The sequence below is a fragment of the Arthrobacter sp. 05T423 genome (assembly GCF_056396245.1).
The window spans coordinates 54,856-110,745 of sequence record NZ_JBFTLC010000008.1; the positions used below are offsets into that span (position 1 = coordinate 54,856).

Genomic DNA, 55,890 nt, shown 5'->3' on the forward strand with positions numbered 1-55,890 from the left:
GCCTCAAGCGCCACCGGGGCCTCGCCGAGCGCGCCGCCGAGCTTGGTTCCGGTGCCGGTCCGGAACACCAGCGTTCCGTGGTCCACGGTGTAATTGAGCGGGAAGATGTCCGGATGGTCGTCCACCCACACGGCGAGGCGGCCCACCGAAACCTGTCTCAGCAGGTCCCAGCACTGCCGGGATTCCAGATGTTCCACCGGCTCCTGGGCGGGGCCGGGCGACGCGTCAGCTGCCATGCACCAGAGCCTACGCCGGCGCTGGCTGACCTGCCAGAGCGGGGCTGGCTACTCGAACGACGCCCTGCGCCGGTCCTCGAGCCGGGTTGACCAGATGTGCGGAGCAGCCACCTTGAAGCGGCGGCCGGTCAGCACCTGCGGTGACAGGCGGACGTAATGGGATTTTTCGTCCGGCGCCCAGGCCTCCAGGCCCAGTGCGTCGGCCGCGGCATGCTCGGTAGTGCTGTCCACCAGGACCGTGGTGCCGCGCGCCACGACGCTCCACGCCTCCTGGCTATCCGCATCGTAGCCGTCGATCTCAAACGCCGCGGGCGTGTCCTTGCTGGATTGCCAGAGCTTTGTGCCTGCGGCGGTGCGGAAGACGATGCTGCGGTGCAGAGTCCGGGCGAGACCGAGTCTCCGGCAAACCCTATGTAGGCGACGCCTATTTGCCCCGGACGATCAATCACAACCTGTCCGTAATCAGCGCTTTCTATGACTTCCACCGCAGAGCGCTGACAGGACCTTTACGTAATCCGAGGACCTGTTTACTGCGCTCGGTACGGACTGGGACAGGGCCCTGATGTTGGGAAGTAGTGGGCCGTGCCGACGATCCTATACCGAGCGTAGAGCGCTATCTGCAGGACTTCTGGGCGCGGGGGATGAGCCCCGCCAGCGTTGAGTCCTATGCCAGAGACCTACTCCGGTGGTTCCGCTTTCTCTGGACCGCAGGCCGCGATTGGAACCGCGTGACAAGGGACGACGTTCGGGACTTCATGACGGTGATCAATGGGGCCTGGGCCGTCGGAGACAATTTTGCCTGTAACGCCTGAAGGGCCGTCCACCTCCATGATCTCGCCAGCACCCCTCCTGTCCGGAACCGGCAGTCAGGCTGGACCTGCCGGGAAATATATACCCGCACACCGGTCCGGACGCTGCCCTGTGGGTTTAGGGTGGACGGACGGCACCCGCCGCGAGATCCTTCAAGGAGGGCGCATGAATTCCAGTCAGTCCAGCTCCGAACACTTCGGACAGCATCTGAACAGCGTCGGCGGCTCAGAGGCTGACGTCAGCGGTTCTGCGTACGTCGTTACGACGGAAGACACGGTAGAAAGCGTCGTCTCGGGCCTGCGGATGAAACAGCAGGAGCACGGCAATCCGGCCAGCGAGTCCTCTATCCTGCATGCCTCTGCCCAGGTCCTCATCAGCAGGCGCGATGAGCAGGATCCGAGCCATCACCCCGCGACGTCCCAGCCGGGGGAGTATCAGCTGGACATCCATTTCCGCGAGGGCCGCCGCACACGGGAACCCATCCCCGAGGAGGATCTGGAAGCCGCCCAGACATGGGCCCAGAGGCGGATCGAGGCCGAAAGGGCGGATTTCGGCGCCATCTACTTCCCGTCCGGCGGCGGCCTTGCCCCTGGAACGGGTGCACTGGAGTGCAGTTATGACTCCGCGCGGGGCTGGCACCGGTAGGCTGCCTGCCCCTGGTGCGGCAGCTGGTTATGGCGACGGCGCTCGAGCTATCGGATGCGATCGCGAACGGGCTGCTTCCGGAAACGGTAATACTGGAAAAGTCCTTGAGCCGGCGTGGCCCAGCCAAAAACTGACGTGCCTGGCGGCACTGTCTTTCCGACGATCTGTCAGCCGGCTCAAGGTCCGTCAGAGGGTGTCGAGCCAGGCGGACATGACTTTATAGGAGCCTGATTCGACCAGTCCCATTACCCTTTTGTCTGCCCACCTGGCCCGCGCCCGATCAATCAGCATTCGACGCGGCTGAGGGGCAATTTCAATCTTGGCAAACGAATCAATCAAAGTCATCGCGGGTATCGACACCCACGCTGACACACACCATGTGGCCGTGATCAACGAACACGGCAAACCCCTCGCGGACAGGGAATTCCTGGCCGTGGGATCCGGATACCGGAAAATCGTGGACTTCATCACCAGCTACGGCACCGTCACCGCCGTCGGTGTCGAAGGAACAGGGTCCTACGGCGCCGAACACCAGAACCCTCCGAGGCGAAGGCCTGACCGTGCTGGAAGTGAACCGCCCGAACCGGGCCGCACGCCGGCTTAAGGGAAAGTCCGATCCGCTGGACGCCTACGAAGCCGCAAGATCGGTACTCGACGGCCGGACGACATCGATCCCGAAAGCCAAGGACGGGCCCGTTGAATGCCTGCGGATCCTGCGCGCCGGGCGTGCCTCCGCGCTGAAAGCCCGCACCGCGGCCATCAACCAGATCAAGGGCCTCCTCGTTTCAGCCCCGGACAAACTCCCGGCGAAATACCGGGCAATGGCCACATCCACTCTGATCACTGCCTTGCAGCGCACGAGACCTTCGGGACACACAGCCGACCCGGAGTACGTGACCCTCCTGACGCTGAAAGCCCTCGCCACGCGCTGCCAGTCCCTAGCCGCAGAGATCGCCGCCGCAGACGCAGCGCTCAAGGACATCATCGACGCCTGCGCCCCGATGCTTTGCGACCTGCCCGGCGTCGGCACGGACGTGGCCAGCCAGCTGCTGGTCACCGTCGGGGACAACCCGGACCGGTTGGGAAACGAAGCCCAGTTCGCTTCACTCGTCGGGGTCGCCCCGGTGCCGGCATCATCAGGCAAGACAACCCGCCACCGGCTCAGCGAAGGTGGGGACCGCAACGCCAATCACGCCCTCTATCAAGTGGTCCTGGTCCGGATGGCATCGTGCCAAAGGACCAAGGACTACGTGGCAAAACGCACCGCGGAGGGCAAGAGCAAACGGGAGATCATGCGCTGCCTCAAACGCTACGCAGCGCGGGAGATCTACCGTCAGATCACCAACCCCCAGGCAGCACCCGACAACTCCGACCTCCGCCAAATCCGCACCACGCTCGGTTGCACCATCACAACCGCAGCCCACGAACTCGGCCAATGGCCCTCCAAAATCTCCCTCCTGGAACGCGGACTCCTCCGCAACGACGCCCTCGCAACGGCCTACCGGCAATGGCTGAACGAGAGAACCGCTGATCTGCGAAAGGTTGCTTCCGCGTCTTGACACGCCCTTATCTGATCCCTTGCCGACTGCATACGTTGCAAACAGCTTCTACCATTCTCAGTCACGGAGGAACGACGATGTAATCGTTCCGGTGGGGGCAAAGTTGGTCCCTCGGTGAGGCGCAGGAGTTAGGAGATCGCAAGTGATACTACGAAAATGCTATCTTGCCCATGCAGTCGCAGGCGGTACGGCGTTGGCGCTGTGCCTTAGTATGACCGCATGTTCCCAGGAGGCAGGTGGTGGACCCGCACCGGCATCACCTTCTCCAGTCGCTGCTCACCTTATTGTCACGAGCTGGCGCAATGGAGATGACGCCATGCTCGCCCAGTACTCCGGAGTCCTCATCGCCCAAGCAGACGGCTGCGTCGGTCTGGGAGGTTCGAATGGGTCGAGGTCGCACCCGATACTTCTACGCTGGCCCGCTGGGACACGCCTATCCGAAGACCGCAAAGCTGTCGTGGGGTTGTCCGGCAAGCGCTTGGCTTTCGACACGGAGGTCGGGCTGGGGGGCGGCTTTGGGCTCGTATCCGTTCCCCCTGAGTGTGACTCGTCATCGTGGGGCGGCGGCGTATACGACGTCCAGCAGCCACTATAAGTTCAGAATCGCGGCCGGCCCAATAAACCGAACGTTAAGGGGGACGAGGAAATCTAAGCGCCACTCCGGCCACCGACAGTAGCCGCTCCATTCGTCCAGCAACAGTCGCAAGCCTTCGGTGTATGGGTGAACCTTCGAATGAACCACCCCCTGCAGGTCCCGATTTCGGGGCAGAGGCAAGGATGAGCTTCCGCAGCGAGCTCGACGCCACCCGGTATTCGGCAGTCGACGAGCATTGGGCTGGAGGAGTCCAACCGCAATACGGGGTGGCGCCACGGATCAGAATCGGACAGAACAAATGGTTCAACCTTCTCTGGCTGGTCCCGATCGGGCTGCTGCTGCTGATCCTCGGCGTGGCGATCGCCCAAGGCATCCGTGACCTGCCTTCGATTCAGGCTTTCATGGAGCGTTATCCCGGCGAGTCACAGCCGCCGCCGGATGCTCCGGTTGGATTTCCCGCGTGGGTCGGCTGGCAGCACTTCCTGAACATGTTCTTCATGATCTTCATCATCCGGTCTGGAGTGACGATTATCGCGGACCATCCACGGCTCTACTGGACTCGCCACGCGACGCCGGGCAAGGACTGGTTCCGGGTGCAGACGCCAGTGCCGGCTACACCGCTCTACACCGCGAAGCAGGACTCCATCACGCTGCCCAACGGCGTCGGCCTGCCGGGTCGGCGGCATTCGATCGGTCTGGCGCGCTGGTGGCATCTGGGCATCGACAGGCTCTGGCTGGCGAACGGTGTCATCTTCTACGTCCTTCTGTTCACCACCGGCCAATGGATGAGGTTGGTTCCGCTGCGGTGGGAGAGGCTTCGTCGATTACAAGCTCGCTGTAAGTGACCTCGTCGAGAACCCGGTCGAATTGTCCCTCCAACAACTCCGAGCACTTCCTAACCATGAGCAGATCACGCAGCATTTCTGCAACCAAGGCTGATCCGCCGTAGCCAAATGGGGCGGCGTCTCCATGCAGACGATCCTGGATACCGTCCGCCCGAAGCCCGAAGCCAAATGGGTGATCTTCTACTCGTTTGCCAGCGGGTCCGAGGGCGGACTGTACTACGACGCCCACGCTATCGAGCAGATGAGCTACCACCTCACGATGCTCGCGTACGACATGAACGGCGCACCTCTCTCGTTCGGCCATGGTGCACCGCTGCGCCTCCGCAACGAAGTCGAACTCGGATTTAAAATGGTCAAGTGGATCCAAGCCATCGAGTTCGTCGAAAGCTTCGCCGGCATCGGAGGCGGGCTGGGCGGGTACAACAACGACCACGAGTTCTTCGGCTACCGTCAGTCCATCTGACCCGGTCTGATCCGCTCCTCCTGCGCCTTGGTGAGCGATTTGTCCCTCGTGCCTGCCACCAAGGGCGTTGCCCGCCACCTACAACCGCCACCGCGACGCCTCCCGCACCACGGTGGAAGACACACTGATCGACCTTATCCTTCGATCCTGCTCCGATGTTCCGCTGACCCGAATTCCTAGCGAACCGCCCAGCCCCAAGCCGTACCCTTATCCCAAGGCGACTTCCCAAGGTCGCCGAATCGGAACGGACAAGGCATGTCAGATCTCAACGTCCAGGAGCGGCACTCCATGCACCTGTCGATCACGGACGCCGCCTCCCTTCCGCCGGAGGAAGTCCAAAAACAACTCGGCTCCAGCCCGGCAGGGCTGACAAACGAAGAAGCCGCGGCTCGCCTTGCTGAGCTTGGCCCGAACGCCGTGCGGACGCACCGGGCCAACGGTTGGGCGGTGCTGGGCCGGCAGTTCGCAAGCCCCATCCTTATCCTGCTGATCATCACGGCAGGGCTGTCCCTGTTCCTGGGCGATGCCACGAATTCGATCGTCATCGGTGTGATCCTCCTGGTCAGCGTGGGCTTGGGCTTCACCAACGAGTTCCGCGCTGAACGGGCCTCCGAAGCCCTGCACTCCCGGGTCACCCACCGCGCCGTCGTGCTTCGCGACGGAACCACGCAGGATGTGGACGTCGCCGCCCTGGTGCCGGGCGACGTCGTGCATTTGAGCATCGGCGCCATCATCCCGGCGGACATCCGCCTCCTCAGCACCAAGAACCTGCTCTGCGACGAAAGCATCCTGACGGGGGAATCGCTGCCGGCCGGCAAGGATCCAGCCCCGGTGGCACCCGGATCGGCGTTGGGCGACCTGGCATCGTGCGTATTAATGGGAACCGTCATCCAGTCCGGCGGCTGCACCGGCATGGTGGTGGCCACGGGCGGCCGCGCCGAGTTCGGCCGGATCGCGCTGGGCTTGGGAGAACGGCAACCACAAACCGAATTCCAGCTCGGGCTGAAGCAGTTCTCGTTCCTGCTACTGCAGGTCGCCATCGGGCTTACGACGCTAATCTTCATAGCGAACCTGCTGCTGCACCGTCCGCTGATCGAATCGTTGCTGTTCTCCCTGGCGATCGCCGTCGGCATCACGCCGCAGCTGCTGCCCGCCGTCGTCAGCACCAGCCTGGCCACCGGCACCCGCCAGCTCGCCAGACGGAAAGTCCTGGTCAAGCGACTGGTCTGCATCGAGGACCTGGGCGACATGGACATCCTGGTCACCGACAAAACCGGCACCCTCACCGAGGGGCGGATCAGCTTCACCGGCGCGCTGCCCGCCTCACCTGAAGTGTCCGACGTCGGACTCCTCACCTTGGGTCTGCTGGCCACGGAAACCGACTATACCGAGGCCAAACTGTCCACTGCAGGGCAAAATCCGCTGGACGCGGCCCTCTGGGACAGCCCCAAGGCAGCGGCCTTCGATCCCGCCCGCTTTGAGCGCCTGGACCTGATCGACTTCGACCACCAGCGCCGGCGGACCAGCGTGCTCGTGCGGGAAGCCGGCGGCCCGGCACGTCTGGTCACCAAGGGTGCCCCCGAGGACGTCCTCGCTCTCTGCGGGCCGACGTCGCCGGCCGTGCAGGCCATGTTGGACGAGCAGTTCGACGCCGGATCGCGCGTCGTCGCGGTGGCCACCGGCCCAGCCTCCGGGCTGGGCAACATCACGCCCGACGACGAAAAGAACCTCGTCCTGGCCGGATTCCTCGTCTTCCTCGACCGGCCCAAGGCAAACGCGAAAGGATCCTTGGAACAGCTGGCAGTGCTGGGTATTTCCGTCAAAATCGCCACCGGGGATAACGCCAGGGTCGCCGAAAAAGTGTGCTCCGGGCTCGGAGTGATCTCCGGTGGAACCCTCACCGGCGCGGACGTGGATGCCCTGTCCGATACCGAACTGGCCGCCACCGCCAGGGAAGCGACCATCTTTGCCCGCGTCTCGCCCGAGCAGAAGGCCCGGATCATCACCCTGCTCCGCCTAAGCGGCGGGGCGGTGGGTTTCATGGGCGACGGCGTCAACGACGCCCTGGCTCTGCACAAGGCGGACATCGGAATCTCGGTGGACAGCGCCACCGACGTCGCCAAGGACGCGGCCGATGTGGTGCTGATGGACAAAGATCTGGGCGTCTTGGCTGAGGGTGTAATGGAAGGCCGGCGGATCTTCGCCAACACCGTCAAATACGTGCTGATGGGAACGTCCAGCAACTTCGGCAACATGTTCAGTGCCGCCACGGCGTCGGTGGCGCTGAGCTTCTTGCCCATGCTGCCGGGCCAGATCCTGCTCAACAACCTGCTCTACGACAGTGGCCAACTGGCCATCCCGGGCGACCGTGTAGACAAAGAACAATTGCTGGCGCCCTCGCACTGGAACATCGCATTCATCCGGCGCTTCATGTTCCTCTTCGGGCCGATCAGCTCCATCTTCGACTTTGCAACCTTCGCCCTCATGCTGTTCGTCTTCAGCGCCGCTCCGGGGGAGTTCCGGGCCGGCTGGTTCATCGAATCCATCGCCACTCAGACCCTCATCATCTTCGCCATCAGGACCAGGCGCGTCCCGTTCCTGCGAAGCCTTCCGTCGGCCGGCCTGTTGAGTGCATCCTTGGGCGTGGTGGCCGCGGGAATCTGTCTGCCGTTGTCGCCGCTGGCGGGCCTGCTGGGCTTCGATCCGTTGCCGGTGCCGTTCTTCCTGGCACTACTGGGGATGGTGCTTATCTACATGGTCCTGGTGGAAGTCGCCAAGCATTGGTTCTTCTCCCGTGCGGCACAGCAACCACCAGGGCCGGCGGCCCCCGTCCGCCGTCGCCCGGATAGCCACCACATCTCCCGGCGCGCCTCCCGCTTCAGTGCACCGGTTGCGGCGATTGGGCCGGTACCGGGGGTGGTGCCTGTACCGGGGGCGGTGCCCGTATCCGGACGGTTGGTGCGCCGGGGCCGCAAACGGAAACCGAGGACCGTGCACGATGCCTAAAGCACTTGGCGGTAGTCCGGGCGCCCAATTCAGCGTCCTACTCTCGCCAACCCCCGGTTACATTTGGCCTCACCTTGTGACGGTCGTTTATGGTAGCGCGTTCAGTGTTGGATCCATCAGTGGATGGGTGCGGCGGGAGGTTGGCCTGGATGGAGTCCTACATCAACTGGTTCGGCTACCCGTCCGAATCGGGGAACGCCGCGTCTGCAACGAAATCGGAGCCGAAGATCAGCAGGGCAGCCGCCGCGGACCGCTTTCGACTGAAGCTGCTCCGGGTGGGGCGGCAAGCCCGCCATTCATCACGTAAAGCAAGGACGCAAGGACGCCCTTGGGTCAGATAACGGCGAGGGCGCCCTTCGCGCTTTCCACCAGAACATGGGTGGAGGCGGGAAGATGCCTGACCTCGCCGTCAATCTGGCAAGGAACAGCATCCCGCGTAGTGAAGGCGTAGCTGCTGACGCTTGGTTGATTCCCGAGTCCCAGCGTCACGGCCCGAAGAGTCATCAGAGCCATCTTCCAGCGCCCGGCGTGGGGGAGCGTCACAACCTCAAACCGGCCGTCGTCGGGGCCCACCGACTCGCTAACCGTCCCATACTTGGCCATCCGCGAAATATTGGCCAGGATCAGACTGTCGAAGCAGGCCGTGGCCCCGTCGGCCCGGACGAGCTCGAACGGGCGCAAGTCAGAGAGCGTGCGGGCGACGGACAGAAGTTCGAGGAATTTGCCCTTTCCCCCGCTCTCGATTCCGATCGCCATCAGTGGCGTAAGTCCGAAACCTATATAGGAGTGGGCGTAGTGAACCTGTGCCGGCTGCTCCCGCCCAAACGTGATGCGCAAAAGGTCGATATGCCGGACCGGGCCATCCCGGACAGCCTCCGGCAACGGTGTTGCGGGCATGCTCCGGTGATGGTCATTGGCGTTACCTGCCGCGACGACGGTGCACACCGCCTTGCTGCCTGGAACGTCCATCACCCCGTTGACAACCTCGTTGTACCCGCCATCGCCGCTGACTGAAACAATGAGCGGGCGCCCTGCGGCTGCCACGGACCGTGCAAGGTCCCGTGCGTGCCCGGCAAAGTCGGTGGGCCGCAACTCAACCTCCAGATCCGGTACTCCGGCGGCCAGATCCCGTTGCAGCTCGTCGATCCTGGAGGCCATGCCAGGCTTACCCGGATTGAAGACCAGCACAGTCCGGTCAAAAAGGGCTGCAGGTGCCCGGTCAGGGCCACTGGCTGTCATCGGCCTTTCAGCCTATCGATCCACCAGGTCGTCCGCTACGCGGTGAAGGTCCTGGACCCAGCCGGTCGAACGGCTGGTCGCTCCCGAACCGGCTTCAAAGTTCGCAAGAGCTTCCGCTATGTGCTCCGGTGCTTCCGAGATATTGGCCTTGACCGCGACGTAGCCTTCCTCCGAGCGGGGGTCAGAAGAGGCCGAGGACAGGAGCTCCGCTCCGGACATGATGACCAGTGAGGCCTCGTACTCATTCACACTTGCACCTCGCGGCTTCCTCGCATTGGACGTGGGGTAACTGTTCGTCAGTACAACCATACAACCGCGGTACGTGCCCGGAGCTTGCTCCCCGTAGGACCAAGAATTGCCGTCATTCGGGGGCCAAAATGGGTTGACATATCCACGGTTGAGCATGGCCGCTAGTCAGAGAACATGGACCCATGCTACGAGAAAAGACGTCACCAGGGGCTGGGCTTGTAGTCCTTGAGGAACACCCCGTACTGGTCTTCACCCTTTTCGCCCATGACAATCGGGTCGTACACCCGGGCTGCGCCGTCCACCAGGTCTAAAGGCGCGTGGAAGCCTTCCTCCATCAGCCGGACCTTGGTGAAGTGCGGGCGTTCGTCGGTGATCCAGCCGGTGTCCACGGCGGTCATGAGGATGCCGTCCGCCTCCAGCATTTCCTGGGCACTGGTCCGCGTCATCATGTTCAGGGCCGCCTTGGCCATGTTGGTGTGCGGGTGTCCGGGGCCCTTGTAGGCCCGCGAGAACTGGCCCTCCATGGCGGAGACGTTAACGATGTACTTGCGGTGAGCGGTGGACCGCTTCATGGCATCGCGCAGCCGGCTGACCAGCAGGAAGGGCGCGGTGACGTTGCACAGCTGAACCTCAAGCATCTCCAGCGGGTCCACCTCGTCCACCACCTGCGTCCAGCTGTTGATGGTGGCCAGGTCCGGGACCAGGCCGCCGGCGTCGATGGCTGTCCCGGCGGCGATCCGCTCCAGCGACGCCGAACCGGTGGACAGGGCAAGGGACGTGACGGCGTCGCCGGCCAGCACCGGGTGCTCGGTGACGCTGCCGGCAATAGCAAGCGGGTGCTTGTCATGCGCATGGCCGAAGGTGACCAGTTCCGGACCCCCGTTGGCCACTTCCAGGGCCGCGGGCAGCGGCTCATCCTCGGCGTCCACCAGCGGCTTGTAGGCATTGCCGGAGCGGCGCACCGTCTGGGCGGCGTTGTTGATGATGATGTCCAGCGGGCCGGCGGCGTTGAGTTCGTCGGTGAGTGCCATGACCTGTGACGGGTCGCGGAGGTCGATGCCCACAATCTTCAGCCGGTGCAGCCAGTCACCGCTGTCCTCCATGGCGGCGAAGCGGCGTGCGGCATCCTTGGGGAAGCGCGTGGTGATGGTGGTGTGCGCCCCGTCGCGCAGCAGCCGCAGGGCGATGTACATGCCGATCTTGGCGCGGCCGCCGGTCAGCAGCGCGCGACGGCCCGTGAGGTCGGTGCGGGCATCGCGTTTTGAGTGGCTGAACGCCGCGCATTCGGGGCACAGCTGGTGGTAGAACGCGTCCACCTGGGTGTAGTGCTGCTTGCAGATGTAGCAGGGCCGCGACCTGATCAGGTGGCCGGCGACATCGCCGGTGGCTGACGTGGCAAGTTTGTTGCCGCGCGTCTCGTCGTCGATCCGGTCCGGCGCAGCCGTGGCCGTCTGCGCGAGGACGGCACGGTCGGCTTCGGCGATGAGGTCGCGCTTGGTCACGCGCCGGTGCCGCTTCACGGCCTTGAACATCTTGCCCGTGGCGCGGCGTACCGAGACGTAGTCGGGGTGCTCCTCGTCGTAGACGTGGATGCTGTTCAAAACCTTGAGGCAGGCCTGAATCTCTTCAGGCGTCAGATCGGCGGAGCTCATTGATCTGATTTTACAGCCTGCGGAGGGTCAGACCTGCCTCAAGGAACTTGCTTGAACAGGGGATCAGGAACGGACGGCCTGCTGCGTCGGGGAGTCCACGCCCACGGCGGCTGCCTGGACCTTGCCCACATGCTCTACTGAGCTGCGGATCTCGGGCCAGTTCTCGGTTGCGGCCTTCACAGCGTCCGGCACCAGGTGCAGGTTTGCAGCGGACAGGGCACGCTCGGCGTCGTCCGGCTCCGGCACGGACTGGTGCTTGGAGAGCACCGTGATGCCCGAGTCCGTTACCTTGAAGCCGCGGGCCCGGTCGAGCTCCGGGTCCAGGCCGATCGCCGCCCCCGCGGGGACCTTGACGTTCTTATCGATGATGGCCCGGCGCACCACGGCGCCTTTCCCGATCTGCACCTTGTCCATGAGCACCGAGTCGATGACGCGGCTGGCCGAGCCGACGTAGACGTCGTTGGACAGCACAGAGCCCTCCACGATGCCGCCGGAAATGACCACGCCGCTGGCCACGATTGAATCCAGGGCTGTGCCCACGGTGTTGTTATCGCCGCGGACGAACTTGGCCGGCGGGGAAATGCTCTGGCGGGTGTAGATGGGCCACTCGGAGTTGTACAGGTTGAACACCGGCAGCGGAGAGATCAGGTCCATGTGCGCGTCATAGAAGGAATCGATGGTTCCCACGTCGCGCCAGTACGTGCGGTCCCGTTCGGTGGAGCCGGGAATGTCATTGAGGGTGAAGTCGTAGACGCCGGCCTGCCCCTGGTTGACGAAGTAGGGGATGATGTCCCCGCCCATGTCGTGCTTGGTGTCGAGCCGTTCCGCGTCCACGTGGAGGGCATCCACCAGGGCGTCGGCATCAAAGACGTAGTTGCCCATGGAGGCCAGGAACTGGGTGGGGTCCGCCGCCAGGCCGGGGGTGGAGGCCGGCTTCTCCACGAATGCGGCGATTTTCTGGGGGTCTTCGGGGTCCACCTCGATGACGCCGAACTGGTTGGCCATGTTGAGCGGCTGGCGCACGGCGGCCACTGTGGCCTTGGCGCCGCTCTTTACATGCTGTTCGACCATCTGGAAGAAGTCCATCCGGTACACGTGGTCCGCGCCCACCACGACGACGATGTCCGGGTTGGCATCGTGGATCAGGTTCAGGGACTGGTAAATGGCATTGGCACTGCCCAGGAACCAGCTCTTGCCCACTCGCTGCTGGGCCGGAACGGAGGCAACATAGTTGCCAAGCTGCGTGGACATCCGCCACGTCTCCGAGATGTGGCGGTCAAGGCTGTGGGACTTGTACTGCGTCAGGACCACGATCTGGAGGTACCGGGAGTTGACCAGGTTCGACAGCGCGAAATCAATAAGCCGATAACTGCCGGCAAAGGGCACGGCAGGTTTGGCCCTGTCTGCCGTCAGCGGCATGAGTCGGTTTCCCTCGCCTCCGGCGAGGACAATGGCCAGGACTTTCTTCGTTGACGGCATGGTCGCTCCTGTACGCCTTCGTATCTCTCCCCAAAAAATCCGGTTTGTCCGGACTTTCTTCACACTAGAACAGTTCAACCGTAACGACTACCTTGGGTAACGTGCGAATAGACATTGTGACTAAAGAATTCCCGCCGGAAATCTATGGCGGCGCGGGCGTCCACGTTGCCGAGCTGAGCCGGGTCCTGGCCAAGCATGTCGACCTTCAGGTGCGTGCGTTTGGCGCGCCCCGGGACGCCGACTATCATGGCGCGGCCGTGACCTCCTACTCGGTGCCCGAGGATCTGGGGGCAGCGAACGCTGCCGTGCAGACCCTGGGCGTGGATCTGCGCATCGTTCCGGATGTAGCCGGCGCTGATCTGGTGCATTCACACACGTGGTACGCCAACATGGCGGGCCACCTGGCATCGCTGCTGCACGGGATCCCGCACGTGCTCAGCGCCCACAGCCTGGAACCGCTGCGGCCCTGGAAGGCAGAGCAGCTGGGTGGCGGCTATGCCCTGTCCTCCTGGGTCGAGAAGACCGCGTATGAAGCGGCGGCCGCGATCATCGCCGTGTCCGAGGGCATGCGCCAGGACATCCTGCGCAGCTACCCGGACGTTGACCCGGCCAAGGTCAAGGTGGTGCACAACGGTATCGACGTCAGCCTCTGGAACCGCGATGAGAACGACGACGTCATCCGCACCCTGGGCATCGACCCCGCCCGCCCCAGCGTGGTGTTCGTCGGGCGCAACACCCGGCAGAAGGGTGTCCCGTACCTGCTGCGGGCCGCCGCAAAGCTCCCGGCGGACGTGCAGCTGGTCCTCTGCCTCGGCGCCGCGGATACGCCCGAACTCGCGGCGGAAACCGCCCGGCTGATCGAGGAACTGCAGAGCCAGCGCAGCGGCGTTGTGCTCATCGAGCGCATGCTGCCCCGCAATGAACTGATCCAGGTCCTGAGCCACGCCACCGCATTTGCCTGCCCCTCCATCTACGAACCGCTCGGCATCGTGAACCTGGAGGCAATGGCCTGCGGCGCCGCCGTGGTGGCCAGTGCAACCGGCGGCATCCCCGAGGTGGTCAACCACGGAGAGACCGGCCTGCTCGTGGAGCTCGAGCAGGTTACGGACGGAACCGGCACGCCGCTGGATCCGGAGAAGTTCGTCAGCGAGTTCGCCGCGGCCCTGACCGAAGTCGTATCGGACCCGGAGCGGGCCCGCGCCATGGGCCAGGCCGGCCGCCGGCGTGCGGAGGAGCACTTCTCCTGGGAATCGATCACCCAGACTACGCTCGACGTCTACCGTTCGGTCCTCAGCTAGCGCGACGTAATAAACCGCCCGATTAGTCCAACGCCCGACGGCGGTGCCCCCTTTTGGAGGCCCCGCCGTCGGGCGTTGGGCTGTTCAGCCGCTGGTTGAGCTTGCGAGGTTAGCCGCTGGTTGGGGAGCCGCGACTACCGGCGGGGCTGAAGCGACTTCTCCGGCACCGGAGCTGACCCGCTGGCGCGCTGCACCCTGTAGTAGTCGCGTGCCTGGTCTTGGCGGACCTTTTCAGCGCCGGTGGCGATGGCGGCGCGCAGGTGGGCCGGGCCGTAGCCGAACGCGTCCACGAGATCCAGCGCGTGAGGGCGCAGCTTGACCAGGAGCCGGTTGATGTAGCCGCCCACCGTCCGGGCCCGCTGCATAGAAAGCCTGCCGTTCATCAGGTACCACGAGAGGTTGTTCTCGATGAGCGAGAGCCCGAACAGGTCCCGGAGCCACGTCAGCACCACCCTGGTTCCCGGATCGCCAACCTGGTCCAGCGCCTCCGAGAAGGCCTCCCACTGCAGGAGTTCGGCATGCGCCCGGGCGGCGTCGATCAGTTCGTCCTGGTGTTGGTTGAACAGCGCCGACGCTTCGCGCTGCGGCAGCCGGTTGGCGCCCCTGAGGGCGGCGGCGGTTTCGGCAACCATCGACTGGACGCGGTCCGTGAGCAGGGCGCGCTGGCTTTCCTCGTCGCGCAGGGCAAGGGCGGCCTTCTGCACGGAGCCGTTGTCCGCCACGAACTGCGCCACCTGGCGCAGGCCGGTGCGGTGGACGGCGGTTCCCGCGGCCTGGTTGACCACGTACCGTGCCAGCACGCCGAACGTGGCGCTGCGGAATTCCTTGGCGTAATCGGCCAGCAGCCGCTTGGCCACGAGCTGCAGCAGGACGGTGTTGTCGCCCTCGAAGGTGACATAGACGTCGAGGTCGGCTCGGAGCGAGGCGAAGCGGTTCTCGATCAGGAACCCGGCTCCGCCGCAGGCTTCACGGCATTCCTGCAGCGTGTCCAGGGCATGCCAGGTGCTCAGTGGCTTCAGCGCGGCGGCCAGGGTTTCCAGGTCCTGGCGGTCCTCGTCGGTGTCGCGGGCGCCGGAAAAGACGTCGTCCAGCTTGGCCAGGAGCTGCTCATGCGCGAAACCCGCGGCGTATGTGGTGGCCAGCCGGGTGAATAGCCGCCGCTGGTGCCGCTGGTAGTCCAGCAGCACCTCTTCCTCGACGGGGGAGGAGGCGTTGAACTGCCGCCGCTCGGATGCGTAGGTGATGGCCGTCTTCAGGGCGAGCTTGGACGCGGCGACAGCCGCGCCGTCCAGGCTCACCCGGCCCTGAACCAGCGTGCCGAGCATGGTGAAGAAACGCCGTCCGGGGCTGGCGATGGGCGAGGTGTAAGCTCCTTCGGCGTCGACGTCGCCGTAGCGGTTGAGCAGGTTGGTGCGGGGAATGCGGACATGGTCGAAGTGCAGGCGGCCGTTGTCGATGCCGTTGAGCCCGCCCTTAACGCCGTCGTCCTCGCCGCCGACCCCCGGCAGGAATGCCTTGGTGACAGGGTCGCGCAGATCGACGTAGAACGCATGCACTCCGTGGTTGACCCCGCGCGTCAGCAGCTGGGCGAACACCACGGCGCCGAGGCCGTCAATGGCGGCATTGCCGATGTAGTCCTTCCAGGCGGCACGGAACGGGGTGTGTATCACGAACTCCTGGGCGTCGGAATCATAGGTGGCCGTGGTGGCGATGCTGGCGACGTCCGAACCGTGTCCGGTTTCGGTCATGGCAAAGCAGCCCGGGATATCCAGGTTCATGATGCCCGGCAGCCACTTCTCGTGGTGCTCGGCCGTGCCCAGATGCATCACCGCGGAGCCGAACAGGCCCCACTGCACACCGGCCTTGATCTGCAGGGACGGGTCTGCGGTGACCAGTTCCTCGAAGCCGGCGATGTTGCCGCCGTGGTCGTCGGCCCCGCCGAAGCTGGCCGGGAAGGCGCGGTGGACGGCGCCGCTGTCCACCAGGCGCTTCAACTGCCCGAAGGTGCGCCGGCGGTGCTCCGTGTGCGTCAGCCCCTCTGTTTTGTGGAGCTCTTCGCGTGCCGCGAGGTCCCGCGCCTCCCGGCGGACGTCGGCCCATCTGCCCAGGAGGAGCTCACCCAGGGCGGCGACGTCGACGGCGGGCAACGCGCCGCGCGGTCCGGTGGCTGCCGCACGGGTGGCTGAGCCCGCCGGGCGGTCCGCTACTTCAGTCATGTCGATTCCTTCGTTGGTTCTGACAAGTTCCGGTGCTGTTGAACGTCCGTGAGTTCCGGCGCGATGCCGTCGCATAGCCAGTCTGTGATTTGGCGTGCCATGGTTTCCTGATCCGGCTTGGCGGGGGAGGCCGGGCTGGCCAGCCACTGCTCGCCGGCGTTGCGGACCAGGCCGATCGCGGCGTTGGGCCAGTAGCCGATGACGGCTTCCTTGCCTTCGCCGAGGTATGCGCGCATGGGCGTGGCGATCATGTCCGCAATGGAGTCAAAGAAGTGGCCCAGCGCGCCGGCCGTCGTGATGGAGGTGGGACCACCGTCGGACTCGGCAGCGGCGTACCGGGTCACAAAGGTGTAGACGTTGGGGCTGGTTTCAGCCATCTGGAGGTAGGCCGAGACCATGGCGAACAGACCCTCCCGGGGCGTCTGCGCGCTTTGCGCCGCTTCCCTGATGCGCAGCTGCATCTGGCCCAGCACCACTTCGCCCACCGCCTGCTGCACGCCGGCTTTGTCCCCGAAGTACCGGTAGAACACCGACTTGGACGTGCCTGCCGCCGCGGCAATGTCCTCCATGGACGCGTCGCTGCCGAGTGTATGCACTGCGCGCCGGGCGGCCTTGATGAGTTCGCGACGGCGTTCCTCCCGGTGCCCCTGCCAGCGCGAGGCGCGGCCGTCCACGGATCCTGTGTCGGAGCCAGCGGGCGGGGAAGGAGGGATCAAGTTCACGATACCCAGCGTATCAGGTACGCTGGGTATCGATAACCAGCCGGATCGAAGGAGATAGCACATGCCCGTGCATGGACAGCCCCAAACCGTGCGGAAAGCCGTGGTGGTCGGCGGCAACAGGATTCCGTTCGCCCGCACCGGCGGCGCGTACACCAAGTCGTCCAACCAGGACATGCTCACGGCGGCCCTGGACGGGCTGATCGCACGCTTCGGCCTGCAGGAGGAGCGCATCGGCGAAGTGGCCGCGGGCGCCGTCCTGAAGCACTCCCGGGACTTCAACCTGACGCGGGAAGCAGTGCTGGGCTCGGCACTGTCACCGGAAACGCCCGCCTACGACCTGCAGCAGGCCTGCGCCACAGGCCTGGAAACAGTGCTGGGCCTGGCCAACAAGATCAGGCTCGGACAGCTCGAGTCCGCCATCGCAGGCGGCGTGGACTCCGCCTCGGATGCGCCCATTGCCGTTAGCGAAGGGCTCCGCGGGGTGCTGCTGGACCTCAACCGCGCCAAGACGCTCCCGCAGCGGCTCCAGGTCCTCGCCCGCCTGCGCCCCAAGGACCTCGCCCCGGACGCCCCGAACACCGGCGAGCCCAGGACCGGCCTGTCCATGGGCGAGCACCAGGCCCTGACCACGGCCCAGTGGAACATCTCCCGCGAGGCCCAGGACGAGCTCGCCCTCAGCAGCCACCGGAATCTCGCCGCCGCCTACGATGCCGGGTTCTTCGATGATCTGCTCACGCCGTACCGTGGCCTCACCCGGGACTCCAACCTCCGTCCCGACACGAGTCTCGAGAAGCTGGCGTCGCTGAAGCCTGTGTTCGGCCGGAACCTCGGCTCGGAGGCCACCATGACGGCGGGCAACTCCACGCCGCTGACGGACGGTGCCTCCACGGTGCTGCTCGCCTCCGAGGACTGGGCCGACCGGCACGACCTCCCCAAGCTCGCCACCGTGCTGGACGGCGAGGCCGCCGCCGTGGATTTCGTCCACGGCAGGGACGGGCTGCTCATGGCGCCGGTCTTCGCCGTCCCGCGCCTTCTGGCGCGCAACGGTCTCACCCTGGACGACGTCGACTACTTCGAGATCCACGAAGCGTTCGCCGGGACGGTGCTAAGCACGCTCGCCGCCTGGGAGGACGAAAAGTTCGGCCGCGAGCGCCTCGGGCTGGATGGGCCCTTCGGCAAGGTCGACCGCTCCAGGCTGAACGTCAACGGATCATCCCTGGCAGCCGGGCACCCGTTCGCCGCCACGGGCGGGCGCATCGTGGCCACGCTCGCGAAAATGCTGCACGCGAAGGGGAATGTTGGCGGGCGTCCCGCTCTGGGACTCGTATCCGTTTGCGCGGCCGGCGGCCAGGGCGTCGTGGCGCTGCTCGAAGCATACTCTGCTGAAAACACGCCGGGGGACACCGATGACTGACACCTACGCAAGGCTGGTTAGCCGCGGCTTCGGACGGGACCTGGCCCGGAAACTCGGCCTGCCGCAGCCGGCCGAGCTGCGGCGCTACCAGCCGGACCAGCCGCTCATCGACGGGCCGGTCCTGGTTGGCGGCTCGGGGCCGGGTGCGGACGGGGTCGCTGCGGCGCTGCTGTCGTGGGAACTCGATGTCCGCCGCCACGCTGTTCCCAAGGAAAAGCTCGGCGGAATCGTGCTGGTTCTCGACGCGATTGAGGCCCCGACCGACCTGGAGCGGCCGGTCCTGGCGGCTGCGCCGTCTCTTCGAGACCTTGCCCCTGGCGGACGGGTGGTGACTGTCTCGCGCGTGCCCGGCGGCGCGCCGGCCACGGCAGCCGCCAGGCAAGGCGTGGACGGGCTACTGCGCTCCCTGGCCAAGGAACTGCGAGCAGGCGCCACCGGCAACGGCATCCTGCTGGCTGCGGACGTCAGCCCCACCGCCCCGTCGGCTTTGGGGGCCCTGCGGTTCTTCCTCTCCGGCCGGTCCGCCTTCGTGGACGGCCAGTTCGTCCGCGTCAGTTCGGCCGAAGGTGTGCTGCCCGGCGACGCCGACACACCGCTCGCCGGGAAGGTCGCGGTCGTCACGGGCGCGGCCCGGGGGATCGGTGCGGCCATCGCCCGCACGCTGCACCGTGACGGCGCCACCGTTGTGGCGGTGGACGTTCCCGCAGCCGGGGACCACCTGGCGGAGGTCGCCAACGGTATCCGCGGGACCGCGCTGCAGCTGGACATCACGCGCGAGGACGCCGGGCAACGAATCATCGACCATGCCGTGCAGCGGCACGGCCGGCTCGACATCGTGGTCCACAATGCCGGCATCACCCGGGACAAGCTGCTGGTCAACATGGACCAGTCCCGCTGGGGTTCGGTTATCGACGTGAACATCGCCGCCCAGCTCCGCATCAATGAGGCGCTCCTTGCCTCCGAGCATTTCCGTTCCGCTCCACGGATAGTTTCGGTGGCCTCCACAAGCGGGATCGCCGGCAACCGCGGGCAGACCAACTATGCGGCGTCCAAGGGCGGGGTCATGGGCATGGTCCGGGCCACCGCACCCCTGCTGGCACCGTACGGCGGTTCGATCAATGCCGTGGCGCCCGGATTCATCGAAACCGAGATGACGGCGCGGATTCCCTCTGCCACCCGGGAAATTGCACGGCGGCTGAACTCTTTGCAGCAGGGCGGGCAGCCGGGGGACGTTGCCGAGGCCATTTCGTTTCTCGCGGGCGATTCCGCCGGCGGCATTTCCGGAGAGGTGCTGAGGGTGTGCGGACAGAACCTGGTGGGGGCATGACCGCCGGCCAGCCCCTGATCCTGGGGGAGATGCCGTCCCTCTCCAAGCTGTACGTGAACGCCGCGGCCACGGCGGCCCGCCGCCGGATCCTCGGCTCGCCTGCTGCCTCCGTGCTGCCCGCCGCGAGTCACGAAGTCAGGGAAGTCCGGCCCGACGTCGAAAACCTGACGGCGTACCAGCACCTGCTGGGTGAGACCGCCAGTGACGTGCTGCCCGCCGGGTTCATCCATGCTCTGGCGTTTCCCGTGGCTATGAGCGTCATGAACCGTGACGATTTCCCGCTGCCCCTGCTGGGGATGATCCATCTGCGGAACGTGATTGAGTACCGCCGGCCGGTCAGGTTCACCGAGGCCCTAGACATTGTGGCCAGGGCCGAAACGCTCCGGGCGCACCGCGCGGGAACGCAGCTGGACATCGTGGCAGAGGTCCGCGCATCCGGTGAGGGCGACGTCTGCTGGAGCGGCGTGTCCACCTACCTTGCCAGGGGCGTGTTCCTGCCCGGCATCGACAAAGCCTCGGCAGCAGCCGCGCAGCAGGCTTTTTCTGCCCCGGATCCCACCGCGCTCTGGCAGCTGGGCGTGGACACCGGCCGCGCCTACGCTGCCGTGTCGGGGGACTTCAACCCGATCCACCTCAGTGTTCTCTCCGCCAAGGCGCTGGGCCTGCGCAGGTCCATCGCCCACGGCATGTACCTGGCGTCGAGGGCGCTGGCGGATGTGGGCGCGGTCAAAGGCGACGCCTTCCGCTGGGACGTGGGCTTTGAAGCCCCGGTTTTCCTGCCTTCACGGCTGGCACTGGCCATTTCGACGGCGGAGTCCGGAGAAGGCGGCTGGCGGCGGTCCGACTATATGGCCTGGAGCCCGCGGTCCGGCCGGAAACACTTCAGCGGATCGGTGGCGGCGCTGTAGTCCTATCGATGTAGCCGCGGCACTTGAGCGTCACCGATGTAGCCGCTGCGGCCGGGCTAGCTGCCGTTCGGGTCGGCCACGCGGAGGATGCGGTGCAGGCTCAGCAGGATTGATCCTGCGGCGCTCGGCGTTCCTGCCCCGGCATCTTCAGAGGCGGTGCGGTCCTCAAGGGAGGCGACCGCCGCGCGGGCCGACTCGAAGAGTTCGGCCTGCCGGTCGTCGTCGTCCTCCTCCGCCGAACGGAGCACCGCGCCCACGGCGCCGAGCGCCTCCGCGAGCGGCTCACTGTACGGGAGCGGAATGATGAACGGCATGTCTTCGTTCCAGATGACGTCAGCGAGCACCTCGGTCATGTCCTGGATGTGGAAGGTGATCTGTTCCAGTTCGCGGACTGTGCGGTAGTCCTTGTCCACATCGCGCGGATGGAAGCGGCGCCGCGGGTTGGCGGCCCTGCTCGCGTCAGCCTTCTGCACGGCAGCCCGGACCGAGCGGGCCGACTGGGCCAGCTCCTCCGAGCGGCTCGACCAGTCCTCGTGTTCCGGCGGCCATTTCTCGTGCATGGCCGCCCCCATGTCCTCCAGCTGGCGGGCCAGCGACAGCCTTAACTCCGCGAGGCTTAGGGCGGCAGCGTTGAAGTGCAGCGGCGGAAACACCAGCAGGTTGACGGCAATGCCGACGGCGACGCCCACGCCCATCTGCAGCAGGTAGCCGAAGGAAAAATCATCAGGGTTCTGTCCGCCCACCAGCAGTACCAGCAGGGCCGCCGTCGGAATCCAGTCGCGGCCCGCGCCCAGGCGCGGCAGTCCGGCCAGAAGGACGCCGAGTGCCATGACAGCTGCAACGGAAAGCGGTGTGGCCCCTAAACTGATCAGAACAAACGCCAGGGCAATGCCGGCCGCCAGGCCCACGAGGGTCTGCAGCCCCTGCCGCATCGACCCGGACACGTTCTCATACATGGCCACGAGTGCACCGAGCGGAGCGTAGTACGCGTAGTGGGCGGCAGCCGCCGGCATGAGGGGCGCTATCCAGAACGCGATGCCCGCTGCCAGTCCCGCCTTCGCAGCAAGCTGAAGGCGCGGCGCGGCGAGGGCGCGCGCAACGCTGGTGCCCACTGAATGCCAGATCTTCCGCGGCAGGGTATTCCGTGCCATTTTTTCTTCAGCCATGGCCGTGCAGGCTAGGCGGCCCCGTGCCCGGCAGCCACTTCCTCGCCGGCCTTCACCGGTCCCGGCGGAGTGCCCTCGCCGAAGGGGCTGCCTCCCAGGGACTCCCGCCCGTGTGCGGTAAGCCAACCGGACAGATCAGGGCCCGCGGGGACAATCTGGGTGGGGTTGATGTCCTCGTGGACTATGTAATAGTGCTCCTTGATCTGCACGAAGTCGGTGGTGTCCCCGAAGCCGGGCGTCTGGAACAGGTCCCGCGCGTAGGCCCACAGGCCCGGCATTTCGCTGAGCTTGTTCCGGTTGCACTTGAAGTGGCCGTGGTACACGGCATCGAAGCGCGCAAGGGTGGTGAAGAGCCTGACGTCCGCCTCGGTGATGGAGTCACCCACCAGGTATCTCTGGCCGGCAAGCCGTTCCTCAAGCCAGTCCATGGCGTTCCACAGCCGGCTGTAGGCAGCATCGTAGGCTTCCTGGGATCCGGCGAAGCCGCACCGGTAGACGCCGTTGTTGACCTCGGCGAAGACACGCCTGTTGACGCTGTCGATTTCACCGCGCAGGTGCTCCGGGTACAACTGCGGCGCACCCGGGCGGTGGAACTCGGTCCATTCCGTGGAGAAGTCCAGCGTGATCTGGGCGTAGTTGTTTGTCACCACCGCGCCGCTGGCGATGTCCACCACCGCCGGAACGGTAATTCCGCGGGGATAGTCCGCGAAGCGGCGGAAGTAGGCGTCCTGCAGCCGCTCGATGCCCAGCACCGGGTCCTTGCCGTCCGCATCCAGGTCAAAGCGCCAGGACCGGGCATCGTGGGTGGGGCCGGGCTGGCCGAGGCTGATGGCCTCCTCGAGTCCCAGGAGCCTGCGGACAATGACGGTGCGGTTGGCCCACGGGCAGGCGCGCGCGGCTATCAGCCGGTAGCGGCCCGGCTCCGCCGGCCAGCCGGGTTCACCGTTCGGGCCGGGAGTGCCATCCCGGGTGATGCGGTCCTCGATGTAATTGGTGTCCCGGTTGAAGTCGCCGCCGGTGACGTACGCGCCCTTGGTGCTGTGCGGTTCCGCGCTCTGCAGTTCTGTGCTGCGGGGCTCCGCGCTGTGGAATTCCGTGCTCTGGGATTCCGCGGCGTGGCGTCCCCTGCCGTGTGCTTCGACTGTGCTGGTCTTCTCACTCATGGCTCCACACTATGTTGCCGCCCCAAAGACCCGCGACATCGGCTGCCAGGCAACCAGCCAGCAGGCTGCCACCACCAGGGAGAACAGGGCGATCCAGACGCCGGAGGGCACAGCAGTGGCGCGGTAGAGGATGTAGGCATCGGAGGACCGCAACTGGTCACGGCGGCGGAGGTGGACATTGGTCAGCTTGAGCAGGTCCCGGACGGCAGCGACGAGGAGCGCCACGCCGAGGATGATGGCCACGTGGCCGGTGAAGGCGGCGGGCACGTTAATGATCATGGCCGCCACCGCTACCACCGCCCCCAGGAGGATGAGCACGCCGGCGGCGTTGCGGATGAAGATCAGTGAGGCCAGCAGGATCAGCAGCCCGGCGGACAGTGCGGCCGGGCCCCAGCCGGTGAAGCCCGCCCACACCAGGGCGGCGCCGGTCACGCCGGGAACGGGATAGCCCCAGAAGCCTGACCACACGGCGGCGGCGCGTCCCCGGGTGTAGGACGTGGTGGTGCCGCCGTGGTTCAGCTGCAGCCGGATGCCGCCCAGCCGCTGGCCGCTGGTCAGGGCGGCAAAGGCATGGCCCAGTTCGTGGGTCACAGTGGCGAGCAAACCAAAGTAGCGCCATGTAACGCGGGGGACGGAAAGCACCGCGGCGATGAGCACGACGGCCAGGAGCTCGGTGACCGAGACTGAGGGAACAGCGGTCTGGGTGAATCCGGCAACCACCCGGTCCCACCATTGTTCGGGCAGGGACGGGCCGGGGACTTGCACATAAACCATAGGAACCAAGGCTACAGCGGCATTGCCTTTCGGGCCCCGCTCACAGTCCGGGCAGAGCCGGCGGATCCTCCGTCAGTGACGAAGCGTCGTCAGGGACCACCAGATGCAGCATGCTCTCCACGGGGGCTTCGCCCATCGCGACAAGGAGCTCATTGATCGACATCTGCCCGGCAAGCTCACCGGGATGTTCCTCTTCCATACATAGAACATATGTGCGAAGGCCGCCGGCAGCGGAGAAGGACACGCGGCAACACCCGATCCCGGGCGGTTCGTGGTCCCAGGCGGTTCGTGGTCCTGGGCGCTGCGGGGTCCTAGGCATTGCCACGCGGCCGGGTCCACGATTGAGGTACACACACTCCCGAGAGAAGGAAGCCATGGCCACGCTGAAGGAACGCCTGCACGGGGACGTCGTTGCACATCTGAAAGAGCACAACAAAGTGGCCCTGGGAACCGTGCGCAGCGTCCTGGGTGAGATCGAGACCCGGGAGAAATCCGGCAAAGCGCCCGTGGAGCTGGACGACGCGCAGGTGACGGCACTGCTGCAGAAGGAGGCCACCAAACGGCGCGACACAGCCCGCATCTACACGGAAGCGGGGGAATCGGAGCGGGCAGCCGCGGAAGTCGCCGAGGCCGAGGTTATTGAGGCCTATCTGCCGAAAGCCCTCTCCGCCGCCGAGGTGGAGGGCATCGTGGACGAAGTCATTGAGGGTTTGCGGGCGGACGGCGCGGAGCTGTCCGTGCGGCACATGGGCGCCGTGATGAAACCGGTGACGGCCCGCGTGGCAGGCCGTTTCGACGGAAAGGCCGTGAGCGACATCGTCCGGCAGCGCCTCAGCTGAGCACGCTCTGGCGTACATGCGTCGGGCCAGGGAAATCCCCGGCTAGTCAGCATTCCCGGCAATCGACACTGCCCTGCAATGGGAGGACGATAAAGGTACACCAACTGTTAGGAGGTCGGTGATGTGCTATTCATCGTGTGAGGGATGGCGGAATTACAGGAAAGAAGCGGCCAAGGAGGCCGAGGGGCGTCCGGAAGCAAGGCCGGCCGAGACCCCGGAACCCCAGGTGCAGGCAGAGGAAAGCAGGATGTGGGCCTACCTCGCCCGGCTGGAGGAGGCCGCTGACCGCGAGCCTGACCGCATCCGCGAGAACGCGTAGGCACAAAGAAGAAAGGCCCCGCCGGTGCGGGGCCTTTCCTTCTGCTGGCGGCCAGCTGTTGGCGACCCCTGCGCGGGCTATTGCTACCGGAGACCTGCTGCGATGTCCTGGCCGATCCGATGCAGCAAGGCCGCGGAGAGGCCGGGGTCCTTGGCAGAGTCCCGATCCGTGTACTCCACCAGCGTGTAGACCCGGCTCAGCGCCATCTCGGCCCAGCGCTCCCTGGGAAGAAGCGACCTGCCGGCCACCGCGATGATGGGGCGGCCACCTGAGCGCCGGGCGACGGCGGCAGGCAGTTTGCCGGCCAGCGTCTGTTCGTCGATGCTTCCCTCGCCGGTAATGACGACGTCGCAGCTGTCCTTGCGGGCATCGAAGTCCAGCAGGTCCAGGAAGTAGTCGGCGCCCGACACCTGCGTTGCCCCCAGCAGCAGGCAGGCGTAGCCGAGCCCTCCGGCGCTTCCGGCCCCTGCGTGCCCCGCGAGGGCGGTGGCGCCGGGGACGCCTGCCTCCGACAGCTTCTCCACGAGGTGCTTGAGGCCGTCATCGAGGACCTCGATCTCCCTGGGTCCGGCGCCTTTTTGCGGTCCGAAGACCGCAGGAGCCCCTTGCGGTCCAAGCAGCGGATTGTGTACGTCGCTGGCCATGATGAGTTCGGTGCCGGCGAGTTCCGGGAAGTCGGTCCGCTGGATGGAGTGGATCTGGTCGAGGGTCCTGCCGTTGCCGTCCAGTTGCCGTCCCTGGGCGTCGAGGAACCGGTAGCCCAGGGCGGTGAGCATTCCCATGCCGCCGTCGGTGCTTGCGCTTCCGCCCAATGCCAGCACGATCCGGGCGGGCTTGAGGCTGAGGGCGAGCAGGACCGCTTCCCCGAAGCCGCGGCTGGAGGAGTTCAGCGGTTCCAGTTTTCCCCCCGGCAGGAGTGCCAGGCCGCAGGTGTTGGCGACCTCGACGACGGCGGTGGTGCCGTCGAACGCGATGCTGGCCTGGACGTGCTGACCGGTGGGTCCGGCGACCGTGTACGTGCGCCGGGTGAAGCCGGAGGCGACGGCGGCGTCTACGCTGCCGTCACCTCCGTCGGCGAGTGGAAGGAGTTCGCAGTGGACCGTCCCGGTTCCTGCTCCGGGTGCGGAGCGGAGCCCTGCTGCCAGGGCGTCCGCTACTTCGCCGGCGGTGAGGCTGCCTTTGAATTTATCGGGTGCGATGAGGGTCCGCACGATTTTCGGGGCGGTTGCGTTGTTCATCTCAGATGGTTTCCGAGTAGACGTGGCGGCGGTCGTCCTTGGTCGGCGGGTCGGCGTAGGCGGGTCCTGCGTGCTTGGGGTCAGTTGCCTTGGGCGTGTGGTGGCCGTACTCGGTCAGGTCATCGTCGATGCCGGTGACCTCGTCGAGGTGGATCGGGTCCTCGTTGGGCAGGGGCTCGACGGTTTCGCCGGCAAACACCCGGCGGACACGGTCCGCGTCCAGGGTGCGGTCCCACCAGGCGATGAACAGTGTGGCGACGGCGTTGCCGGTGAAGTTCACCAGGGCCCGGCATTCGGACATGAACTTGTCGATGCCGAAGATGAGCATGATCCCGGCGGCCGGGATCGTGCCGATGGTGGCCAAAGTCGCGGTGAGGGCGATGAAGCCACCGCCGGCGACGCCTGCTGCGCCCTTGGAGGTCAGCAGCATGACGGTGATCAGGCCCAACTGCTGGCCGATGCTCAGGTTCGTGTTCGTGGCCTGGGCGATGTAGACGGCGGCCAGCGAAAGGTAAATGGCGGCGCCGTCGAGGTTGAAGCTGTAGCCGGTAGGCACTACGAGGCCGACGGTTTCCTTCTTCACGCCTGCGTGCTCGAGCTTGCGCATCAGGCCCGGCAGGGCCGGTTCGGCGGTGGAGGTGCCCAGGATGAGCATGTATTCCTCTTTGAGGTGGCGGATCATCGTGAAGATGTTCAGCCTCAGGAAGGCCATGACCGATCCGAGGACCACGACGACGAACAGGATCGAGGTGATGTAGAAGAGGGCGATCAGCCCGCCCATGCTGGTGAGGGAGGAGACGCCGTACTTGCCGACAGCGAAGGCCATCGCACCGAAGGCACCGATCGGGGCGGCCTTCATGATGAAGCCCAGGATCTTGAACATGACCCCCGTCAGGCGCTGCACGCCGTCCAGGACGGGCGCGCCGACCTTGCCCATGGCGTTTAGGGCGATGCCGAAGACCACGGCGATGAAGATGATCTGGAGGATGTCCCCTTCGACGAAGGGCCCGATGATGCTGGTGGGGATGATGTGGGTCAGGAACTGCCACCATTCCTGATGCTGGCCGGCGTCGATGAGCTTCGCTGCGGAATCGGAGGTCTTGATCGTGCTGGCATTGGCGTTGACGCCGTCGCCGAGGCGGAAGATGTTGATTGCGACCAGGCCGAAGAGCAAGGCGAAGATCGTGCCGATCTGGAAGTACGTTAGGGCCTTCAGCCCGGTCATCCCGACCTTTTTGAGGTCAGCGACGCTGGCGATGCCGCCGACGATGGTCAGGAACACGATCGGGCCGATCAGCATTCTCATCGCATTGACGAACGTGGTGCCGATGGGTTCCATGGCGATGCCCGTGGATGGCGCGAGCCAGCCGACGAGGATGCCGACAAGAATGGCGGTCAGTACCCAGAAATACAGCTGGCGGTACCAGCGGGTCTTTGTTGCCCGGGTCTTCGGAGCCGGTGCTGTCTTGCCGGCAGTGGTGATGTGGTCCATGATTCCTACCTCATTGTGGAATGTCTCTGGAGAAGGTTAAAGGGTGGGGAGCTGAGCAACGACGGCGGCCGGCGGCCGCCGTCGTACGCTTCAGTGGCTGGCTAGACGGCGGCCAGGGTGTGCGTGAGGGCCTTGATGATCGCCTCGGTGACGTCGTCGGTGCTGGCGTCGCCCCCGACGTCGCGGGTCAGGTGGCCGGATCCCGTGGCTTGCTCAATGGCGCCTTCCACGCGGCGGGCCTCCTCATGCAGCCCGAAGTGGTCCAGCATCAGGGCGGCACTGGCGATCGCGCCGATCGGGTTGCTGATGCCCTTGCCGGCGATGTCGGGCGCGGAGCCATGCACCGGTTCGAACATGGACGGGAAGCGGCGTTCCGGGTTCAGGTTGGCGCTCGCGGCCAGGCCCAGGCTGCCGGCGAGAGCCGAGCCCAGATCCGAAAGGATGTCGGCGTTCAGGTTCGAGGCCACTACGACGGACAGGTCCTCGGGCTTGAGGATGAACTTCGCGCTCATGGCATCGACCAGGACGCTTTCGGTCTGCACGTCCGGGTAGTCCAGAGCCACGCGGTTGAAGACTTCGTCCCAGAGGACCATGCCGTACTGCTGGGCGTTGGACTTGGTGACCGAGGAAACCTTCTTCACCGTGCGGGTCCGGGCGAGGTCGAAGGCGAAGCGCATGATGCGCTCACAGCCCTTTTCGGTGAACAGGGCGGTCTGCAGGGCAACCTCGTTGCCGGGGCCGCGGCCGCTCAGGTTGCGTCCGCCCAGGCCGGCGTATTCGCCTTCGCTGTTCTCGCGGACCACGATCCAGTCGAGTTCGGTGTTGTCCGCCTTCCGCAGCGGGGACTGGACGCCGGGGAGGAACTTGACCGGGCGGATGTTGGCCCACTGGTCGAAGTTCTGCGTGATGTTCAGGCGCAGGCCCCACAGGCTGATGTGGTCCGGAACGTTTTCCCAGCCGACGGCGCCGAAGTAGATGGCGTCGAAGTCCTTCAGGGCCTCCAGGCCGTTGGGGTCCATCATCTGGCCGGTCTTTTCGTAGTAGCCGCAGCCCCAGGGGAACTCGGTCCACTGGAAGGCGAACTTGCCGTCTGAGTTCTTTGCCAGGGCGTCCAGGACGCGGCGGCCTGCGGAGACGACTTCCTTGCCGACGCCGTCTGCGGGGATGGATGCGATGCTGAATGTCTGGGTGGCGCTCATGCCGACCTCCTCGTTGAGTGTGTTTGCAGCGTCACGCTGCCCTTCCTCTTCAAGTAGACGGGTGGGCGGCTGTCCGCGTCCAAGACTTAGTTTCGATAGGGCAGATAGGTTCTGCCTATCAGTAGCCTCCATCGGTTGATCCCCACCGGCCGTTATGGGCGTCCACAACGGTGGCCACCGAGGATCAGTTTTCGGTGTGTTGCGCGGCAACTTCCAGGAACGCGCGGGCAGCGGGGGTCAGGCCGTCTTTCCTGCTCAGGATGGCCACGTCCAGGTGCGACACCGGCTCGATCTGCACGGTACGCAGTCCCGCCTTGTGCGCGGTCGGCGCCCAGGAGGACGGCATGACCGCGTGTCCGACGGCGGCCAGGACCAGGGGCAGGATGGAGGTCCGGTGTGCTACCTCGACGACGATTTCGGCTTTGACGCCGTGGGCCAGTGCGTCGTCCACGAGCCAGCGCATCAGCGATCCGCGCTGGCTGGCGATCAGCCGGTGGCCACCAAGGTCCTCCCGGTGAATGGTGCTCCCGGCGGGGAACGTGTCAGCCTGCGGGTTGACGATGAGGATCAGCGGCTGCCGTTCGAGGTCCAGGACGTTGACGCCCGGGACCCGGATAGGGCTGGAGGAGCCGGCCAGGCCAATCTCGGTGCTGCCGCTGCGGACCGACTCGATGACCTCCTCCGGTGTGAAGGCGGCGCCGACGTTAAGGCGGACTTCCGGATGCAGCCCGGTAAAGGCGGCGATCATCGACGTGAGCGGCTCGATGCCGGGGGAGGGCATGGTGATGATGTCCAGGCGGCCGCTCCGCAAGCCGCGGAGTGACTGCACGGCGGACTGCGCAGCGTCCAGGTCCCGCATCACCAGGCGGGCCGGGCCGACGAGTTCCTTGCCAGCCTCGCTGAGGACGGCCCGCCGGCCGATGCGGTGGAACAGCGGCACGCCCAGGTCCTTCTCCAGGCCGGCTATGGTTTGGGACAGGGACGGCTGGGCGATGAGTAAGTGCTCCGCCGCGCGGTTGAATCCGTCGTGGTCGACCACCGCCAGGAAATACTTCAGCTTCCGCGTGTCCACGCAACTCCTTCGCCGGTCCGGTCCGCTGTTTGCCGCGAGTTTGGGCCCCAGCTTTGCAGTGGCTTTGCGGCGCGGAGGCCAGCCGAGGCACTGATAGCCTACGCCTATCAGCTGCCGCGGGCCGTGATTCGGTAACCTGCCACGGCGCCGGAGAATTGCCCGAACTCGACCCGCACCAGCCGTGCCTGGATCGGGCCGCGCGTCAGCTCGACCGCCTGCTCAGTGACCTCACCGCAGTCGAAGGAGGTATCCAGGGCCTCGGAGCCACCCTGGCTTTCCTGGTGGATACTCAGCTGCGCGTCCGGGGCGCCAATGCAGGCGAAGCTCACTGTATAGCGGCCGGCCGCCGGTACCTGTCCCGTCCTGGAGGAGCCCATGGACTGGCCGCCGACAAGTGCGGAGACCGCCAGGATGAGTCCCGCGGCCGGTGACCTGCCAAAGAGTTGGGCCAGTGCGGCGCGGTTGCTGGAGATGCGGGCCGCCAGACCGGGGTCCTCAGCCGGACGCGGCGCGCGGACCGTGGCGGGTGACACGGTGGCCGGTGACTCGGCAACCGCCGGGGTGTCGCGCTCGGTTGCGTATTCGCAGCCGGCGAGGCTGCCGGACGCGAGCAGGCCCACCAGCAAAATCCGTGCGTGCCGTGTTCCCCCAAAACCTGACATGCGTCGAGCCTATGCGAGCCGGCCGCGGGCGCAAGCACGCGAGGGCTGTCAACGCGCCGGTGGATCTGCTGGCATACTCTGAGCATGGCCGTCACCTTCGAACGCACCTCACGGACATCCATGGGGATGACCGAGCTGTTTGACCTCTCCCGCAGCATCGACGCCCACAAGGATTCGATGGCCAGCTCCCGGGAGGAAGCCATCGGAGGCATCACGTCCGGGCTCATGTCTCTGGGGCAGGAGGTGACCTGGCGCGCCTGGCACTTCGGACTGCCGATAAGGATGACAAGCCGGATTACGGAGATGCAGGCGCCGCACTACTTCGTTGACGAACAGGTCAGGGGGCCGTTCCTCCGCTTTCGCCACGTCCACGAATTCAGTGAAGACCGGGCCGGAACTGTCATGGTGGACCGGATCGACTTTGCGGCGCCGTTCGGGCCCCTGGGACTCGTGGCGGAGAAACTCTTCCTGGGCCGCCACCTCCGGAGGCTCATCGATATCCGTAACCTTCACCTGACCGCCGTCGCGCGCACTAAGTGACGCTCAGGCGGTAAATTGCGCCCATCATGGCCGATGCACCACTAACCTCATCCCGCCGACTTCACGGCGGACAGAAGGCTCCGGGTCCGGCCAGGCGGGCGGCGATGTTGATGATTGTTTCGGCGGGTTTGGCGTTTCACGAAGCCCAGCATGCGGGTTCAGGTTCAGATCCACTCTGAGGTGACCGGGGAAGAACGTTTCGGCTGCCAGATAGGTGCTCACGGCGCGGCTCCATTGCGTTTGCCGTAGCGCCCCCCAAACGTCTAGCAGAATGATGGTCCTCGCGAGGGGACACGTCAATGGCCTGCAATGAGCTCCGCGGCCCGGACCAGCTCTTCCTCGAGATTGTAGAAGTGGGTCGCCAGCCGGATGCTGCCGGCCCGGACGGACACCACAGCGTTCGCACGGCGGAGCCGCGCCAGAACGGCATCAGGATCGCTCACCGGAACGGAGATGATGGTGGAGCGGTGCGGGGCGGGGAAGGACCGGAAGCTGATGCCTTCCGCTTCCAGCGCAGCCTGCAGGTGGAGGGCAAGCCGGGCGTTTCGTTCGAGGACCGCGCTGACCCCATACCGCCGGAAAATGCGGAGCGCCGCCTGGTCGGCCAACGCCGGAAACCACGCCAACGAAGCGTCCAGCTTGGACGCCGTCGGTGACAGGTCCATGGCCGGACCAAGAAAGCTTTCGAACGGCATCCGGGCGGCCTTCCAGCCCGGCAGGACGGGTTGAAGGCGGTCGAGCAGCCCGGGGCGGACATAGAGGTATCCCATGCCCCGGGACCCGAGCAGGAATTTGTGGCTGGCGGTGGCCAGGAAATCAACGCCGTCGCGCTCCACGTCGATGGGAATGGCGCCGGCCGCCTGGCAGGCGTCAACGAAAAACCAGGCGCCCGAGCCGGCTGCAATGCGGCTGATCGAGGGCAGATCTGCCCGGAATCCGGTGGCGGGATGCACGGCGCTGACGGCGATGAGCCGGGTGCCGCCGTCGGCCGCCTCACTGAACGCCTCGGCCTGCACGACGTCGCCGTCGGGAGCCACGGCACGCACCTCGTAGCCACGTTCCCGGAGCAGGAGCCAGGGGTAGTAGTTCGAGGCGAATTCGCTCTCGGCCACCACAATGTTCTCCCCGCTCCTGGCGGGCGGCAGGTTGGCGGCCACGATCCCGGCAGCGGTGCTCACTGCCGGGACGATGGCAATATCCGCCGTTGCGGCTCCGATGATCTCCGCGAACATGCCGCGGGCGTCCTCACCCGCCTGTTCTGCCTCGAGCCAGTCGAACCGCCCGTTGGACCAGCGCTCCAGAGCCTGTTCGTATGCTTCCCTGGCTGGGGCACAGCCGGCGCACATGGTGGCGGTGTTGAGGTAGATGGTGTCTTTGAGCCCCGGGAAGAGCGTGCGGATGTCGCTGACGTTCATAGCGTGGACCACCATGCCACCGCGATTCCGTTAGGCCACCGGGGACTGTCCGCCGGGTTCCACGAAGCGCCGGGTCCGTTCGATCTCGGCGACCTTCGGGTCGGTTTCGTCAGCGCCGTAGTCGGACGGCCGCGTCTTGTCCTCTCCCTGCGGGACGTTCAGCGCGCGCATCACCAGCGTCAGCACGACGGCGACAATCAGGTTGAGCGCGAACGCGGTCACTGCGATGTATGCCGAGAAATCAGTCCCCGGGATGGGGGCAGTTGAGCCGCCGAAGTGTGCGTGCGTGACGGGATTGACGACGTTATAGGCAGAGGCGGTGCCGAAGGCTATGCCCACGGCCCACCCGGCCAGCAGCGCCCACCGGTCAAACCAGCGGGTGTACAGGCCGGCGACGACGGCGGGGAAAGTCTGCAGAATCCAGATGCCGCCCAGCAGCTGCATGTTGATGGCCGCGGACTGGTCCATGGCGATCACAAACACCAGGGCACCGACCTTCACCACCAGGGAGACGATCTTGGACACCTTCGCCTCCGTCTTGGGGTCCGCATCGGGGCGGAGGAAGTCCCGGTAGATATTGCGCGTGAACATGTTCGCCGCGGCGATGGACATGATCGCGGCGGGCACCAGCGCCCCGATGGCGATGGCCGCCAGAGCCACCCCTGCGAACCACGCGGGGAAGTGGTCCAGGAACAGCTGCGGGACCACGAGCTGGGGGTTGACCGACCCGTTCAGGTCGATCGGCCTGGTGCCGGCCTTGATGGCCACGAAACCCAGCAGCGCGAGGAATCCCAGCATAAGCGAGTACAGCGGCAGGATTGCGGCGTTGCGCCGGATCGTGTTGCGGCCCTTGGACGCAAGCACGCCGGTGATGGAGTGCGGGTACATGAACAGCGCCATGGCCGACCCGAGCGCCAGCGTCCAGTAGGCCGAGTAGTTGGCGGCCGACGGGATGAACACCCCGGCGGGCTTGCCCGTCGCGTCGTTCACGGTGTCGAGCTTCGTCTTCGCCGCTCCGAAGATCGCGTCCCATCCACCGAACTTGATCGGCAGGTAGATGACCGCAACGATCACGGCAAGGTAGATCAGCAGGTCCTTGACGACGGCGATCATCGCCGGCGCCCGCAACCCTGAGGTATAGGTGTACGCAGCCAGGACGACGAACGCCAGAATGAGCGGCAGGTCCGTCAGCAGCACGTTCTCGGAACTGCCCAGGCCAAGGACAGTAAGCACTGCCTTGATGCCCACCAGCTGCAGAGCGATGTACGGCATGGTTGCCACAATGCCGGTGAGGGCAACGGCGAGCGACAGCCACCGGCTGCCGTAGCGGCCGCCCACGAAATCCGCCGAGGTGACGTAGCCGTGGCGGTGGGACACCGACCACAGCCGGCTCATGATGATGAAGATGATCGGGTAGAGGACGATCGTGTAGGGCACCGCGAAGAAACCGCTGACGGCGCCCGTGGCCCACATCGCCGCGGGAACCGCAACGAAGGTGTAGGCGGTATAGAGGTCGCCGCCCAGCAGGAACCACGTGATCCACGTCCCGAAGCCGCGTCCGCCCAGCCCCCACTCATCGAGGCTGTGCAGTCCCTCAGTCGCCCCCGTCCGGCGCCACCTGGCCGCCAGGAAGCCCATGACGGCCACAATGACGAAGAGCAGCACCACGATGATGAGGGCCACCCAGTTGATCTCGCGCCCGTTCATGGCCGTTCATCCCCGTCCGCCGCGTCGCCGGCCAGGCCGGCAGTCCCTAGGCCGCCTGCGCGGGCCACCGCCCGCCGTCGCCGGTCCTCCGTGGTGACCAGCCAGTACGCCACGGTGCTGAGTGCGGCGGAAATGGGAACCCAAAGCAGCTGGTACCAGTAGAAGAACGGCATGCCGGCAAGGGTCGGGGCATTGAAGGAGTATGTCTGCGGCATCAATGGGAGAATGATCGCCAAGGAAAGCAGTACCCCGGCGATGACGTACGGCACGCGGCGCGCCGGGCCGCGGGTAGCTGTGTTGCGGGTTGGCTGTCCGGTGCCCGGGGGAGCCCCTAAGACGGGGCGATGTTCCGGGTCAGGACGATCTTGATGGGACACCCCACGACCTCCTTGTCAGCCCGTCTCCCGCGCTCCGGCCTTGCGCGGAGCGGTGAGGCGGAGGTTACAACCGTTGCCCTCCAGTTCCTTTGTACGCCCGTACGGCCCGCTCGGGAAGAGAGTGGATCCTGCTGTCACGGTGAGTAAAGGATCCGACTCTTTTGGTCAGGCGCCGGTACGTTCAGCGGATATGAGCAGAAACAACAAAACCCCGGGAATCCTTTGGATTCCCGGGGTTTTCCCTTTGTGCGCGGAGGGGGACTTGAACCCCCACCCCCTTTCGAGGACTAGCACCTCAAGCTAGCGCGTCTGCCATTCCGCCACCCGCGCAGGTGGTATTCCGAAGGACCGTGTCCGCCTTTCAGCGGTTCGCATCTCTCCGAAGCAGCGAGAAAAACTCTAACACGAACTTTCGGGAAAGATGGAATCGAGTCGACTGGGTAGGCTGATCCTGGGTGTTGCGGCAGCCAAAAGCCGCCGCAACCCGCATGAATCCGCGTTTCGCCCACTACAAGGAGTGATCAATGTCTCACGTTCGGCCAGAGGATGAAGTTGTCACCATCTGTCAGGAGCTCATCCGCATCGATTCATCCAACTACGGGGATGGCTCGGGTCCCGGCGAACGTGCGGCGGCCGAATACACCGCCGGCCTGATCAGCGAAGTTGGACTGGACGCGGAAATCTTCGAATCGGAGCCCGGCCGGGCCAGCGTGGTCACCCGCATGGCGGGGGAGGACCCGTCAGCAAGCGCCCTCGTGGTCCACGGCCACCTGGACGTGGTGCCCGCCCTCCGCGAGCAATGGTCCGTGGACCCGTTCAGCGGCGAGCTCAAGGACGGGCTGATCTGGGGCCGCGGCGCCGTGGACATGAAGGACATGGACGCCATGATCCTGTCCGTGCTGCGCGACTTCGCCCGCACCGGGCGCAAGCCCAAACGGGACATTGTCTTTGCGTTCTTCGCCGACGAGGAGGCCGGCGGCGTGCACGGCGCCCAGTACGCGGTGAAGCACCGGCCCGAGCTGTTCGAGGGGGCAACGGAGGCCATCTCGGAAGTCGGCGGCTTTTCGACCACCATCGGCGGTCAGCGCACCTACCTGCTGCAGACGGCGGAAAAGGGCATCTCATGGCTGCGGCTCGTGGCCCACGGCCGCGCCGGCCACGGGTCCCAGATCAACACCGACAACGCCATCACCCGCCTCGCCGGCGCGGTGACGCGCATCGGTGAGTACCAGTGGCCCATCGAACTTACTGCCACCACGCGCCAGTTCCTGGACGGCGTGACGGAACTGACCGGCGTCGAGTTCGACCCCGACAACCCCGAACGGCTGCTGAAGGAACTCGGTACGGTGGCCCGCTTTGTCGGCGCCACGCTGCAGAACACGTCCAACCCCACGCTCCTGGCCGGCGGCTACAAGCACAACGTCATCCCGGAATCTGCCGAGGCCCTCGTGGACTGCCGGACGCTCCCCGGCCAGCAGGACCAGGTTCTGGAGATTGTCCGTGAGCTGGCCGGCAGCGGCGTGGACGTCAGCTACGTGCATAACGACGTCTCCCTGGAGGTGCCGTTCTCCGGGAACCTGGTCGATTCGATGATCGACGCCCTGCACTCCGAGGACCCCGGCGCCAAGGTCCTGCCGTACACGCTGTCCGGCGGAACGGACAACAAGTCCCTGTCCAAGCTCGGTATCACTGGCTACGGCTTCGCGCCCCTGCAGCTGCCGGACGACCTCGACTTCACCGGCATGTTCCACGGGGTTGACGAGCGGGTCCCGGCGGAATCGCTGAAGTTCGGCGCACGCGTCCTGAACACGCTGCTCACCAACTACTGAGGATCCCCATGGGCCCCCAAGCACCCCTTGACCAGACTTCCATGGGCCCCGAACAGCTGCTGCCAGACCAGCTGCTCGAGCGGATCAGGGGGAGGGCCGCGGAGTACGACCAGCAGAACCGCTTTTTCACCGAGGACCTTGAGGACCTCGCCGCCGCCGGGCATCTGAAGCTTTTCGTCCCGGAGTCCGGCGGCGGGGCGGGCCTCGGCCTGGAGGCTGCGGTCCGCTGCCAGCAGAGGCTGGCGACGGCGGCCCCCGCCACCGCGCTGGCCATCAACATGCATCTGGTCTGGACAGGGGTAGCGCGCGTGCTGGCCGAACGCGGAGACCCGTCCCTGGAGTTCGTTCTGCAGGAGGCAGCGCAGGGGGAGATCTTCGCCTTCGGGAACTCAGAGGCCGGCAACGACTCTGTCCTTTTCGATTCGCTGACGGAGGCCACGCCGCTGCCGGACGGCGGTTACTCGTTCACGGGCACCAAGATCTTCACGAGCCTCTCGCCGGCCTGGACACGCCTGGGCATCTTCGGCAAGGACCCTGCTGCCCGGGACGGCGAGGGGGAACTCGTGCACGGCTTCCTCCGGCGGGACACGGCCGGCTACCGGATCCTGGATGACTGGGACGCGTTGGGCATGCGCGCCAGCCAGTCCAGCACCACCATCCTGGACGGCGCAGTTGTCCCGCCCGGCCGCATCTTCCGGAAGCTGCCGGTGGGGCCCAACGCGGATCCGCTGATCTTCGCGATCTTCGCGTGCTTCGAGACCCTGCTTGCCGGGGTCTACGCAGGCATCGGCGAGCGGGCTCTGGTCCTGGCGGTGGAAGCCGCCAGGCGCCGGACATCATTCAAGAACGGCGGCAGGAGCCTGGCCCAGGACCCTGACATCCGCTGGAAGGTAGCCGAGGCAGCGCTGGCCATGGACGCCCTGTACCCGCAGCTCTCAGTGGTGGCCGGCGACGTCGACCGCCTGGCGGACCACGGCAGCCAGTGGTTTCCGAAGCTCGTGGGCGTCAAGATACGGGCGACCGAAACGGCGCGGGCGGTGGTGGACCTTGCCATCCGGGTCTCCGGCGGCTCCAGCTACTTCAGGGGCTCAGAACTGGAGCGCCTGTACCGAGACGTGCTGGCCGGCATGTTCCACCCCTCGGATGACGAGTCGGCGCACAATACCGTGGCCAACGCCTGGCTGGGTCCGCTCGAGGAATAAAGCGGGCAGCGCTCAGGCGGGCGCAACCCATCGAGGTGCGCGCCCACCGGGCCGGAGCGGCCTAGACGGTGCGCTGCACCTGGGTGACCCGGCGGCGAAGCCAGAAGCGCCTGCCGCCGCCCACATACAGCCTGCTGCGCTCGAGTTCCCACTTGCCGTACTCGGAGTGTTCCACGAGCCGGCGCCGGGCTTCCGGCAGGGAATCCTCAGGACCGACGGTCAATACGAGGTACTCGTATTGCCGGGCATAGTCCCGTTCCCGCAGGACCGAGCTGGTCAGAAAATGTTCCTTCATTGCTCTCCATTTTCGTCCTTTTCCCGCTAACGTGAAGGCATGAGCATCGATCCGCGTGTCGCGCTTCAGTCCCTGACCGCCGCCTTGGAAGAACACCTTGCTGCCGCCTCAGCCCGCCGCGGGGATGGTGACCCCTCAGTGGAGGCGGCATTCTTTGCAGTTGCCGATGCCTTCGAAGTCTACGAGGACGCCCTCTATGAGGCCTACAACGAAGTGACGCCGCTTCAGGTGTTCGATGACGAGGAAGACGAAGACGAGGACGAAGAAGTCGACGACGAGGATCTGGAAATCGTCGAAGAGAGACCTGGCTCGGTTTAGATCCGGGCCCATCCGGACCCGGGCTTGCTAGACCAGGCCGCTGGAGACGTCCTCCAGGGCACGCGCGATTTCCGCCGGCAGCGGCGTGAGCTGGGCGTCCAGGATCTCCTTAAGCTGGACCGGCGTGCGGGCACCCACGATGGCCGTTGCCACTCCAGGCCGGGACAGCAGCCAGCTCAGCGCAACATCCAGCGAGGACCGCCCCAGGCCGCGGGCCGCCATGGCCACAGCCTCCACCACCTGCGACGAGGGCTGCTCAAGGTAAGGCTCCACATAGGTGGCCAGCCGCGTACCGGCCGCCCTCGAATCGGCGGGCACATGCCCGCGGTATTTGCCGGTGAGCACACCGCGGCCCAGCGGCGCCCACGCCATGAGTCCCAGGCCCGCGTCCTCGATGGCCGGAACCAGTTCCGCCTCGGGCTTGCGGCGCAGCAGCGAATATTCAGACTGGTTGGCCACCAGCGGAAAACCGGCCACCGCGGCGGCCTTGGCGGTCTGCCAGCCGTTGTAGTTGGCGATTCCCGCATAGCGGGCCCGTCCGCTGCGCACGGCCAATTCAAGGGCGGACAATGTCTCCTCGAGCGGAACATTAGGGTCCCATGCCTGGGCGAGCCAGAGGTCGACGTAGTCGGTGCCGAGCCGCGCGAGGCTGGCGTCCAGCCCGGACAGCATCGCGTTCCGTGACGCGTCCACCCGCTGCCTCCCGTCCGACGGCGACACGCCGGCCTTGGTGGAGATGACCACTTCCGTGCGGGAGACGACGTCGCCCAACATTGCCCCGAGCATGGCTTCCGCCTGGCCGTCGGCGTAGGAGGCCGCCGTGTCCACGAGGGTGCCGCCCGCGTCCACGAAGGTGCGCAGCAGCTCCGACGCGTCCTGCTCGTCCGTTTCACGGGACCACGACATTGTGCCCAAGGAGAGGGAGGAGGCGCGTAGCCCGCTGTTGCCAATGTAACGCTGCTGCATAGCAGTTAGCTTACGGGGAAACCACCCGCATCATGACGTAGGGTCTTAGCGTGAACTGGATTGAAGCGGCCCTGCTGGGTCTTGTGCAGGGACTGACCGAATTCCTACCTATTTCATCGAGCGCCCACCTCCGGATTGTGGGCTCCTTCCTGCCAAATGCGGCTGACCCGGGCGCGGCGTTCACCGCCATCACCCAGCTCGGAACTGAGGCCGCGGTGATCGTCTACTTCTGGCGGGACATCGTCAGGATCGTGAAGGCCTGGTTCGGGTCGCTGACCGGCCGGGTGCCGCGCCAGGACCCCGATGCCCGGATGGGCTGGCTGGTGATTCTGGGCAGCCTGCCCATCATCGTCCTGGGCCTGCTGTTTCAGGACCAGATCGAATCCGTCCTGCGCAGCCTGTGGATAGTGGCCACCATGCTCATCGTCTTCGGCCTCATCCTGGCCGTGGCCGACGCCATCGCCAGGCAGGACCGCGACCTCTCCCGGCTCACCTACAAGCACGGCATCCTCTACGGCCTCGCCCAGGCCATGGCCCTGGTTCCCGGCGTTTCCCGCTCCGGCGGCACCATCACGGCGGGCCTTTTCATGGGCTACACACGTGAGGCCGCTGCCCGGTACTCCTTTCTGCTCGCCATCCCGGCAGTCTTTGGCAGCGGCCTCTACCAGCTGTACAAGGTGGTCGCAAAGGACGGAGCCAGTGGCCCCTTCGGGCTGGGGGAGACGGCCCTGGCAACGGCGATTGCCTTCGTCATCGGTTACGTCATCATCGGCTGGTTCCTGAAGTTCGTATCAACCCGCAGCTACCGGCTGTTTGTCTGGTACCGGATCTTCCTCGGCCTGGCGCTGTACCTGCTGCTCGGTTTCAATGTCATCAGCGCCTAGCACTAGGCTTGGTCTGTGAAGTCCTGGATCTCCCGCCCCGTGCCTGTCCTGCCGGGGGAAATGCCCGCGCTCCGGCTGTTCGATACGGCCGCAGAACGCCCCGTAACCCTGAACGCTGATGGCGAAAAGTCAATGTATGTCTGCGGTATCACTCCGTATGACGCCACCCACATGGGGCACGCCGCCAGCTACGTGGCATTCGACCTGCTGAACCGCGCCTGGCGGGACGGCGGCCAGCACGTGGCCTACGTCCAGAACGTCACAGACATCGATGACCCGCTGCTGGAGCGGGCCGAGGCCACCGGCGTTGACTGGCGCGATCTGGCGGCCAGCCAGATTGAGCTCTTCCGCACGGACATGGAAGCCCTTAATGTCATTGCCCCCGATCATTATGTGGGCGCGGTCGAAGCCATGCCGCTGATCGTCCCCGCCATTGAACAGCTCCTCCGCCAGGGACTGGCCTACCGCGTTAGTGGCACGGCGGGCGAGCCCGACGGCGACGTCTACTACGACGTCGAGGCGGCCAGCAAGCACGCGGTCGGAGTGGACGCCTGGACCCTCGGAGCAGTCTCCGGACTGCCGGAAGCGGTGATGCTGGAACTGTTCGCCGAGCGCGGCGGCGACCCCGGCCGGGCAGGCAAGCGCCAGGCCCTCGACCCACTGCTGTGGCGGGTGGCGCGCGACGGCGAGCCCAGCTGGCCCGGCGGGGAGCTGGGGGAGGGCCGGCCCGGCTGGCACATCGAATGTACCGTCATCGCCCAGAAGTACCTGCCTGCGCCGTTCACCGTGCAGGGCGGCGGGTCGGACCTGGTCTTCCCGCACCACGAGATGGGCGCCGGACACGCCTACTCGCTGTCCGGCGTTCCCCTCGCCGAGCACTTTGCCCACGCCGGCATGGTGGGGTTGGACGGCGAGAAGATGTCCAAGTCCAAGGGAAACCTGGTCCTGGTCTCCAAGCTGCGTGCGGCGGGCGAGGAAGCGGCAGCCATCCGGCTGGCCATCCTGGCGAACCACTACCGGTCCGACTGGTCCTGGACGGACGAAGGCTTCGGGCAAGCCAAGGAACGCCTCGGACGGTGGCGTTCAGCCCTGGCAGCCGCACCGGCCGGCTCTGCTATGGAACTGATCGGGCAGATGCGCGAGGCCCTGGCAAACGATCTCGACGCGCCTGCGGCCCTGGCCGCCGTGGACCAATGGGCAGACGCCGCCCTGAGCAACACCGCCCCTAACACCACGGAAAGCCCCGCTGAAGCAGACCGGGCCCTGGTGCGCGACGCCGTCAACGCCCTTCTCGGCGTCGAACTGTAACGCCCCGTTTCGACGCCTCCCTGCCCACCCGACGCTCCGCCGCGACGTCGTATTGGCGGGGAGCCGCCGGAACGGCGGAGCGTTAGGGCTTATCCTTGCCCCGCCGCTTCAGGTAACGCTCAAACTCGCGCGCAATGGATTCACCGCTGGCCTCGGGCAAGTCGGCGGTATCCTTCGCTTCCTCCAGCTGCCGCACATAGGCAGCAATTTCGGGATCCTCGGTGGCCAGTTCGTTGACGCCGCGTTCCCACGCCTCGGCCTCCTCGGCCAGCTCGTGGGTATCCAGCGGAACCTGGAGCAGTTCCTCGATGCGGTGCAGGAGCGCCAGCTGCGCCTTGGGCGACGGTGCCTGCGCCACGTAGTGCGGCACGGCCGCCCAGAGGGAGACGGTGGGGATGCCGGCGAGCAGGGACACCTCGGACAGGACGCCGACGATCCCCACGGGCCCTTCATACTGCGAGGCCTCGAGGTTGAGCCGCTCCCGCAGCGCGCCATCGTCAGTGGAGGTGCTGACCGGGATGGGGCGGCTGTGCGGCACGTCCGCCAGCAGGGCTCCCACCAGCACCACGTAGTCGACGTGGAGCGCCTCGGCGTGCACCAGAAGTTCCGCTGTATACGCCCGCCATTTATAGGACGGCTCAGTTCCCTGGATGAAAATCACGTCCACGTTGGTGCCCGGAGCGCTGGCCTTGTATATCCGCGTGGACGGCCACTTGATCTTGCGTTCGCCGGAGGACGTGCGGCGGACGGTGGGCCGGGTGAACTGGAAGTCGTAGTACTCGTCGGCGTCGATGGACGCGACCTTCTTTCCGCCCCACATCTTGTTCAGGTAACGGAGCGCATCACTGGCGGCTTCCCCGGCGTCGTTCCAGCCCTCGAACGCAGCCAGCATCACAGTAATGCGCTGACCGTCGGGAACAGGCTGCAGCAGCTGCTCCGCCTCAGGCGCGGTGCCCGGTTCGTTGGTGTCTCCGTCGAAGCTATTCATCCCTTCACCCTACGTCCACATGTAATGCTGTTGCATAGAACGAACCGCCGCAGATCCGGACAAACCCCGCATACGCGCCGGTCTTCCCTGCAGGTCCTACCCGCAGGTCTTCCCTACGTGGGCGCGGATATTCGCCGACGGCGTACGGTAGGGGCCCGCGGCGGGGCGCCCCCGGGCGGCCCGGTACAGTGGAAAGCATGGAATCTCCCGCCGCTCAGCCCTTGCTCAAAGCCGTTTTATGGGACATGGACGGCACCATCGTTGACACCGAACCGTACTGGATCGAGGCCGAACACAGCCTTGTCGAGGCGCACGGGGGGACGTGGTCGCACGAACAGGCCATGCAGCTCGTGGGGCAGTCACTGGTTCACTCGGCCGGGATCCTGCAGCGGGCCGGCGTGCGCCTGGAGATCCGCGAAATCATTGACACGCTCACGTCCCAGGTGATCAGCCGCGTCCGGGAAAGCGTGCCGTGGCGTCCGGGGGCCCGGGAGTTGCTGGATGAACTTTCCAACGCCGGTGTGCGTTGTGCCCTTGTGACCATGTCAGAGGCACCGCTCGCCCGCGAGATTGTGGCGAGCCTTCCCCGGCACTACTTCGAGTTCCTGGTTACCGGCGACACGGTAACCCAGGGAAAACCCCATCCGGAGGCGTACCTCAAGGCCGTGGACCTGCTGCAGCAACAGGACCCGCGACTCACCGCCGACCATTGCGTTGCCCTGGAAGACTCGGCCCCGGGCGTTGCCGCGGCCGTGGCCTCCGGCGCTGTGACCGTGGCCATTCCCCACCTCGTACCGCTGCCGGACGACGCCCGCCGGACCACGTGGGATTCCCTCGTGGACCGCACGGTGGCCGAACTGGAGGAACTGGTCAGGCTCCGCCTCGGCTCGCGCGAACCGGCGGACACCTTCGAGAACGTCAACTAAGGAGCCCGGAACGTGTCTGGTCCCGCGCCATCCGGTCAGCAGCCCCCAAGCACCGTGCAGACCCAGAACAGCCGCCGGGAGGGCATCCCGCTGGGCAGGATCGCCGGCATACCCATCATCCTGGCCTACTCCTGGTTCATCATCGCCGCCTTCACAGTAATTGTGTACGGACCGGTGCTGCAGCACGGCACCCCTTCCCTGGGCATCGGGGCGTACTATGTGGCGTTCGCCTATGCGGTGCTGCTCCTACTGTCGGTGCTGGTCCACGAGCTCGCGCACGCCCTGACGGCCAAGATCTACGGCTGGCCCAGCGAGAAAATCGTGCTCAACCTCTGGGGCGGGCACACCCAGTTTGAGAGCTTCACCGCCACCCCGGGGCGGTCCGTGCTGGTGGCCATGGCCGGGCCGGCCGCCAACTTCGTACTCGCCGGGGCGGCCTGGCTGGTGATCTCCGCGGGCGGCCTGTCCGGTGTGGCGGACACCCTCCTGAACATCTTCTTCTGGGCGAACCTCGTGATCGGCATCTTCAACGTGCTGCCCGGCCTGCCGCTGGACGGCGGCCGCCTGGTGGAATCCGCGGTCTGGAAGGCCACCGGCAGCCACGCGAAAGGCACCGTCGCCGCTGGCTGGGGCGGGCGCATCATCGTCATCCTCCTGGGCCTGTGGTTCGTTGTCCGGCCGCTGCTCAGCGGGGCCATCCCCGACACCAGCATGCTGCTCGTCACCATCCTGGTCGGCGGCTTCCTGTGGATGGGCGCATCCGCCTCAATCCAGCAGGGCCGCCTGCGCAGCCGGCTCCACCTGGTGAGCGCCGCTGCCCTGGCCGAACCCGCCGTCGGCCTTTCCGAAACGGCGAGCGTCAGCGAAGTCCTCCAGGTGTCCGGAGGCGGCCGGGCCGCCGTCGTGCTCTGCGGTCAGGACGGCCGGCCCAACAGCGTGGTGGACCCCGCGGCACTGGCCGCCGTGCCCTCCGCCGTCGCCGGTGCCACCCCCGCCCGAGCGGTCGCCTACCCGCTCGGCGCCGGCGCCTACGTGCCGGAATGGTCCAAGGGCCAGGAGCTGCTCCAGTACCTCGCCCAGCTCGAGGGACACGACTACGCGGTGGTTGACCACAACGGGCGGGTCACCGGACTGCTGCGGCAGTCCACCGTGGTGACGGCCATTACAGGCAAGGCGCCGCGCTAAACAGGCGCCGGCAGGGCCACAACCGGTAGAGTTACGTGCCGGTCGTGAAATCGGCAGCGGGTGCACTGCGCCCTGCCGGGCCGCCACGGTGCACGCCAGGACAGCTTTACAGGAGCGAGGACACAGTCATGAGCAGCGAATCTGCCGCCAACGGGGCCAGCACGGGCCTTTCCTCCGGCACTGCCGCCGCCACGGCGGACCAGCCGGTCGGCGCTGCCCGGCGGCGCGGCCCCTTCCGCGAAGGCGAACGGGTCCAGCTGACGGACGAGCGCGGGCGCATGAACACCATCAGCCTAGAGGCCGGCGGAGCCTTCCACACCCACCGCGGTTTCCTCAACCACGACGACATCATCGGCAAGGTGGACGGTTCGGTGGTGGTCAACAACGTCGGCCAGCAGTACCAGACCCTGCGCCCGCTGCTGTCGGACTTCGTCCTGTCCATGCCCCGCGGCGCTGCCGTGGTCTACCCCAAGGACGCGGGCCAGATCGTCACCATGGCTGACATCTTCCCGGGCGCCCGGGTGGTGGAGGCAGGCGTGGGCTCCGGCGCGCTGTCCATCTCGCTGCTCCGTGCGGTGGGGGACCAGGGCTACCTGCATTCCTTCGAACGCCGCGAGGAGTTCGCCGCCATCGCCCGCGGCAACGTGGAGACCATCTTCGGCGGCCCGCACCCGGCGTGGCAGATCTCCCTTGGGGACTTCCAGGAGGAAGTCGTCCGCGCCGAAGAACCGGGGTCCGTCGACCGCGTGGTCTTGGACATGCTGGCACCCTGGGAATGCCTCGACGCCGTGGCCACGGTCCTGGCCCCCGGCGGCGTATGGATCAACTACGTTGCAACCGTCACCCAGCTTTCACGCACCGCGGAGGCCATCCGCGCCGACGGCCGCTTCACCGAGCCGGACGCCTGGGAGTCCTTGGTCCGCGGCTGGCACCTCGAAGGGCTCGCCGTGCGCCCCGACCACCGGATGGTGGCCCACACCGGTTTTCTGCTTGTCACGCGTCGGCTCGCCGACGGCGTCACCGGCATCTCCGTCAAGCGGCGCCCATCCAAGACTGAGTTCAACGAGGAGGACGTGAACGCCTGGACGCCCGGCGCGGTGGGGGAGCGTCTCGTCTCCGACAAGAAGCTGCGGCGGGCGGCGCGGGACGCCATCGCCGGCACCAATGTGAAGGACGAGCCGGAGATTACAAACTAGTCCGTATTTCGGATGTCGTCGGCTCTACCAGCCAACTTGGGGCTATGGTCTTAAGAGAAGCGCAGGAAGGGGCTGATGCATCATGGAGACGCCAAACAATGACTCCGTGCCTACGCCGGCTGAACAGGCTGGCGCCAACGAACTGTCTGTCGCGGACCGGCAGGTTAATATCCTCAGGGACAAACTGAGGCATATCGACCGCCAACTGGCTGCTGCCACGCAGAACAACACCAAGCTCGTGGCGATGCTGGAAACTGCCAAGGCAGAAATCCTCCGGCTGAAGAACGCCCTGGACCAGGAGGGGCAGCCGCCGTACAGCTTCGGCACCATCCTCCAGCTGAACCCGCGGCGGCAGGCTGCCGGCAGCGGCCAGGCGGCCACCGAGGAATCGGTGGACATCTTCAACGCCGGGCGTAAAATGCGGGTTGGCATCAGCCCCCTGGTCAACATCAACCAGCTGGCGCTGGGCCAGGAGGTCCTCCTCAACGAGGCGCTCCTGGTGGTGGCCGGCCTCGGCTACGAGCGCGCGGGCGAGCTCGTCACGCTCAAGGAGCTGCTCGGCCCGGACCGCGCACTGGTGCTGGGCCGTGCCGACGAAGAGCGCGTCATCAGGCTCGCCGGGCCGCTCCTGAGCGAGAAACTGCGCGTGGGCGATGCCCTCTCCATCGACTCCCGCACCGGGTATGCCCTGGAAAAGGTCCCGCGGTCCGAGGTCGAAAACCTCGTCCTGGAGGAAGTCCCCGACATCACCTACGAGGACATCGGCGGCCTCGGCCCGCAGATCGAACAGATCCGCGACGCCATCGAGCTGCCGTTCCTGCACCCGGACCTGTATCGCGAGCACGGACTCAAGGCGCCCAAGGGTATCCTGCTCTACGGCCCTCCCGGCTGCGGCAAGACCCTCATCGCCAAGGCCGTGGCCAACTCCCTGGCTGCGCGTGCCGCGGAGCGCACCGGCAACATTGACCTGAAAAGCTACTTCCTCAACATCAAGGGCCCCGAGCTCCTCGACAAATACGTCGGCGAAACCGAGCGCCACATCCGGCTGATCTTCTCCCGGGCCCGCGAAAAAGCCTCGGACGGCAGCCCCGTAGTGGTGTTCTTCGACGAGATGGATTCGCTTTTCCGCACCCGCGGCACGGGCATCTCCTCCGACGTCGAAACCACGATCGTGCCGCAGTTGCTGAGCGAGATCGACGGCGTGGAGCGGCTGGACAACGTCATTGTCATCGGTGCCTCCAACCGTGAAGACATGATCGACCCCGCCATCCTGCGCCCCGGCCGGCTGGACGTAAAAGTCAAGATCCAGCGTCCCGACGCCGAGGCCGCGGCGGACATCTTCAGGAAGTACATCACCCCGGACCTGCCGTTCCACGAGGATGACCTGGTGGAACACGACGGCGATGTCCAGGAGACAGTCGATGCCATGGTCCAGCGCACCGTGGAGTCGATGTACTCGACGGAGAAGTCCAACGAATTCCTGGAAGTCACCTACGCCAACGGCGATACGGAGATGCTGTACTTCAAGGACTTCAACTCCGGGGCCGTGGTCCAGAATGTCGTGGACCGTGCCAAGAAGTACGCCATCAAGGACCTCCTGACCACGCAGCAGAAGGGCCTGCGCATCGACCACCTGCTGCGGGCCGTCGTCGACGAGTTCCGCGAACACGAGGACATGCCCAACACCACCAACCCGGATGACTGGGCACGCATCTCCGGCAAGAAGGGTGAACGCATCACGTACATCCGCACCATCGTTCAGGGTAAGGCCGGCCAGGAGCCCGGCAAATCCATCGAGACCATGCCCAGCACGGGCCAGTACCTGTGACGGCCGCCTCCGAGTCAGTGCTGGGAGGTGGCCTGCCGGCCGGCGGCGCGATGCGGGTCATGGGGTCGGAAACCGAATACGGGATTCACGCGCCGGCCGCTCCGGGCGCCAACGCCACGATGATGTCCGCCCGGGTGGTTCAGGCCTACGCCCAGGTCACCCGGCTCCGGGCCGCCGGCGGCGCCGAAACCCGCTGGGACTACACGGACGAAGAGCCGCTGCACGATGCCCGCGGCTGGACACTCGAGCGCGGCCAGGCCCACCCCAGCCAACTGACGGACCAGCCGCCGGTGCTTGACGCCGAAGCCGTGGCGCTTGCCTACGGCCGGGAAGAGCTCGAACTGGACGGCGAGGACGAATCGGGCTCGCTGCTGATGAACATGGTGCTCGGCAACGGGGCACGTCTCTACGTGGACCACGCCCACCCGGAGTACTCCAGCCCGGAGGTCACCAACCCCGCGGCGGCAGTGGCCTGGGATGCCGCCGGAGACCTCGTGGGCCTGGCTGCCGTCCGCAGGCTGGCCGGCGACCCGGAACTGCCCGCCGTCAACCTGTACAAGAACAACACCGACAACAAGTCGGTTTCCTACGGGTCGCACGAAAACTACCTCATGCCGCGGTCGGTGCCGTTCGGAGACATTGTCCGCGGGCTCACCCCGTTCTTCGTCTCGCGGCAGATCATCTGCGGCTCGGGGCGCGTGGGCCTGGGCCAGGACAGCTCCCGGCCCGGCTTCCAGATCAGCCAACGGGCGGACTTCTTCGAGGCAGAGGTGGGTCTGGAAACCACCATCCGGCGCCCCATCATCAACACCCGCGACGAGCCCCATGCGACGGCAGACAAGTACCGGCGCCTGCACGTCATCATCGGCGACGCCAACCTGAGCCAGGTGTCCAATTACCTGAAGTTCGGGACCACCGCCATGGTGCTGAGCCTGATCGAAGCGGGCCTCGCGCCACGGATCGAGGTGCACGAGCCTGTGGCCGCGCTGCAGGCCATCAGCCACGACACCTCCCTCACCACAAAAGTCAGGCTGCTGGACGGACGCCGCGTGACGGCCCTGGACCTGCAGTGGATGTACCACGAGGCCGCCGACAAGCTCGCCCAGGACACAGGGGTATCGGACGCCGTCGACGGCGACGGCCACACACACGCGGTGCTGGAACGGTGGGCCGCTACCCTGACCCAGCTGGACAGCGACCGGTCCGCCGCTGCCACGTCCGTGGAGTGGCTGGGCAAGCTCTCCATCCTGGAGGGCTACCGCCAGCGTGACGGGCTCCAGTGGGATGACGCCCGGCTGGGCCTGGTCGATCTGCAATGGTCCGATCTGCGGCCCGAAAAGGGGCTCTACTACCGCCTGCTGTCACGGGGCCGGATGGAGCGGATCGTGGACGACGCCGGCATCGCCGTGGCGGTGACGGAACCGCCGTCGGACACCCGGGCGTACTTCCGGGGACGCTGCGTCAGCAGCTTCAGCAAGGACGTGGTAGGGGCTAGCTGGGACTCGGTGATCTTCGACGTGCCGGGCTACGGAAGGCTGCAGCGCGTCCCCACCCGGGAGCCGCTGCGCGGCACAAAAGCGCTGACGGGAGGGCTGTTTGCCAGGCACCGCGAGGCGGGACCGTTCCTTGCGGAACTCCTCGGATCGGCGCCGGCTCCGCCACCGGCATAATGCACCCCGCAAAGGCCCATTGCGTGGCAATATGGGCATACAGGATGTCCCTGGAGAAGCGGGGACTGGATGAAGGAGAAGGACATGGCAGGCCAGGAGCAGCAGCAGCCGCAGCCACGCGACACCGAGGTCGAGGAAGAGGTCCCCGTACCGCCGGCGCCGGCAGATGGACAGGCGTCCGCCTCGACACAGGGTGTTGATGACCTCCTCGACGAGATCGACGGCGTCCTGGAGTCCAACGCGGAGGAATTCGTCCGGGCATTCGTGCAAAAGGGCGGCCAGTAAACCGGCAGCGACCCCACCCGCACCGGGCACGGAAGCCAGAGGTACCGGACAGCCGCTGAAGTATCACGTTGAAGGAGTGCACCAGTGCAGGAGACAACAGCCAACAAGGTAGCCGCCCACGCGACGTCGTCGTTCACTGAGCATCTCCAACGCGACCGTCCGGAACTGCTTCCCCAATACGCACCATTCGCGACGGGCACGTCCGCCGTCCAGTTGCCCGCCGTGCCCCACGCCACCACCATCGTGGCGATGGCTTACGCCGGTGGCATCGTCATGGCCGGTGACCGCCGGGCCACCATGGGCAACATCATCGCCAGCCGGCACATCGAAAAAGTCTTTCCCGCAGACCAGTATTCGGTCCTCGGAATCGCCGGCACAGCGGGCATCGCCATCGACCTGACGCGGCTGTTCCAGGTGGAGCTCGAGCACTACGAGAAGATCGAGGGGACCCTGCTCAGCCTAGACGGCAAGGCGAACCGGCTGGGCGCCATGATCCGGGGCAACCTGCCGATGGCGCTCCAGGGCCTCGCGGTCGTCCCGCTGTTCGCAGGGTTTGACACTGCCGCCGGAGTTGGACGGCTCTTCTCCTATGACGTGACCGGCGGCCGTTACGAGGAACAGGAACACCACGCCGTGGGCTCGGGATCGATGTTCGCCCGCGGCGCACTGAAAAAGCTCTGGCGGCCCAACCTGACTGAGGACGAAGCCGTCGCGGTGGCCGTGGAATCCCTCTATGACGCAGCCGACGACGACTCCGCCACGGGTGGCCCCGATCCCGTGCGGCAACTGTGGCCCGTCGTGTACGCCGTCAACCGGGCCGGAGCCCGGCGGGTTTCGGAACGCGAACTCGCCGCCACGGCCGGAAACATCATCCAGTCCAGGGCAGCTGCCCGCAGGGAGGCCTGATATGACGCAGCAGTTCTATGTCTCCCCCGAACAGCTGATGAAGGACCGCGCGGATTTCGCGCGGAAGGGCATTGCCCGGGGACGGTCAGTGATCGTGGTCAGCTGCGAGGACGGGATTGCCCTGGTGGCCGAAAACCCGTCCCCCTCGCTGCACAAGGTCGGCGAGATTTACGACAAGATCGCCTTTGCCGCCGTCGGGAAGTACAACGAGTTTGAGAGCCTCCGCCAGGCCGGCGTGCGTTACGCCGATGTCCGCGGCTATTCCTACGACCGTGAGGACGTCACCGCCCGCGGACTGGCCAGCGTCTACGCCCAGAGCCTGGGCGCCGTCTTCACCGCGGAGCAGAAGCCGTTCGAGGTGGAGCTGGCCGTGGCAGAGGTCGGTGCGAGCCAGGACCTCGACCACCTGTACCGGCTGACGTTTGACGGCTCGATCGCGGACGAGCACAACTTCATTGTGATGGGCGGCCAGGCGGACAAGGTGTCCCGGGCGATCGAGGGCGGCTGGCAGCGCGACCTCTCGTTCGCGGCGGCGATCCGGCTCGCCATCAGGGGACTCGTGACGGACAACGAGGCAGCAGACCTGCCGGCAAAGGCATTGGAAGTGGCGGTGCTATACCGCAGTTCGGAAAGCAACAGGGGGACGCGCAGGGCTTTCCGCAGATTGTCCGACCAGGACGTTGTGGAACTGCTGGCTGAGGAGAGCTGACATGGACAAGAGGATCTTCGGCATTGAAACCGAATTCGGGATTTCCTATTCGAGCCCGGATTCCCGGCCCCTCGCACCGGAGGAAGTGGCCCGCTACCTGTTCCGTAAGGTGGTCAGCTGGGGCCGGTCCTCCAACGTGTTCCTCACCAACGGGTCGCGGCTCTACCTCGACGTGGGCTCGCATCCGGAATATGCGACCGCTGAATGCGACGACCTCGCCCAGCTGATCGCACATGACCGCGCCGGGGAGCTCATCTTGGACGACCTCGTGGACGAGGCCCAGTCCCGGCTCGCCGCCGAGGGCTTCAACGGCACCGTGTACCTGTTCAAGAACAACACCGACTCCGCCGGCAACTCCTACGGCAGCCACGAAAACTACCTCATTCCCCGCCGCGGTGAGTTCACCCGGCTGGCCGAGATCCTGATCCCCTTCCTCGTGACGCGCCAGCTTATTGCCGGTGCCGGCAAGATCCTGAAGACGCCGCACGGGGCCACCTACGCGTTTTCGCAGCGGGCAGACCACATCTGGGAGGGCGTGTCCTCCGCCACCACCCGTTCCCGGCCGATCATCAACACCCGCGACGAACCGCATGCGGACGCCGAGTTCTACCGGCGCCTGCACGTGATCGTCGGGGACTCCAACATGTCCGAAACCACGGCGCTGCTCAAGGTGGGCACCGTCGACCTCATTCTGCGAATGATCGAGGCCGGTGTGATCATGCGGGACATGCGGATGGAAAACCCCATCCGCAGCATCCGGGAGATCTCCCATGACCTGAGCGGCCGGGCTTTGGTCCGGCTCGCCAACGGCCGCCAGCTGACCGCGCTTGAAATCCAGCAGGAGTACCTGAACAAGGTCACGGCGTTCGTCGAGGAAAACGGCGCCCACAACCCGCACGTCCCGCTGATCCTGGACCTGTGGGGGAGGACGCTGCGCGCCATCGAAAGCGGTGACTTCAGCACCATCGACACCGAAATCGACTGGGCGATCAAGAAGAAGCTGATGGACAGCTACCGCAGGCGCCACGGCCTGGGCCTGGACGCACCCCGGATCGCGCAGCTGGACCTGACGTACCACGACATCTCCCGTTCGCGCGGCCTGTACTACCTGCTCCAGTCGCGCGGCGCCGTCCGCCGCGTCACCGAGGAGACGGCCATCAAGGACGCCGTGGACGCCCCGCCCCAGACCACCAGGGCCAAGCTGCGTGGTGACTTCGTCCGCAAGGCGCAGGAGCTGGGCCGCGACTACACCGTGGACTGGGTCCATCTGAAGCTCAACGACCGCGCGCACCAGACCATTTTGTGCAAGGACCCGTTCCGCAATGTGGACGAACGGGTGGATGCCCTTCTGGACTCTATGGGCTGATACCCAGCTTTCCGCGTTACTCTGGAAGAGGCCGTTCTGCGGTCCTGACTGCCTTGCCGTGTGCAGCACCTCCACCGGCAGGGCATCCATCTTGCCCCGACGAAAGTTCTTACGTGCGCCGACTACTAACAATCCTTCTGCCCGCGCTGCTTCTGCTGACCGCCTGCGGTGGCCAGGAGCCAGCAGCCCCGGAACCGACTAGCCAGTCCGCGGGTGAGACCGCCAAGCTCGACTCGCTCAAGCTGACGGACAAGGGAGACAGGAAAGCCCCGGGCGTCGAGTTCACCAAGCCCCTCGTCGTCACCGAACCCACCGTCAAGGTTGTCACCGAAGGCAGCGGGGAGCGCGTGAAGGCCAACCAGATCGCCGAGATTTCCGTTCTGAGTCTCAACGCCAAAGACGGATCCACCATCGACGACGGCTTCGCCCGGGATCCTCAGTCCTTCGAGCTGAGCGACGAAGTCAAAACCAGCAGCCCTATCATCTATAACGCATTCGTGGGCGCCAAGGTCGGCTCCCAGCTGGCCTTGGTCGCACCGGCGCAAGCTGCGGCGAAAGGTTCCGCTGCCCAGCCGTCCCAGTTGCTGATCATCAAGGTGCTCTCCACCAAGGATGCCCCGAAGGTCCTGGAGAAGCCGGAAGGCGATGCGGTCACCCCGCCCGCCGGCCTGCCGACCGTCACCGAGAAGGACGGCATCCCCGAGATCTCGGTCAAGGGCGTCGCCGCCCCGAAAAAGCTCGTAGCCCAGGACCTGATCAAGGGCAAGGGCGCCGCGGTCAAGGCCACGGACACGCTGACGGTCAACTACGTGGGCGTTGCCCTGGCCAGCGGCAAGAAGTTCGACTCCAGCTTTGACCGCAAGCAGACGGCATCGTTCGCCCTGAACCAGGTCATCAAGGGCTGGACCCAGGGCCTGGCCGGCAAGACGGTCGGCTCCCGTGTCCTGCTGGTCATCCCCAAGGCCCTCGCCTACGGCGACTCTGGCCAGGGTGACGCCAAGGGCGACCTCGTGTTCGTCGTCGACATCCTGGGTGTTAAGTAAGCCAAGCGTCGAGTAACACCCCAAGTTCTCAAAAAACAAAGTTCCCCACCAGCAGAAGGAGCAACCATGTCATTTGGCCAGCGCAAGCTCGACCGAGAAAAGCCGGAAATCAACTTCCCCGAAGGCCCGGTGCCCACGGAACTCGTCATCACCGACCTCATTGATGGCGACGGACCGGAAGCCAAGGCCGGCGACACCGTGTCCACCCACTACGTCGGCGTGGCCTGGTCCACCGGCGAAGAGTTCGACGCCTCCTGGGGCCGCGGCGCCCCGCTGGACTTCCGCGTCGGCGTCGGCCAGGTCATCCAGGGCTGGGACCAGGGACTGCTCGGCATGAAGGTCGGCGGACGCCGCCGCCTTGAGATCCCCTCCGAGCTGGCCTACGGCTCACGCGGTGCCGGCGGAGCCATCGGCCCGAACGAGGCACTGATCTTCGTCGTGGACCTGGTGGGCGTCCGCTAGTCCCCAACCGCTCCCTATCCTCGCAAGCTCGGACAGGGAACCCGGCGGTCGTGGGCCCACCACCGTATTGCGGAAGCGCGGTAACAATCGGAAGGATTTTCCGGATTGTTGCCGCGCTTTCGCGTTTTTGCCGGAATGGCTTTAGTAACGTAACCAGAGTGTCCGCCCAACGTACTGAACGCCTGCTGAACCTCCTGATAGCCCTGCTGAATTCGCGGTACGGTCTGCGGCGCAGTGAGCTGCGGGAAAAAATCTATTCGGGCGGCGCGGCCAGCGACTCCGCCTTTGGCCGCATGTTCGAACGCGACAAGAACGACCTGCGCGACTTCGGCTTCGACGTCGAAACCGTCACGGACCTGGGCTGGAGTTCGGACGATCCCGGCACCACCCGGTACCGGATCGGCAGGGAATCCAACCGCCTGCCGGACGTGGAGCTGACCCCGGACGAGTGGACGGTCCTGCTGCTGGCCTCGCAGCTCTGGGAACAGGCGGCGCTGGGCACGGCGGCGAGCAACGCGCTCCGCAAGCTGCAGGCAGCAGGCGGCCTGGCCGACGTCGAACTTCCGGCAGGGGTCCAGCCGCGCATCAAGCCCCCCGGCCAGGCGTTCGAGGACCTCGTGGCCGCCATGCACGCCCAGCACGCCGTCCGGTTCCTGTATCTCGCGGGCAGCACGGGCCGCGAAGAGGAACGCGTCGTTGAGCCCTGGGGGCTGGGCAGCCGCTTCGGCCAGTGGTACCTCGTGGGCTTTGACCGCGGCCGTGGCGCCAAACGCTACTTCCGGCTGTCGCGCCTGACGTCTGCCGTGACAATTCTGGACAGGGAAGCCTTCACACCTCCAGCCGGCTTCAACGTGCGTGCCGAGCTGAACACCCTCCCGGAGCTGCCGGTCAGCACTGCGGCGGTGGACGTCCGCACCGGCAAGCTGCTGGGGTTGCGCAAGCGTGCCACCGGTACCGCTGCGTCCCCGGACACGGGTACGGATATGGACACGGAGGCCGACGCCGGGTGGGACCGGCTGGCCGTTCCCTACCGAGACGCTGAGGTGCTCGGCGAGGAGCTGGCCTCCTACGGGCCCAGCGTCAGGGTGGTGGCGCCTGCGGAGCTGTCCGCTGCCGTGCAGCGCCGCCTGGCCAACGCCGCCGAGTTCATCGCCGCTCCGGTGCCGGCGTACTCGTTCGCGCATGCCGGCACCGGAAAACGGACGCGCAAGCGCACGTCGGAGGACCAGCTCAAGCGGATGCTGCAGCTGGTCCCGTTCCTGGTCCGCAACCAGGGCCTGCCCATCGAAGAGGTGGCCGACAGGTTCGGGGTGACCCGCCAGGAGCTGGAGAGCGATCTGCTCATCCTGATCTGCTCCGGCCTGCCGCAGGGATACCCGGATGAACTGCTAGACATCCAGTGGGAGGAAGGCCACGTTTTCATCAGCCAGTCCATGGAGCTGAACCGGCCGGTCCGCTTCACCGTGGACGAGGCCTGCGCACTGCTCACGGGACTCGAGACCCTGAACGGTCTCCCGGAACTCGCAGAGGGAAGCGCGCTGGAATCGGTGACGCTCAAGCTGATGGCCGCGGCGGGGGAGGAGGGGCTCCGCGCCGCTGCCCTGTCCGGGCCGGAGGTGGGACCCAGCAACTCCGCCAACCTGGAGGTCATCCGCAACGCGATTGAAGCGGGCTCCCAGCTGCACCTCGTCTACCTTTCCGGGCAGAAGGATGCCCTGTCGGAGCGGGACGTGGATCCGCTGCGGCTCTACTCCCTGGACAACACCTGGTACTTCGAGGCCTACTGCCACTCGGCGGCCGGGCTGCGGAATTTCCGGCTGGACCGGATCGAGAACCTCACCCCGAACGGTAAGCCTGTCTCGTCGGGACTGAAGCCCGACGGCGGGTTCCCGGCAAAG

At 66.1% G+C, this 55,890-nt stretch carries 53 protein-coding genes, 1 tRNA gene and 1 pseudogene (2 of these 55 cut by a window edge); 31 read left to right on the forward strand and 24 right to left on the reverse strand.

The window, feature by feature from the left end:
* A protein-coding gene (locus tag AC1DFE_RS08735; RefSeq protein ID WP_476905500.1) for a pyridoxamine 5'-phosphate oxidase family protein crosses the window boundary here: on the reverse strand, positions 1-236 show its 5' portion. 247 nt of this gene lie to the left of the window's left edge; only the first 236 of its 483 coding nucleotides appear in the window; it begins with the start codon at positions 234-236; its stop codon lies beyond the left edge, outside the window.
* 48 nt (positions 237-284) lie between these two features.
* A complete protein-coding gene (locus AC1DFE_RS08740) occupies positions 285-614 on the reverse strand; it encodes a pyridoxamine 5'-phosphate oxidase family protein (RefSeq protein WP_476905583.1) in 330 nt (109 codons plus the stop codon).
* 197 nt (positions 615-811) lie between these two features.
* Between AC1DFE_RS08740 and AC1DFE_RS08745 the strand changes: the two genes are divergently transcribed.
* The 7 genes and pseudogenes from AC1DFE_RS08745 to mgtA all read left to right on the forward strand — a co-directional run bounded on the left by AC1DFE_RS08745 (position 812) and on the right by mgtA (position 8,159).
* Entirely contained in the window at positions 812-1,048 is a 237-nt protein-coding gene (locus AC1DFE_RS08745) for a site-specific integrase (RefSeq protein WP_476905501.1), read from the forward strand.
* 163 nt (positions 1,049-1,211) lie between these two features.
* Positions 1,212-1,691, forward strand: a complete 480-nt coding sequence (locus tag AC1DFE_RS08750) for a hypothetical protein (protein WP_476905502.1) — start codon at positions 1,212-1,214, stop codon at positions 1,689-1,691.
* 319 nt (positions 1,692-2,010) lie between these two features.
* Positions 2,011-2,295 (forward strand): IS110 family transposase, encoded by a 285-nt coding sequence (locus AC1DFE_RS08755; protein ID WP_476905503.1) that lies wholly within the window; start codon positions 2,011-2,013, stop codon positions 2,293-2,295.
* Positions 2,252-3,250, forward strand: a complete 999-nt coding sequence (locus AC1DFE_RS08760) for a transposase (RefSeq protein WP_476905504.1) — start codon at positions 2,252-2,254, stop codon at positions 3,248-3,250. Before AC1DFE_RS08755 ends, AC1DFE_RS08760 begins: the two co-directional genes overlap by 44 nt.
* Before the next feature lie 777 nt (positions 3,251-4,027).
* A complete protein-coding gene (locus tag AC1DFE_RS08765) occupies positions 4,028-4,690 on the forward strand; it encodes a hypothetical protein (RefSeq protein WP_476905505.1) in 663 nt (220 codons plus the stop codon).
* 22 nt (positions 4,691-4,712) lie between these two features.
* Positions 4,713-5,153: pseudogene (locus tag AC1DFE_RS08770) on the forward strand (molybdopterin-dependent oxidoreductase).
* A 255-nt stretch (positions 5,154-5,408) separates the two neighbouring features.
* Complete coding sequence (mgtA, locus tag AC1DFE_RS08775) at positions 5,409-8,159, forward strand: magnesium-translocating P-type ATPase (RefSeq protein WP_476905506.1); 2,751 nt, start codon at positions 5,409-5,411, stop codon at positions 8,157-8,159.
* A 333-nt stretch (positions 8,160-8,492) separates the two neighbouring features.
* Here mgtA and AC1DFE_RS08780 read toward each other — a convergent pair whose 3' ends face one another.
* The 4 genes from AC1DFE_RS08780 to glgC all read right to left on the reverse strand — a co-directional run bounded on the left by AC1DFE_RS08780 (position 8,493) and on the right by glgC (position 12,778).
* Positions 8,493-9,398 carry a diacylglycerol/lipid kinase family protein gene (locus AC1DFE_RS08780; protein WP_476905507.1) on the reverse strand — a complete coding sequence of 302 codons (906 nt, stop codon included), beginning with the start codon at positions 9,396-9,398 and terminating at the stop codon, positions 8,493-8,495.
* Between the two features lie 12 nt (positions 9,399-9,410).
* On the reverse strand, positions 9,411-9,647 hold the full coding sequence (locus tag AC1DFE_RS08785; RefSeq protein WP_476905508.1) for a hypothetical protein: 237 nt from the start codon (positions 9,645-9,647) through the stop codon (positions 9,411-9,413).
* Between the two features lie 200 nt (positions 9,648-9,847).
* On the reverse strand, positions 9,848-11,299 hold the full coding sequence (locus tag AC1DFE_RS08790) for an SDR family NAD(P)-dependent oxidoreductase (RefSeq protein WP_476905509.1): 1,452 nt from the start codon (positions 11,297-11,299) through the stop codon (positions 9,848-9,850).
* A gap of 63 nt (positions 11,300-11,362) precedes the next feature.
* Positions 11,363-12,778, reverse strand: a complete 1,416-nt coding sequence (glgC, locus tag AC1DFE_RS08795; RefSeq protein WP_476905510.1) for a glucose-1-phosphate adenylyltransferase — start codon at positions 12,776-12,778, stop codon at positions 11,363-11,365.
* 101 nt (positions 12,779-12,879) lie between these two features.
* Here glgC and glgA point away from each other — a divergent pair, with 101 nt between their 5' ends.
* A complete protein-coding gene (gene glgA / locus AC1DFE_RS08800; RefSeq protein ID WP_476905511.1) occupies positions 12,880-14,076 on the forward strand; it encodes a glycogen synthase in 1,197 nt (398 codons plus the stop codon).
* A 134-nt stretch (positions 14,077-14,210) separates the two neighbouring features.
* Here the strand turns inward: glgA and AC1DFE_RS08805 are convergent, their stop codons facing one another.
* Entirely contained in the window at positions 14,211-16,292 is a 2,082-nt protein-coding gene (locus AC1DFE_RS08805; protein WP_476905512.1) for an acyl-CoA dehydrogenase family protein, read from the reverse strand.
* Complete coding sequence (locus AC1DFE_RS08810) at positions 16,289-17,014, reverse strand: TetR family transcriptional regulator (RefSeq protein WP_476905513.1); 726 nt, start codon at positions 17,012-17,014, stop codon at positions 16,289-16,291. Before AC1DFE_RS08810 ends, AC1DFE_RS08805 begins: the two co-directional genes overlap by 4 nt.
* A gap of 61 nt (positions 17,015-17,075) precedes the next feature.
* Between AC1DFE_RS08810 and AC1DFE_RS08815 the strand changes: the two genes are divergently transcribed.
* Genes AC1DFE_RS08815 through AC1DFE_RS08825 form a run of 3 tightly spaced genes read left to right on the forward strand, consistent with a single transcriptional unit; the run spans position 17,076 to position 20,663 of the window.
* Positions 17,076-18,428 (forward strand): acetyl-CoA C-acetyltransferase, encoded by a 1,353-nt coding sequence (locus AC1DFE_RS08815; RefSeq protein ID WP_476905514.1) that lies wholly within the window; start codon positions 17,076-17,078, stop codon positions 18,426-18,428.
* Positions 18,421-19,755, forward strand: a complete 1,335-nt coding sequence (locus tag AC1DFE_RS08820; RefSeq protein ID WP_476905515.1) for a 3-oxoacyl-ACP reductase — start codon at positions 18,421-18,423, stop codon at positions 19,753-19,755. Before AC1DFE_RS08815 ends, AC1DFE_RS08820 begins: the two co-directional genes overlap by 8 nt.
* Positions 19,752-20,663, forward strand: a complete 912-nt coding sequence (locus AC1DFE_RS08825; RefSeq protein WP_476905516.1) for a MaoC family dehydratase — start codon at positions 19,752-19,754, stop codon at positions 20,661-20,663. The genes AC1DFE_RS08820 and AC1DFE_RS08825 overlap by 4 nt, the downstream gene beginning before the upstream one ends.
* Positions 20,664-20,719: 56 nt before the next feature.
* Here AC1DFE_RS08825 and AC1DFE_RS08830 read toward each other — a convergent pair whose 3' ends face one another.
* The 4 genes from AC1DFE_RS08830 to AC1DFE_RS08845 are packed head-to-tail and all read right to left on the reverse strand — an operon-like array spanning position 20,720 to position 23,965.
* Positions 20,720-21,814: an FUSC family protein gene (locus tag AC1DFE_RS08830; RefSeq protein ID WP_476905517.1), complete on the reverse strand. Its 1,095-nt coding sequence runs from the start codon at positions 21,812-21,814 to the stop codon at positions 20,720-20,722.
* Positions 21,815-21,840: 26 nt separating this feature from the next.
* Positions 21,841-22,992, reverse strand: coding sequence for a glutathione S-transferase family protein (locus AC1DFE_RS08835; RefSeq protein ID WP_476905518.1), 1,152 nt, complete (start codon positions 22,990-22,992; stop codon positions 21,841-21,843).
* 9 nt (positions 22,993-23,001) lie between these two features.
* Positions 23,002-23,766, reverse strand: a complete 765-nt coding sequence (locus AC1DFE_RS08840) for a M50 family metallopeptidase (RefSeq protein ID WP_476905519.1) — start codon at positions 23,764-23,766, stop codon at positions 23,002-23,004.
* A 40-nt stretch (positions 23,767-23,806) separates the two neighbouring features.
* On the reverse strand, positions 23,807-23,965 hold the full coding sequence (locus tag AC1DFE_RS08845; RefSeq protein WP_476905520.1) for a hypothetical protein: 159 nt from the start codon (positions 23,963-23,965) through the stop codon (positions 23,807-23,809).
* A gap of 175 nt (positions 23,966-24,140) precedes the next feature.
* On the opposite strand from AC1DFE_RS08845, the gene AC1DFE_RS08850 reads away from it, so the two are divergent.
* Both AC1DFE_RS08850 and AC1DFE_RS08855 read left to right on the forward strand, forming a co-directional pair.
* Complete coding sequence (locus AC1DFE_RS08850) at positions 24,141-24,605, forward strand: GatB/YqeY domain-containing protein (RefSeq protein ID WP_476905521.1); 465 nt, start codon at positions 24,141-24,143, stop codon at positions 24,603-24,605.
* Positions 24,606-24,726: 121 nt separating this feature from the next.
* Positions 24,727-24,924 carry a hypothetical protein gene (locus AC1DFE_RS08855; protein WP_331568783.1) on the forward strand — a complete coding sequence of 66 codons (198 nt, stop codon included), beginning with the start codon at positions 24,727-24,729 and terminating at the stop codon, positions 24,922-24,924.
* An 83-nt stretch (positions 24,925-25,007) separates the two neighbouring features.
* Here AC1DFE_RS08855 and AC1DFE_RS08860 read toward each other — a convergent pair whose 3' ends face one another.
* From AC1DFE_RS08860 to AC1DFE_RS08880, 5 genes are all read right to left on the reverse strand, one after another.
* A complete protein-coding gene (locus tag AC1DFE_RS08860; protein ID WP_476905522.1) occupies positions 25,008-26,162 on the reverse strand; it encodes a glycerate kinase in 1,155 nt (384 codons plus the stop codon).
* A gap of 1 nt (position 26,163) precedes the next feature.
* Positions 26,164-27,654 carry a C4-dicarboxylate transporter DctA gene (dctA, locus tag AC1DFE_RS08865; RefSeq protein WP_476905523.1) on the reverse strand — a complete coding sequence of 497 codons (1,491 nt, stop codon included), beginning with the start codon at positions 27,652-27,654 and terminating at the stop codon, positions 26,164-26,166.
* Between the two features lie 101 nt (positions 27,655-27,755).
* Positions 27,756-28,853, reverse strand: a complete 1,098-nt coding sequence (locus tag AC1DFE_RS08870) for a tartrate dehydrogenase (RefSeq protein WP_476905524.1) — start codon at positions 28,851-28,853, stop codon at positions 27,756-27,758.
* Between the two features lie 184 nt (positions 28,854-29,037).
* Positions 29,038-29,925: a LysR family transcriptional regulator gene (locus tag AC1DFE_RS08875; RefSeq protein WP_476905525.1), complete on the reverse strand. Its 888-nt coding sequence runs from the start codon at positions 29,923-29,925 to the stop codon at positions 29,038-29,040.
* Positions 29,926-30,032: 107 nt separating this feature from the next.
* Entirely contained in the window at positions 30,033-30,587 is a 555-nt protein-coding gene (locus AC1DFE_RS08880; protein ID WP_476905526.1) for a hypothetical protein, read from the reverse strand.
* A gap of 84 nt (positions 30,588-30,671) precedes the next feature.
* On the opposite strand from AC1DFE_RS08880, the gene AC1DFE_RS08885 reads away from it, so the two are divergent.
* On the forward strand, positions 30,672-31,127 hold the full coding sequence (locus AC1DFE_RS08885; RefSeq protein ID WP_476905527.1) for an SRPBCC family protein: 456 nt from the start codon (positions 30,672-30,674) through the stop codon (positions 31,125-31,127).
* A 296-nt stretch (positions 31,128-31,423) separates the two neighbouring features.
* Here the strand turns inward: AC1DFE_RS08885 and AC1DFE_RS08890 are convergent, their stop codons facing one another.
* The 4 genes from AC1DFE_RS08890 to AC1DFE_RS08905 all read right to left on the reverse strand — a co-directional run bounded on the left by AC1DFE_RS08890 (position 31,424) and on the right by AC1DFE_RS08905 (position 34,956).
* Positions 31,424-32,557 (reverse strand): aminotransferase class V-fold PLP-dependent enzyme, encoded by a 1,134-nt coding sequence (locus AC1DFE_RS08890; protein WP_476905528.1) that lies wholly within the window; start codon positions 32,555-32,557, stop codon positions 31,424-31,426.
* A 15-nt stretch (positions 32,558-32,572) separates the two neighbouring features.
* Positions 32,573-34,249 (reverse strand): monocarboxylate uptake permease MctP, encoded by a 1,677-nt coding sequence (gene mctP, locus AC1DFE_RS08895; protein ID WP_476905529.1) that lies wholly within the window; start codon positions 34,247-34,249, stop codon positions 32,573-32,575.
* Positions 34,246-34,626, reverse strand: a complete 381-nt coding sequence (locus AC1DFE_RS08900) for a DUF3311 domain-containing protein (protein ID WP_476905530.1) — start codon at positions 34,624-34,626, stop codon at positions 34,246-34,248. Before AC1DFE_RS08900 ends, mctP begins: the two co-directional genes overlap by 4 nt.
* Before the next feature lie 247 nt (positions 34,627-34,873).
* Positions 34,874-34,956, reverse strand: a tRNA-Leu gene (locus AC1DFE_RS08905).
* Between the two features lie 194 nt (positions 34,957-35,150).
* On the opposite strand from AC1DFE_RS08905, the gene AC1DFE_RS08910 reads away from it, so the two are divergent.
* Positions 35,151-36,455, forward strand: coding sequence for a M20/M25/M40 family metallo-hydrolase (locus AC1DFE_RS08910; RefSeq protein ID WP_476905531.1), 1,305 nt, complete (start codon positions 35,151-35,153; stop codon positions 36,453-36,455).
* 41 nt (positions 36,456-36,496) lie between these two features.
* Entirely contained in the window at positions 36,497-37,657 is a 1,161-nt protein-coding gene (locus AC1DFE_RS08915; RefSeq protein WP_476905584.1) for an acyl-CoA dehydrogenase family protein, read from the forward strand.
* A gap of 61 nt (positions 37,658-37,718) precedes the next feature.
* Here the strand turns inward: AC1DFE_RS08915 and AC1DFE_RS08920 are convergent, their stop codons facing one another.
* Complete coding sequence (locus tag AC1DFE_RS08920) at positions 37,719-37,952, reverse strand: DUF5703 family protein (protein WP_102973612.1); 234 nt, start codon at positions 37,950-37,952, stop codon at positions 37,719-37,721.
* Between the two features lie 39 nt (positions 37,953-37,991).
* Here AC1DFE_RS08920 and AC1DFE_RS08925 point away from each other — a divergent pair, with 39 nt between their 5' ends.
* Positions 37,992-38,270 carry a hypothetical protein gene (locus tag AC1DFE_RS08925; RefSeq protein WP_476905532.1) on the forward strand — a complete coding sequence of 93 codons (279 nt, stop codon included), beginning with the start codon at positions 37,992-37,994 and terminating at the stop codon, positions 38,268-38,270.
* 27 nt (positions 38,271-38,297) lie between these two features.
* Here the strand turns inward: AC1DFE_RS08925 and AC1DFE_RS08930 are convergent, their stop codons facing one another.
* The gene (locus AC1DFE_RS08930; protein WP_476905533.1) at positions 38,298-39,236 is read right to left on the reverse strand and encodes an aldo/keto reductase; all 939 of its coding nucleotides are present in this window, start codon (positions 39,234-39,236) and stop codon (positions 38,298-38,300) included.
* Positions 39,237-39,286: 50 nt separating this feature from the next.
* Here AC1DFE_RS08930 and AC1DFE_RS08935 point away from each other — a divergent pair, with 50 nt between their 5' ends.
* Together AC1DFE_RS08935 and mshC are read left to right on the forward strand one after the other, a co-directional pair.
* Entirely contained in the window at positions 39,287-40,120 is an 834-nt protein-coding gene (locus tag AC1DFE_RS08935) for an undecaprenyl-diphosphate phosphatase (RefSeq protein ID WP_476905534.1), read from the forward strand.
* Between the two features lie 15 nt (positions 40,121-40,135).
* Positions 40,136-41,428, forward strand: coding sequence for a cysteine--1-D-myo-inosityl 2-amino-2-deoxy-alpha-D-glucopyranoside ligase (gene mshC, locus AC1DFE_RS08940; protein WP_476905535.1), 1,293 nt, complete (start codon positions 40,136-40,138; stop codon positions 41,426-41,428).
* Positions 41,429-41,510: 82 nt separating this feature from the next.
* Here the strand turns inward: mshC and AC1DFE_RS08945 are convergent, their stop codons facing one another.
* Positions 41,511-42,416 (reverse strand): PAC2 family protein, encoded by a 906-nt coding sequence (locus tag AC1DFE_RS08945; protein ID WP_476905536.1) that lies wholly within the window; start codon positions 42,414-42,416, stop codon positions 41,511-41,513.
* 197 nt (positions 42,417-42,613) lie between these two features.
* Between AC1DFE_RS08945 and AC1DFE_RS08950 the strand changes: the two genes are divergently transcribed.
* The 12 genes from AC1DFE_RS08950 to AC1DFE_RS09005 all read left to right on the forward strand — a co-directional run.
* Positions 42,614-43,342, forward strand: coding sequence for an HAD family hydrolase (locus AC1DFE_RS08950; protein WP_476905537.1), 729 nt, complete (start codon positions 42,614-42,616; stop codon positions 43,340-43,342).
* Between the two features lie 12 nt (positions 43,343-43,354).
* Positions 43,355-44,527 carry a site-2 protease family protein gene (locus tag AC1DFE_RS08955; RefSeq protein ID WP_476905538.1) on the forward strand — a complete coding sequence of 391 codons (1,173 nt, stop codon included), beginning with the start codon at positions 43,355-43,357 and terminating at the stop codon, positions 44,525-44,527.
* Positions 44,528-44,655: 128 nt separating this feature from the next.
* The gene (locus AC1DFE_RS08960) at positions 44,656-45,723 is read left to right on the forward strand and encodes a tRNA (adenine-N1)-methyltransferase (RefSeq protein ID WP_476905539.1); all 1,068 of its coding nucleotides are present in this window, start codon (positions 44,656-44,658) and stop codon (positions 45,721-45,723) included.
* Between the two features lie 82 nt (positions 45,724-45,805).
* Positions 45,806-47,551, forward strand: a complete 1,746-nt coding sequence (arc, locus tag AC1DFE_RS08965; RefSeq protein WP_476905540.1) for a proteasome ATPase — start codon at positions 45,806-45,808, stop codon at positions 47,549-47,551.
* Positions 47,552-47,601: 50 nt separating this feature from the next.
* Positions 47,602-49,221, forward strand: a complete 1,620-nt coding sequence (dop, locus tag AC1DFE_RS08970; RefSeq protein ID WP_476905585.1) for a depupylase/deamidase Dop — start codon at positions 47,602-47,604, stop codon at positions 49,219-49,221.
* A gap of 84 nt (positions 49,222-49,305) precedes the next feature.
* Entirely contained in the window at positions 49,306-49,506 is a 201-nt protein-coding gene (locus tag AC1DFE_RS08975; RefSeq protein ID WP_331568735.1) for a ubiquitin-like protein Pup, read from the forward strand.
* Positions 49,507-49,590: 84 nt separating this feature from the next.
* On the forward strand, positions 49,591-50,412 hold the full coding sequence (gene prcB, locus AC1DFE_RS08980; protein WP_476905541.1) for a proteasome subunit beta: 822 nt from the start codon (positions 49,591-49,593) through the stop codon (positions 50,410-50,412).
* A gap of 1 nt (position 50,413) precedes the next feature.
* A complete protein-coding gene (gene prcA / locus AC1DFE_RS08985) occupies positions 50,414-51,121 on the forward strand; it encodes a proteasome subunit alpha (protein ID WP_476905542.1) in 708 nt (235 codons plus the stop codon).
* Between the two features lies 1 nt (position 51,122).
* Positions 51,123-52,487: a Pup--protein ligase gene (gene pafA, locus AC1DFE_RS08990; protein WP_476905543.1), complete on the forward strand. Its 1,365-nt coding sequence runs from the start codon at positions 51,123-51,125 to the stop codon at positions 52,485-52,487.
* 113 nt (positions 52,488-52,600) lie between these two features.
* The gene (locus AC1DFE_RS08995) at positions 52,601-53,530 is read left to right on the forward strand and encodes an FKBP-type peptidyl-prolyl cis-trans isomerase (protein ID WP_476905544.1); all 930 of its coding nucleotides are present in this window, start codon (positions 52,601-52,603) and stop codon (positions 53,528-53,530) included.
* A gap of 66 nt (positions 53,531-53,596) precedes the next feature.
* Entirely contained in the window at positions 53,597-53,992 is a 396-nt protein-coding gene (locus tag AC1DFE_RS09000; protein WP_476905545.1) for an FKBP-type peptidyl-prolyl cis-trans isomerase, read from the forward strand.
* 158 nt (positions 53,993-54,150) lie between these two features.
* A protein-coding gene (locus AC1DFE_RS09005) for a helix-turn-helix transcriptional regulator (protein WP_476905546.1) crosses the window boundary here: on the forward strand, positions 54,151-55,890 show its 5' portion. 264 nt of this gene lie beyond the right edge of the window; only the first 1,740 of its 2,004 coding nucleotides appear in the window; its start codon is at positions 54,151-54,153; its stop codon lies off the right edge, out of view.

What these genes read in the sequence shown, in the direction of transcription:
- AC1DFE_RS08750 (WP_476905502.1), top strand. Translation starts at nt 1,212, where the DNA reads ATGAATTCCAGTCAGTCCAGCTCCGAACACTTCGGACAGCATCTGAAC.
- AC1DFE_RS08765 (WP_476905505.1), top strand. Translation starts at nt 4,028, where the DNA reads ATGAGCTTCCGCAGCGAGCTCGACGCCACCCGGTATTCGGCAGTCGAC.
- mgtA (WP_476905506.1), top strand. Translation starts at nt 5,409, where the DNA reads ATGTCAGATCTCAACGTCCAGGAGCGGCACTCCATGCACCTGTCGATC.
- AC1DFE_RS08780 (WP_476905507.1), bottom strand. Translation starts at nt 9,398, where the DNA reads ATGACAGCCAGTGGCCCTGACCGGGCACCTGCAGCCCTTTTTGACCGG.
- AC1DFE_RS08790 (WP_476905509.1), bottom strand. Translation starts at nt 11,299, where the DNA reads ATGAGCTCCGCCGATCTGACGCCTGAAGAGATTCAGGCCTGCCTCAAG.
- glgC (WP_476905510.1), bottom strand. Translation starts at nt 12,778, where the DNA reads ATGCCGTCAACGAAGAAAGTCCTGGCCATTGTCCTCGCCGGAGGCGAG.
- AC1DFE_RS08805 (WP_476905512.1), bottom strand. Translation starts at nt 16,292, where the DNA reads ATGACTGAAGTAGCGGACCGCCCGGCGGGCTCAGCCACCCGTGCGGCA.
- AC1DFE_RS08815 (WP_476905514.1), top strand. Translation starts at nt 17,076, where the DNA reads ATGCCCGTGCATGGACAGCCCCAAACCGTGCGGAAAGCCGTGGTGGTC.
- AC1DFE_RS08820 (WP_476905515.1), top strand. Translation starts at nt 18,421, where the DNA reads ATGACTGACACCTACGCAAGGCTGGTTAGCCGCGGCTTCGGACGGGAC.
- AC1DFE_RS08825 (WP_476905516.1), top strand. Translation starts at nt 19,752, where the DNA reads ATGACCGCCGGCCAGCCCCTGATCCTGGGGGAGATGCCGTCCCTCTCC.
- AC1DFE_RS08830 (WP_476905517.1), bottom strand. Translation starts at nt 21,814, where the DNA reads ATGGCACGGAATACCCTGCCGCGGAAGATCTGGCATTCAGTGGGCACC.
- AC1DFE_RS08835 (WP_476905518.1), bottom strand. Translation starts at nt 22,992, where the DNA reads ATGAGTGAGAAGACCAGCACAGTCGAAGCACACGGCAGGGGACGCCAC.
- AC1DFE_RS08840 (WP_476905519.1), bottom strand. Translation starts at nt 23,766, where the DNA reads ATGGTTTATGTGCAAGTCCCCGGCCCGTCCCTGCCCGAACAATGGTGG.
- AC1DFE_RS08845 (WP_476905520.1), bottom strand. Translation starts at nt 23,965, where the DNA reads ATGGAAGAGGAACATCCCGGTGAGCTTGCCGGGCAGATGTCGATCAAT.
- AC1DFE_RS08850 (WP_476905521.1), top strand. Translation starts at nt 24,141, where the DNA reads ATGGCCACGCTGAAGGAACGCCTGCACGGGGACGTCGTTGCACATCTG.
- AC1DFE_RS08855 (WP_331568783.1), top strand. Translation starts at nt 24,727, where the DNA reads ATGTGCTATTCATCGTGTGAGGGATGGCGGAATTACAGGAAAGAAGCG.
- AC1DFE_RS08860 (WP_476905522.1), bottom strand. Translation starts at nt 26,162, where the DNA reads ATGAACAACGCAACCGCCCCGAAAATCGTGCGGACCCTCATCGCACCC.
- dctA (WP_476905523.1), bottom strand. Translation starts at nt 27,654, where the DNA reads ATGGACCACATCACCACTGCCGGCAAGACAGCACCGGCTCCGAAGACC.
- AC1DFE_RS08870 (WP_476905524.1), bottom strand. Translation starts at nt 28,853, where the DNA reads ATGAGCGCCACCCAGACATTCAGCATCGCATCCATCCCCGCAGACGGC.
- AC1DFE_RS08880 (WP_476905526.1), bottom strand. Translation starts at nt 30,587, where the DNA reads ATGTCAGGTTTTGGGGGAACACGGCACGCACGGATTTTGCTGGTGGGC.
- AC1DFE_RS08885 (WP_476905527.1), top strand. Translation starts at nt 30,672, where the DNA reads ATGGCCGTCACCTTCGAACGCACCTCACGGACATCCATGGGGATGACC.
- AC1DFE_RS08890 (WP_476905528.1), bottom strand. Translation starts at nt 32,557, where the DNA reads ATGGTGGTCCACGCTATGAACGTCAGCGACATCCGCACGCTCTTCCCG.
- mctP (WP_476905529.1), bottom strand. Translation starts at nt 34,249, where the DNA reads ATGAACGGGCGCGAGATCAACTGGGTGGCCCTCATCATCGTGGTGCTG.
- AC1DFE_RS08910 (WP_476905531.1), top strand. Translation starts at nt 35,151, where the DNA reads ATGTCTCACGTTCGGCCAGAGGATGAAGTTGTCACCATCTGTCAGGAG.
- AC1DFE_RS08915 (WP_476905584.1), top strand. Translation starts at nt 36,497, where the DNA reads ATGGGCCCCGAACAGCTGCTGCCAGACCAGCTGCTCGAGCGGATCAGG.
- AC1DFE_RS08920 (WP_102973612.1), bottom strand. Translation starts at nt 37,952, where the DNA reads ATGAAGGAACATTTTCTGACCAGCTCGGTCCTGCGGGAACGGGACTAT.
- AC1DFE_RS08925 (WP_476905532.1), top strand. Translation starts at nt 37,992, where the DNA reads ATGAGCATCGATCCGCGTGTCGCGCTTCAGTCCCTGACCGCCGCCTTG.
- AC1DFE_RS08930 (WP_476905533.1), bottom strand. Translation starts at nt 39,236, where the DNA reads ATGCAGCAGCGTTACATTGGCAACAGCGGGCTACGCGCCTCCTCCCTC.
- AC1DFE_RS08945 (WP_476905536.1), bottom strand. Translation starts at nt 42,416, where the DNA reads ATGAATAGCTTCGACGGAGACACCAACGAACCGGGCACCGCGCCTGAG.
- AC1DFE_RS08950 (WP_476905537.1), top strand. Translation starts at nt 42,614, where the DNA reads ATGGAATCTCCCGCCGCTCAGCCCTTGCTCAAAGCCGTTTTATGGGAC.
- AC1DFE_RS08960 (WP_476905539.1), top strand. Translation starts at nt 44,656, where the DNA reads ATGAGCAGCGAATCTGCCGCCAACGGGGCCAGCACGGGCCTTTCCTCC.
- arc (WP_476905540.1), top strand. Translation starts at nt 45,806, where the DNA reads ATGGAGACGCCAAACAATGACTCCGTGCCTACGCCGGCTGAACAGGCT.
- dop (WP_476905585.1), top strand. Translation starts at nt 47,602, where the DNA reads ATGCGGGTCATGGGGTCGGAAACCGAATACGGGATTCACGCGCCGGCC.
- AC1DFE_RS08975 (WP_331568735.1), top strand. Translation starts at nt 49,306, where the DNA reads ATGGCAGGCCAGGAGCAGCAGCAGCCGCAGCCACGCGACACCGAGGTC.
- prcA (WP_476905542.1), top strand. Translation starts at nt 50,414, where the DNA reads ATGACGCAGCAGTTCTATGTCTCCCCCGAACAGCTGATGAAGGACCGC.
- pafA (WP_476905543.1), top strand. Translation starts at nt 51,123, where the DNA reads ATGGACAAGAGGATCTTCGGCATTGAAACCGAATTCGGGATTTCCTAT.
- AC1DFE_RS09000 (WP_476905545.1), top strand. Translation starts at nt 53,597, where the DNA reads ATGTCATTTGGCCAGCGCAAGCTCGACCGAGAAAAGCCGGAAATCAAC.